Raw genomic sequence first — 57,671 nt, forward strand, 5'->3', positions numbered from 1 at the left:
GGATTGCAGATGATATGTTAACTACTACTATTATGGCAACAAAGGCACCAGTGATTTTTGCTCCAGCAATGAATGTCAATATGTACAATAATCCAATACTGCAAGGTAATATTCAAAAGCTTAAGGCTTTTGGGTATGATTTTATTTCTCCAACATCAGGAAGACTCGCCTGTGGGGACATAGGGGAAGGAAAGTTAGCTCAAACTGATGATATTTTTGAAGAAATCATGAGCAATTTGTATCCTATAAAAGATATGAAAGGCACTAAAGTTTTAGTTACAGCTGGTCCTACAATTGCGCCTATTGATCCTGTAAGATTTATAACAAATAGGTCAACAGGCAAAATGGGATATGCAATTGCGAGAGAAGCTAGAGATAGAGGGGCAGTTGTAACTTTAATATCTGGACCATCTGGTGAAAAAATACCTTTTGGTATAAGTGCTATAAAGGTTAATACTAATGAAGAGATGAGAACTGCTGTAATAGATAATTTTTACGATAGTGATATAGTTATAAAAGCAGCAGCTGTATCTGACTTTAAGCCTAAAACATACTGTAGTAGCAAAATTAAGAAAAGTGGAAATGGATTAAACTTAGAATTTGTACGTGATAATGATATTTTAAAAGAATTAGGATTGCTTAAGAGGAACCAAATATTAGTGGGTTTTGCAGCTGAGAGTAATGATTTGCTACAAAATGCACAATCAAAACTTCTTAAGAAAAATTTAGATTACATAATTGCCAATGATATAACGGGAACAGATATTGGGTTTGGAACTGAAGATAATAAAGTGGTTATTTTAAGCAAAGACAATAATCCAATAACAATAGAAAAAATGCCAAAAAAAGAAGTTGCTAGGGAATTGTTTGATTTAATAAATAAAAAGCGCTAATGCGCTTTTTTATGTTATATAAAATCATAAAATTAAAAGGGTGATTAAGTGTATCAGTATGCTGGAGTTGTGGTGAATAATGATTCGGTTCAAGTGGATAAGGTTTTTACATATAAAATACCTATTAGTTTAATAGGCAATGTCCATTTAGGATTTAGGGTTAAAGTGCCATTTGGTAGAGGAAACAGGAGAGTGGACGCTTTTGTATTGGAACTTTATAAGCAATGTGAGAATGTGAATAATATTAAGGAGATAACAACTATATGTGATGAAATGCCACTCCTTAAAATAACTGATATTGAACTTGTAAAGATTATGAAAAAAAAATACCTTTGTACATATTTGGAATGCATAAAAGTTATTATTCCAAGAGGTATAACGAAAGGTATAAAGAAAAAGACGATGCAAGTATTAACTGCGAGTAAGGAACTAGAAGGCAAATTTTTAAATGAACCTTACAAAAATATTTATGAGCTAATACAATTAAATAATATGAAATATAATAAGACTGAGTTCAGTAAAAATTTTAATAAATCACTGTCATCAATAAATACAATGATTAAGCATGGATTCTTAACCACGCAAGAGGTTATAATTAATAGATATAATGAAAAAAACTATTCTAGGTATGAAGAAAAAACACTAAATGAAAGACAACAGCAGTCAGTTGATTTTATAATAAATTCTAAGGCGAAAAAATTCTTGATACATGGAGTTACAGGTAGTGGAAAGACTGAGATATACATGAATTTGGTTAGTTATATGTTAAAAGAGAATAAGCAGTCTATAATACTTATACCAGAAATATCGTTAACCCCTCAAATGGTTGAAAGGTTCAAAGGTAGATTTGGACGTGATATAGCAGTTTTTCATAGTAGGCTATCAGATGGTGAGAGATATGACGAATGGATGAGAGTAAAGCTCGGAAATGTTAAAATTGCTATTGGGGCAAGGTCAGCTATATTTTTACCTTTTGAAAACTTAGGATTAATTGTTATAGATGAGGAACATGAAGCGAGTTATAAATCTGACAGTAATCCAAAATTTGATGCTCGTGAAATAGCTTATATGAAATGTGAACTAGAAAATTGCAAATTAATATTGGGGTCAGCTACTCCATCTATTGAAAGTTATTATAGGTCTACCATAAAGGAATTAGAATTAATTACTATTAATGAGAGGGCAGATGGTGCTGCCATGCCAAAAGTAGAAATCGTTGACATGCGCGAAGAGTTAATGAATAACAATCGTTCAATATTTAGTAAGTCACTTCATGAGGGTATTATTGAGTCTCTAAGCAGAAACGAGCAGGTGATTTTGTTTTTAAATAGAAGAGGGTTTTCAACCTTTGTATCCTGTAGGAAATGTGGTTATGTTTTCAAATGCAAAAAATGTAATATATCATTAACCTACCATAATTCAAGTGAATACCTAACTTGCCATTATTGTGGAGAAAAAGAAAAAATCAGTAAAACATGTCCTAATTGTGGAAGTAGTTATGTTAAGTATTTTGGAGTTGGAACAGAAAAAATTGAGCAAGAAATTAATAGAATTTTTCCAAGTGCAAAAACTCTAAGAATGGATTTTGACACAACTCGGAAAAAAAATTCTTATGAATATATATATAATACCTTTAAAAATAAGCAGGCAGATATTTTAATTGGGACTCAGATGGTTGCTAAAGGATTAGATTTTAAAAATGTTACTTTAGTAGGAGTAATAGCTGCGGATTTATCATTGAATTTACCTGATTTCAGGGCTTTTGAGCGGACGTTTCAACTACTTACTCAAGTCTCAGGAAGAGCAGGTAGAGGCAGTAAAGAAGGCAAGGTGGTTATCCAAACATATAATGCTGATAATTTAACGTTGCAGTATGCAGCGGATAATGACTATGATAGTTTCTACAAAAATGAAATCATGATGAGAGAGGTTATGGACTATCCACCTTTTACAAATATCCTAGTCATAACTATGAGTTCTGAGGATGAAAATTTGTTAATAAAAAATACACAAAATGTTGGTGAAAATTTAAAATATAAGATTAAAAACAATGATAAAATTACATTACTAGGCCCATGCCCTTGCGGAGTTTCAAAAATTAAAAATTTCTATAGATGGCAAATTATAATTAAAGGAAATATTGAACAAACAATTGCAGAGGAAATAAAAAAATCAGTTTATGAGTCGGTTAAGAATGCTTATACTAGTATACGAGTTAGTATAGATATTAATCCAAGTAACATGATCTAATAGCACCAAAGGTGATAATTTAATAGCACCAAAGGTGATAATTAATGACAAGGAGGGTTTCGTATGGCTATAAGAACGATTAGAACATATGGCGACGACATATTAAGGAAAAAAAGTAGAGTGGTAGATGAAATTAACCCTAGGATTCTATTATTAGTTAAAGATATGAAAGAAACTATGTATAAGTCTAAGGGAGTAGGTCTTGCTGCACCGCAGGTTGGCATTTTAAAGAGGATAGTAGTTATTGATGTTGGGAATGGACCTATGGCAATTATTAACCCACAGATTGTAGAAATGCAAGGTTCACAAATAGATAATGAAGGTTGTTTAAGCATACCAGGAGTACAAAAAAATGTAGATAGGCCAGAAACAGTAAAAGTGAAGGCATTAAGCGAAAATGGAGAAGTGATAATAATAGATGGAGAAGGTCTTCTTGCAAGAGCACTCTGCCATGAAATTGATCATTTAGATGGGGTATTATTTATAGACAAAGCAATAGAGGGTGAGGAAAAATAATATGAAGATAATTTTTATGGGTACGCCAGAATTTTCAGTTCCATCACTTTCACAACTTATAAATGAATTTGAAGTTTCTGCTGTTTTTACTCAGCCTGATAGACCAAAAGGAAGAGGTAAAAATTTAGCAATGTCCGCTGTTAAACAGTTAGCGGTAACCTATAATATACCGGTATATCAGCCTTTAAGACTTAGAAATAATGAAGAAATGATAGAAATAATTAAAAATTTAAAACCGGATTTTATTGTAGTAGTAGCATTTGGACAAATCATTCCAAAGGAAGTGCTTAGTATTCCTAAATATGGATGTATAAATCTACATGCATCTTTATTACCCAAATATAGAGGTGCGGCTCCTATAAATTGGTGTGTTATTAATGGTGAGAGTAAAAGTGGAAATACAACAATGCTTATGGATGCTGGTATTGATACAGGGGATATACTTTTAACAGAGGAAATGGAACTGCCAGATACTATGTCTGCGGGGGAATTACACGATGTGCTTATGAATAGCGGAGCACGACTTTTAGTTAAAACAATAAATGGTATAGTAAGTAACGAGATAGAGCCAGCTAAACAAGAAAATGAATTTAGTTCATATGCTTCTAAGTTAGGCAAAGAAATGGCCAAGATAAATTGGGAATGTAGTAATGTTAATATTCATAATTTTATAAGAGGATTAAATCCATGGCCAATTGCATATACTTATTATGAGAATACAGTAATGAAAATATATAAGTCAAAAGTAATAAACGAACAATCAAATAAAAAGATTGGAAGTATTATAGAGGTTTCAAAAGAAGGATTAAAGGTAGCAACTGGCAGTGGTGTTTTACTTATTGAAGAGATACAATTTCCGGGTAAGAAGCCTTTAAAAGTAAGGGATTATATAATAGGAAATAAGATAAATGAAGGTGCGGTTTTGAAATAAGGGAAATAAAAGCTGCTAAGGTGTCAGTTTATTCTTTTATTAATAAATTTAATGAAATTAGAGAGAGGTGAATGAATATGTATTTTTATGATAGTACTATGATTATATTATTGCCCGCTATAATTATATCGGCATGGGCACAATTTAAAATTAAGTCTTCCTTTGGTAAATATTCCAAGGTGAATAGTGCAAATGGATATACAGGGGCACAGGTAGCTAGAATGCTTTTGGATGATGGTGGTCTTTTTGATATACCAGTGGAGATAGTACCGGGAAAGCTTACTGATCATTACGATCCTTCTAAAAGAATTATGAGATTGTCTGGTGAGGTGTATCATGGAACTTCAGTAGCGTCTATTGGGGTTGCTGCTCATGAAACTGGCCATGCGCTCCAAGATAAAGAACATTATGTACCTTTAAAACTCAGGAATTCTATAGTTCCTGCAGTGAATTTTAGTTCTAATGCATCCTGGGTACTATTTTTTATAGGAATAATTTTCACTATCCCTTCTCTAATAAATATTGGAATCATATTATTTTCAGCAGTGGTAGTATTTCAGTTAATTACTCTACCGGTTGAATTTAATGCATCTAGTAGAGCACTAAAAATCTTAGAATCTAGAAGTATACTCTATGGTGATGAAATAAAAGGAGCTAAATCAGTATTAAGTGCAGCAGCTATGACATACTTATCTGCAGCATTAATGGCAATTTCTCAGCTTATAAGGCTTGTTCTTATAAGTCGCGATAGATAAAAATTAAATAGAAAATTGAGGTAACAGGATGAATAATAGTAGACTCGTAGCAATTACAGTTATAGAAAAAGTGTTAAATGAAAATGCTTATTCGAATATTGTTTTAGGAATCGAACTTAACAAATCGGAACTAAACGATAAAGATAAAGCGTTAGTTACAGAAATAGTTTACGGTACTTTAAAATATAAATACACAATAGATAAAATATTGAGCAGTTTTATAAAAAAAGGCTTTGAAAAGGTAGATAGTTTTGTTTTAAACATATTAAGAATATCAATATATCAAATTAGGTTTTTGGATAAAATACCGAGTTTTGCTGTGGTTAATGAGGCTGTAAACTTAACAAAAAAGATGAGTAATGTAGGAGCAGCACAATTTGTTAATGGAGTACTTAGAAACTATCTAAGGGGCGACACAGCGGTGTATTATAATGAAAAAAATGATATTGAAAGATTATGCTTTGAGTATTCCTTCACTAAGGCTTTAGTTAAACTCTTTATAAAGCAATATGGGATTGAAAGCGCTGAGAAAATTCTAAGTGGCTTAAATCAAAAACCTGATGTTACAGTTAGAGTTAATACTCTGAAATTAACTTATGAGCAAATATGGGAAAAACTTATAGAAAATGGGTATAATATAGAAAAAGGCTATGCGTGTTCTGAAGCAATACGAATTATTAAAGGGAAAAATATAGAGAATAACCTTTTATTTAATGAAGGAAGTATAACAGTCCAGGATGAGTCTGCAATGCTTACAGCTCTTTCTATGGACCTTTTGCCAAATCTAGAAGTATTAGATCTTTGTAGTGCACCAGGTGGAAAGACAACACACATTGCAGAAATTATGAAAAACACAGGACATATTTTTGCATTTGATTTACATGAAAATAAGTTATCATTAATAAAACAAAATTTAAATAGAATAGGAATTGTAAATACAACTTGTGATGTTATGGACGCTACAATTTATGATCCAAGTTTACTTCAATCTGCAGATAGGGTACTTATTGATGTACCTTGCTCTGGTCTTGGAATTATTAGAAAAAAACCTGAGATAAAGTGGAGTAAACATATAAAAGACATAGAAAATATAATTCACACACAAAGAAAAATAATGGAGAATGCTTCAAAATACATAAAAAAAGGTGGAGTACTTGTATATTCAACATGTACCCTTAATAAGGAAGAAAATGAAAGCAATATTGAATGGTTCCTAGAGTCTCATTCAGAATTTAAGATTGAACCAGTATTTTACGGTGAATTTGATAATATAAACTATAGTGATAAAGGGTATGTTACTATATTCCCGAATGAATACATGGACGGATTTTTCATAGCCAAAATTATAAAGTCATAGTAGGTGTATAAAATGATAAATATATTAGATATGAATTTAGTAGAGTTAAAGCAATGGATGAAAAGTAATGGGGAAAGCGAATTTAGAGCTAAGCAAGTATTAGACTGGATTTATAAGGAAATTTGGGAATTTGAAAATATGAATAATATTCCGCTCAATATAAAAGAAAAGTTACAAAACAATTTTTACATAGGAATACCTGAGCTCGTAGAGGAATATACTTCAAAACAAAATGATACAAGAAAATATCTTTTCTCTTTAAATGATGGTAATTTAATTGAATGCGTTGTTATGAAATACAAACATGGGAACTCTATATGCATATCGACTCAAGTTGGATGTAGGATGGGATGTAAATTTTGTGCATCTACCATTGGAGGAATGATTAGAAATCTAACTCCAGGGGAAATGCTATCTCAAATAATGAAATCACAGCATCTAATTAACGAGCGAATTTCTAATGTTGTGTTAATGGGAAGTGGGGAGCCATTTGATAATTTTCATAATGTAATAAAATTTCTTGAAATTGTGAATTCAGAGAATGGGTTAAATATTGGTCAAAGACATATAACTATTTCTACCTGTGGTATTGTACCAAAAATTAAAGAGTTTGCTGATATTAACTTGCAAACGACACTGGCTATTTCACTTCATGCATCTACGGATGAGATTAGAATGAAGAGTATGCCAATTGCAAATAAGTATTCTATTGCAGAAATTATTGATGCATCTAAATACTATATAAATAAAACTAATAGACGTATAACTTTTGAATATGCTCTTGTAAAGGGGCTTAATGATAGTACGCAAGATGCAGAAAAATTAAGTATATTATTAAATGATATGTTATGCCATGTTAATTTAATTCCAGTTAATGAAATAGAAGAGAATGAATTAAAAAGATCTTCGAATGATGATGTTGCTGAGTTTAAGAGGGTACTTGAAACTAATAATATCCAAACAACAATAAGGCGTGAAATGGGACTGGATATTAATGCGGCTTGTGGTCAACTTCGGAGAAGCTATATTAAAAGTGAAAACTTAAATGAGGGGGTGTAAAAATGCTTGGGGTTTTATCTGATGTTGGAAATGTTAGAAAAACAAATGAAGACTCTGTAGGCTATTTTGAAGATAGCGATTTTGGCATTTATGCTATAGCAGATGGTATGGGGGGGCATAATGCAGGAGAGGTTGCAAGTCAGCTAGCTATTAAGGTTATAATAGAATATATAAAGAAGAATCATCATGGATTAGATCTAAAAGAAGTACTTTCTGAAGGAATAAAATTTGCAAATAAGAAAATTTATGACATGGCAAGTGGGAATGATTCTCTTAAAGGGATGGGGACAACTATAACAATCTGCTTTAAAAAACAAAATGAAATGGTTGTTGCAAATGTAGGTGACAGTAGTTGTTATATTATTGATAATAATAAAAAATTATTAAAAATTACAAGAGATCATTCTTTGGTACAACAGCTTTTAGATAATGGTACTATAACTGAAGAAAAAGCTAGAACTCATCCCAATAAAAATATTATTACAAGGGCACTTGGAACAAATGAGTTAGTAGAAGTTGATTTATTTGATGTTAATTTGACGAATATATTCAAATGTATTTTATGCACAGATGGCCTTACGAACGATGTGACTTATTCTGAAATGTATGATATTATTATAAAAAATGAAAATGACAATATTTCTAGCTGTAAAATGTTGGTGGATTTAAGCAAATCTAAGGGTGGACGCGATAACATATCAGTTATCGTATTTGAAGGAGAGTGCAGAGATGATAGGAACCATATTAGGGAGTAGATATGAACTCCTTGAAAAAATTGGAGAGGGTGGAATGGCAATAGTTTATAAGGCTAAATGTCGTTTGCTCAATCGTTATGTTGCTGTAAAAATATTAAAAGAAGAATTTTCAAATAATATAGATTTTATGGATAAATTTAAAAAAGAAGCTTCATCCGTAGCTAGTCTCTCATCAAATAATATAGTTAATATTTATGATGTCGGACAAGAGAGAGATATTAACTATATTGTAATGGAATATATAAAAGGGAAGACTTTAAAGGAAATTATACTTCAAAATGGTAGCATGGATTATGATCAAATAATAGACTATGGGATGCAAATTGCAAAAGCACTTGAGTGTGCTCATAAGAATAACATTATACATAGGGATATTAAACCTCATAATATTTTAGTGACTGAGGATGGAACGGTTAAAGTTACAGATTTCGGTATAGCAAAAGCTGCCAGTTCTGTAACTATAACTAATACCAGTACAGTGATGGGATCAGCCCATTATTTTTCACCAGAACAAGCTAAAGCAAGTTTTGTAGATTGTAGAACAGATATTTATTCTTTTGGAATAGTGCTTTATGAGATGTCTACAGGGCAAGTGCCTTATGATGCAGAAAGTCCTGTATCGGTAGCATTAAAACATATACGGGAACAAGTTGTGCCACCTAAGAAAATAAATGGTAATATTCCTGAAAATTTGAACAAATTAATATTAAAAGCTATAGAAAAAGAACCTATAAAGAGATATCAAACTGCGAAAGATATGTTTTTAGATCTGCAGAGAATACAAAAGAATAGTTCATATACTATCGCAACAAATAGCATGGAAAATGAATACACTAGGGTTATGGCACCTGTAAATGTAGATGACTATGAAAAAGAAGATGACTATGAAGACGAAAAAGAAGAAGTAATCAAAAGCCCAAAGTCTAAAAATAACAAGAAAAATAAAACGATAATAATGGCTTTAGTTGCAATAATTTTATTGATTGTTTTAGGTAGTGTTGCGGGAGTCATATTAAAGAACTATCTTACTGGCAAGCAAGTCAGTGTGGCAGATAAGATATTGGTGCCTAAAATTATTGGTTTGGATAAGGTAGAGGCAGAAAAATTAGTTGTAGAAAAAAACTTGAATTTTGTGGTGGCTGGAGAAGAAAATAGCGAAAAACCCGAAGGCGAGGTGCTGATATGTTTTCCTGATGAGGGAACAGAATTAAAAGCTAAGGGTGAAGTAAGAGTTAGGGTGAGTAAAGGGCCAGCAAGTTTCAAAATCCCTTCTGTCAAAGGAAATGATAAAGCTTCGGCTAGTGCTATTATTGAACAAAATGGATTGGTGCTCGGCAATGTCACATATGAATTCAATGATTCCATTGCTAGTGGTTTAGTAATAAGCCAAAATCCAGATCCGGATAGTTTAGTTAAAAAAGGTGATAAAGTAGATTTAGTAATAAGTAAGGGTGTAGAGGTTAAATTAACAAAGGTTCCAAATCTAAATGACGTATCTTTAAATGATGCAGAGAGAGTATTGCAAAATGCAAATTTAAAATTAGGTGAGCAAAAGCCAGTGGTAACTCATGATAAGTCACTTGATGGTAAAATATTTAATCAAAGTATTGCTCCAAATACGGAAGTTACGGAAGGTAATTCTGTAGGAGTTAATTATTATAAGTATGAAGAACCTAAAAAAGAGGAATTTGATGTTCCAGACTTTAGAGGGAAAACTGTTAAAAAAGCACGTGAGTTAGCTGCGCAATTGGATATAAGCGTAGCAGTTTCTGGTAACGATGAAGATATCATTGAGTCGCAAGATAAGGAGCCAGGTACTAAGGCAAATGTTGGAGATACTATAACTTTAACATCTAAGGCTGCGGAAGCTCCAGTAACACCTGAAACACCTCCAGTAACGCCTGAAACACCACCAGAAACAACTGGAACACCACCAGCAACTGAAAAACCATCAGCGACTCCTCAATAAGAATAAATAATTATAAGGTATATGAAATATATTTAAAAATATTAAATCGAAGGTAAATGGTGAAGGATATATGCAAGGAGTAATCATAAAAGGTGTAGGCGGACTATATTTTGTAAAAGTTCAAGACAAAGTCATAGAATGTAAGGCAAGAGGGAAGTTCAGGTATACTGGGCTTTCCCCTGTTATTGGTGATAAAGTGGAAATAATGCTCGAGACAGATGAGAGCAAAGGTGTAATTGAAAAGATTTTTACAAGAGAGACTGAGATGATACGTCCAGTAGTAGCTAATGTTACTCAAGCTTTTGTAGTTTTTGCATTTAAACAACCTGATTTAAATATGGATTTGCTCAATAAGTTTCTAGTGCTTTGTGAATATTACAGGTTAAAGATAGTTCTTTGTTTAAACAAGTTGGATTTAGTTGAGCAAGTTGATGAGGATATTATAAAAGAATTAAAAAGCGTAGGATGTGACATAGTATTTTTAAAAGCAAAAGAGGGTGATGGACTTTCTGAACTTAAGACTAGAATAAAAGATAACATTACTGTTTTTTGTGGACCGTCTGGAGTTGGAAAGTCAACTATACTCAATAGTATACTTGGAAGAGAAGCTATGAAAACCGGAGATATAAGTAAAAAATCCCAGAAAGGTAAGCACACAACTAGGCACAGTGAACTTATTGAATATGAAGAGGGATTTTTGCTAGATACTCCAGGATTTTCAGCCTTAAGTTTAGATTTCATTGAGGAAGAACAATTACAAGAGTGTTTTCCAGAATTTGAAAAATATAGATGCGAATGTAGGTTTTCTAATTGTATGCATTATAAAGAACCTAACTGTGGAGTTAAGGAAGCGGTAGAAGCTAATGAAATTTACAAGGATAGATATAAATTTTATATAAAAACATTAGAAGAAATTATTGCTAGGGGGAATAAAAAATGATAAAAATATCACCATCTATATTGTCAGCGGATTTTTCAAGGCTAGGGGAACATATTAAGCAGCTAGAGGCGTGCGGTGCTGATATGATTCATATTGATGTAATGGACGGTATATTTGTACCTAATATTTCTTTCGGTATTCCAGTTATTAAGAGTATTAGAAAATCAACAAAATTACCATTTGATGTGCACCTTATGATAGAAGAACCGTCTAAATATGTAGAAGACTTTGTAAATTCAGGAGCTGACATTATAACTGTCCATTATGAAACCGATAGACATATTGATAGAACTATTAATTACATAAAAAGTTTTGGGGTCAAAGCGGGTGTTGCATTAAATCCTGCTACACCTGTAGCATTAATTAAACATTTAATAAGCAATCTTGATATGGTACTTATTATGTCAGTAAACCCTGGATTTGGAGGACAAAAGTATATTGAATACTGCTCGGATAAAATTAAAGAAGTTAGAGCGCTTGCAGATATTTATAATAAAGACATTATGATTCAAGTAGATGGTGGCATTGATGCAGATAATATTCAAAAAGTTGTTAATAGTGGTGCTAATGTTGTTGTGGCTGGGTCGGCAGTATTTAAGAATGATGAAATTGAGAAAAACATAAAAGTCTTAAGATCAGGTATTTAACGTGAAAGTCATAATAATATCAGGAGGAAATCCACCATCACAACAATTACTCATGAATGAAATTACTGAGGATGCATTTTTAATTGGAGCAGATAGTGGTGCTAATTGCCTATATGACTATAATATAAATCCTCATTTACTTGTAGGAGATTTTGACTCTATTGATAAAGAGGCTTTGGATTATTTTAAAAAAAACGATTCTATAATAGATATTTATCCTACAGAAAAAGATTTTACTGATACTGAAATTGCAGTTAAAAAGGCTTTGAGAATGAAACCAAATGAAATAGTATTATTGGGATGCACTGGAAGTAGAGTTGATCATCTGCTCGGAAATATTGGAATGCTAAAAATCTGCTTAGAAAATGGCGTTAATGCATGCATTAAGGATGAAAACAATAATATTAGGTTGATTGATGCCTCAACTTCATTAAGTGGCACTGTAGGCGAGATATTCTCTGTACAATCTTATGGCGATGAAATAATTGGGTTAACCATTGAAGGCGCAAAATATCCTTTAAATAATTACAATTTGAAAATAGGACAGAGCATAACTATTTCAAATGAGTTTGCAGGGCATCAGGTTCATCTTAAATTTAAATCTGGAATGCTGATGATAATATTATCATCAGATTAATAATTATATAAGAACTATTTTTTTATTGGTAACTTCAATAAAAAAATAGTTTTTTATTTTTGGCAATATTATTGAGAGTAATTCATATAATAATATTGGAATACTTTGAGAGGGGAATAACTTATGAAAAAGTTTTATAAGTGTTTAGAAAAGCAGCTTGGAGTAATCATTGCATGTTTAGGCATCGGAATTATAACAGTAGTAATAGTCCCATTTTGGTGGTGGATAATTGTTGTAGGAGGAGGAATTGTTTATTTTGGCTTTACTATAATGGATCGTAACAATCATTGTTAATGAGGTGCAGATAGATAGGTAAAGTTAGAAGAGATTTTATGGATTTCATGTTTGGGAGGTAAGAGAGATGAAAATTATGGCTATTAAATTACCGAGATTTATATCACGAATAATTAGATTTTTTTTGAAAAAGTAACATAGAAAAACTCAGTTATTACAAAAAAATCAGTTTTTAAAGGTGAAGTTGAATAAAAAAACAGCTTTTAAAGCTGAATTTAAACAAAAATGCAGCTTTAAAAGCTGGGTTTAAATAAAAAATGCAGCTTATAAAGCTGCATTTTTATTTCTTAATTATATAGCACGTTGGACTTTACCTGAACGAAGACATCTAGTACATACATGTATAGATTTAGGCGTTCCGCTAACTATAGCTTTAACTTTTTGAATATTTGGAGCCCATTTTCTTTTTGATTCACGGTGTGAGTGACTATATTGGCTACCTGAAATAACACCTTTATTGCATATTTCGCATTTTCTTGACAATGAAAACACCTCCTTAAGACTACGAAGAAAAAAATCTTCTCAATTGAAACACGCATTATTGTAACATAAATATTACTACTCTTGCAAGTTAAATAAGAAATTATTAGTAACTAAAGCAATTATAAAATTAATTTTGTTGAATAAATTAGTATTATACTATAAAATAATCTATATAGCAGTATAAGGAGGAATTAAAATGAAAGGTAGCATTGAAAGAGAGAATGGTAATATATATTATTCAGAGGAAGCGTTAGCCAACATAGTTGGAATTTCTACAACAGAGTGTTATGGAGTTGTTGGAATGGCACTCAAAGATGCCAAGGATGGGTTTTGGCAATTGATTAAGAGCGACGGTTTAAATAAAGGAGTTAAAATTAATTCTAAGGAAAACCAACTATTTATTGAATTATTTATAATAGTTGAATATGGCACGAAAATATCTGTAATAGCAAATAATATAATTCAAAAAATAAGATATAATGTTGAAAATTATACAGGACTGAAAGTTGCAGCAATAACCGTAAACGTCCAAGGTGTAAGGGTCTAGGGAGGTAGCAATGGAATACTTAAAAATTAACGGACAAAATTTTCGTAATATGGTAATAAACGCATCTAATAGGTTAGAAGAAGAAAAAGAATATGTAAATTCACTAAATGTATTTCCTGTTCCAGATGGAGATACAGGTACTAATATGTCAATGACTTTTAAAGCAGCAGTGCAAGAAATTGAAGGTATGTCAACTAAGTCTATTGCTGAGATATCTCAAAAATTAGCTAGGGGCGCGCTGATGGGTGCAAGAGGTAATTCAGGTGTTATATTATCACAAATATTCAGAGGCATTGCAAAAGGGCTAGAAGGCGTAGACGAAGCTACTTCTGAAGAATTCGCTAAAAGTATATTAGAAGGTGCCAACTTTGCGTATAAGGCTGTTATGAGGCCAACTGAAGGTACTATTTTAACTATTATTAAAGCTGCTGGTGAAAGTGCGGTTAATAGCGGAGCAACTGGAGTAGTTGCGCTTATGCAGGAAGTTTGCAAGCATAGTGAAATTATGCTAGATAAAACACCAGATATGCTTCCAGCATTAAAACAAGCAAAAGTAGTCGATGCAGGTGGAATGGGACTTCTAATATTGTTTAAAGGAATGTATGAAGCTCTAAGCAATAATATGGAATCTATAATTAACACATCGGAAAAGAAAAGTACAAAATCACAAACAATATCACCTTCAGCTTCAGATATGCCTGTAGACATAAAGTTTGGATACTGTACTGAATTGTTAGTCATCGCTGAAAATGTTGATGCAAATGAATTAAAAAAATATTTGGAAGAATTTGGAGACTCAATGGTTGTGGTTTCACAAGATGAATTTGTTAAAATTCATATACACACAAATGATCCAGGGATAGTGATTTCAAAAGCAGTAACGCTAGGGGAATTGTCTAAAGTTAAAATTGAAAATATGAGAGAGCAACATAGAAATTTATTAGGCATTTCGGATGAGAAAGTTGAAGAAGCAGTAAAAGAAAGCATTATTGAGAATAAAAAATATGGATTTATATCTGTTGCGCTTGGAGAAGGGATTAAGAACATTTTTGAGGATTTAGGTGTGGACGCTGTAATAGAAGGTGGCCAAACTATGAATCCAAGTACACAAGATATATTAGAGAGTATTAATAAAGTTAATGCGGAAAACGTATTTGTATTACCTAATAATAAGAATATACTTATGGCAGCGCTGCAAGCGGTTGAACTGTCAGATAAAAATGTAATTGTTATTCCGTCGAAAACTATCCCACAAGGAATAACTGCTGTAACAATGTTTAATCCAGAAGTTAGTGTAGAAGAAAATGAAAATATATTAAAAGAAGCAATAAAAAATGTTGCAACAGCTTCTGTAACATATGCAGTTAAAGACACTGAATCTGATGGTAATATAATAAAAGAAGGAAATATTCTAGGTTTAATTGAGCAAAAAATTAAAGAAGTTGGAACAGATATTTATAAAGTTTGCGAAGATATTATAGACAGTATGGTTACAGAGGATAGTGAGCTTATTACGATTTTCTATGGTGAAGATTGTATAATAAGCGAAGTGGAAGAATTTATTTCTGCCCTAGAACACAAATATCCGAATTTAGATATTCAACATTATAATGGAAAACAACCACTATATTATTTTATTGCGTCAGTTGAATAAAAGCCTTAGGGCTTTTTTTCTTAGGTATTTGAATATACCTTAAAGCTTAGTAATGAACAAAACTAATATTAAAATCTTATTTTTGGAGTGGTATATGTGGATATTTATAGTGATATAAAATATATAAAGGGTGTTGGACCTAAAATGGCAGAAAATTTGAATAAGTGTGGAATTTTTAACGTATTAGATCTGATATTATATTTTCCACGAGATTATGAGAATGTATCTGCGAATAAAAGCATTCTAGAATGCGCGGAAAGTGAAAAACTCATTGTAGAGTGTACTGTCCTAAATATATTAAAAGATGTTAGATTAAAAAATAATAAAACTCTTTCTACCATAGTTTTTTGCCAAGGTGATAATAAATTTAAGGGTAAATGGTTTAATCAAACCTATGCAAAAAATAGTTTTAAAATTTTAAACAAATATATTATCACAGGAAAAGTTAATAAATTTAGGGAAGAAATCACAATTATGAATCCTAAAATAGTAAAAAATACGTCAATGGCTACAAATAACATTATTGCTAAGTATCCACTTAAAAATAATGTTACAAATAATTTTTTTAATAAAATTATATCTGACGTATTATGTGATATTAAAATAACAGAGAATTTGCCTAAATGGCTTGTGGAAAAATATGATTTTTGTTCTTTAGATGATGCTGCTCGAAATATACATAGCCCTAAAAGCTTAGAACTCCTTAATAAATCAAAGAGAAGGCTTAAATTTCAAGAGTTATTTACTTATTCATTAAAAATTTTAATGCTAAAAGAGTTTATAAAATATCATAATGATGGTATTCAATTTAAAATAGCACCAGAACTTACAACCTTAAAGGAGCAACTTCCATTTAAGCTTACTAAGGCACAAAGTAAAGTTGTAAGAGAAATTCTAATAGATCAAAAGAAAGATATAGGAATGAATCGAATGGTTCAGGGAGATGTTGGAAGCGGTAAAACTATAGTGGCTATAATTACTATGTTTAATGTTGTGAAAAATGGTTATCAAGCATCTATGATGGCACCAACTGAAATCTTAGCAAAGCAACATTATGAAGAAATTCAAAATGTATTAAAAAAATTTTCATTAAACATACAACTACTAAGCGGAAGTGTTACAGCAAAAAATAAACAATTAATTAAGCAGGAGTTAAAGGATGGAACCATTGATATTATTGTTGGAACTCATGCACTTATTGAAGATGATGTAGAATTTAAAAACTTAGGAATGATTGTTACTGATGAGCAGCATCGTTTTGGAGTATCGCAAAGAAATAGATTTTCTAATAAAGGAAAAAATATAGATATTCTTGTAATGACAGCTACTCCTATTCCGCGAACACTCTCTTTATATTTATATGGTGATTTAGACGTATCTATTATAGATGAATTACCTCCAGGCAGGCAGAAGATTGATACAAGCTATGAAAGTATGTCCTCTAGTAAAAAGGTGTATGAGTTTGCTTTAAACGAAATTAATAAGGGACGACAAGTTTACATAGTTTGTCCATTAGTGGAAGAAAATGAAGAGATGAAGTTAAGTTCAGTTGAGAAGCTTTACGAAAAATTAAAAGAAGAATATTTTGGTTCTATAGAAATAGGGATGATATATGGTAAAATGCCAAGTAAACACAAAAATGAAATCATGGATAAATTTAAAATTGGAGAAATTAAAGCACTGATTGCAACTACAGTAATTGAAGTTGGAGTAAATGTACCAAACGCTACAGTTATGATAATTGAAAACTCAGAAAGATTTGGCCTTGCACAACTCCATCAACTTAGGGGGAGAGTAGGGAGAGGAAAGTATAAGTCATATTGTATACTACTCGCTAAGATTACAAATAATATAGTGAAAAGAAGATTAGAAATACTGGTTAAAAGTAATGACGGCTTTTTTATTGCTGAAGAAGATTTAAAAAATAGAGGCGCAGGAGAATTATTTGGCATCAAGCAGCATGGTGAATCAGGGTTGATTTTATCAGATTTAATTGAAGATATAGATATTTTAAAACTTGCGAATAGTGAAGCAAAAAAGTTAATGCAAAGTAGTAATGTTGAAGACGTTAAAATAAAGGATGAAATAATAGAAAAAATCCAGCAAAGTTCTAACTACATTTGTTTTAATTAGAGAAAAAATATCTTTGTATAAATTATATATATATGTTAAAATATTATCGAAACTGGCTTAGATGGAGGAATAAACATATGAGAATTATTTCAGGAAGTGCAAGAGGAAGAAAATTGTTGTCCCCTGTGGGGATAGGAACGAGGCCCACATTAGATAGAATAAAAGAAGCTATATTTAATATTATCCAGGATAGAACACGAAATGCTATAGTCGTGGACATGTTTTCAGGTACTGGTAGCTTAGGTCTCGAGGCTGCAAGCAGGGGAGCTGAGAAATGTTATCTAATTGATATGGGTGATACTACATTTGATATGTTACAAAAGAATGTAGATAATTTAAAGTTTAACGATAAATGCAAGTGCTTAAAAGGTGATACATATAAATTCATGCAACAATTTGCAGATGAAAAGATTGTGTTTGATTTGATTTTTATAGATCCACCATATGCTAAAGACATGATTCCACCTGCTATTGAGATTATTGCATCAAATAGCCTTTTAAGGAAAGATGGGTTGATTGTTTGTAAAATAGATTCTTCAGAAGAAATATATGAAGGAAATTCTATTATTCAACTTTCTGATTTAAGAAAATATGGTAACACTACTGTATTGTTTTACAAATACAAGGAACTAATAATTAAGAATTATTAGTATCCTTAAGAAAATACATGAGGGTAACAATTTATAATTGTTACCTACCTCAGAGGAAAACGTGGAGGAATAAGATGAAAAAAGCAATTTGCCCTGGAAGTTTTGATCCAATAACAAACGGACATTTGGATATTATTGAGAGGGCGTCTAGAGTTTATGATGAATTAATCGTAGGAGTACTTGTTAACCCTGAGAAAAAATGTCTATTCTCTGTAGATGAGAGAATAGAACAAATAAAAAACGTAGTTAAAAATTTACCTAATGTACGCGTGAAGAAGTTTAGTGGTTTACTTGTTCAACTAATGAATGAAGAGGGTACTAGTGTCATTGTGAAGGGACTCAGAAGTGTTTTAGATTTTGAATATGAGTTTCAAATGGCATCAATGAATAATAAATTGGATCCAAGTAAGGAAACTGTGTTTATGATGACAAAGACAGAATATAGCTATATAAGTTCCTCTTCAGTTAAACAGGTTGCAATGCTTGGAGGGTGTATTGAAGGATTAGTACCTGAGGAAATTATTCCAGATGTTATTAGGAAAATTAATTCTAAATAGGGGGGAAATATGGATGTTATAAAACTTTTAGAATACCTTCAAGGAATTGTTGAAAGTTCTTCTAAAATACCTGTTACAGGTAAGGTGGTTGTAAATAAAAGAGAAATATTAGACATAATTGATCAAATTATAAATCATTTGCCAGATGAGTTTAAAAAGGCTCAGTGGGTTTGTGATGAAAAAGAAAGAATTCTTGTTGATGCAAAAAAACAAGCTAAAATTTTTGAAGAAGAGACCATTGATAAAATAAGAAGAAGAGTTGAAAAGCAAGACTTAGTTAAAGAAGCACAAACTCGAGCTGAAGAAATTATAGCATCAGCTCAGAGGGATGCTAAAATTATGAGACTTGGGGCTAAAGACTATGCGGACGAAATATTATCCCAATTAGATAAAGAGATTGAATTAAAAGGTCAGAAAATGCTTCATAAGATTAAGGGTGATGTTCAAGATTTTTTAATATCTCTACAAGGAGAAGTTACGGATACCACAACTTCAATAAGAGAGAATGTAAAAGAATTAAGAAGTATGAAATAGTTTAATTATATTCATAAGTAATAGCGGAATAAATAAAATGATTAATATTAAAAAATATAAATTACTAGTTTTATATATGCCAATATTATTAAAAGTAAAAACTGATGTAGTATGTAGAAAAATATAATATAGAATCAGTGTTAAAATTGAGGAAATTATGCCCTGAATAAACTTTCGAGCAATGTATTTTTTTATTGAGACATCATATTTATAGGTATAGCTATAAACTTGAGAAATTATAGACAAACCACTAAAAGCAATTAAAAAACTTAAAACTGGAAGTTTTACATAGAGATTTGAATTACTAGAGGATATTAAATAGCATCCGTTAGTCATCTCTAACATTCCTAATAATAAACCTTCTATAAAATTCCCAGAACAGCCAATAATTAAAGAAAACTTATTAAGGGCAATGTGAAATATTACATTGTCTTTAATTAATCCTGTTATTACGGAGAATATTACAATAAAACCACCGATATTTAATGCATTCTTCATGGCATCTTCAATACTGTTTTTCAATATCATACCAATATTTGTGGTGGGTGGATGGTTTCTTGAGAAATTGTCACCTCTATTTTTAATTTTAAAATAAGAATCTTTTGAGGGAATAATAAATCCCATAAACATGCAAGAGAGAATATTAGATAGTATTAATATATAACCAATTTTAGCATTTGACATCATAGAAGCGCCCACTGCGCCTATAATAAAAAGTGGGCTTGCATTAGAAGCTATATTTAGCAATCGTTCACAGGTATTTAAATCAATTATATTTTTTTCGTACAAATCGCAAGTGTATCTCGCACCAAGGGGATAACCACATAGTAAACTAACTAAAAGAGCAAAGTTACATTCTTTTGGTAGTTTTAAGGGTTTACAAATTAGATTGCCTAACAATTTAGAATAAATATGAATGCCATCGTAGCTTACTATAATATTTATTACAACTAAAAATGGAAAAAGAGAAGGAAAAATTGAGTTGAAAAACAATTTTGCGCCAGAGATAGTGTACTGTATACAAATATTAGGAGTTAATATTATTTGTAGAATAATAAGAGAACAAATTAATGTTATTGATAGATTTATCTTCAAAATTTTAAATAATTCAAATAATAAGAACATTATGAAAATTAATAATATAATTAATGGTAATTTCAATGTTAGACCCCTTTTTAAGTATTACTGTATTAAATATATTTGAATTTTCATAAATTTATGTATTGGAAACACTAATTTTAAATATAATAAATGCTACTATCTATTTATGATAGCAGCATTTATTTTTACACTATAATTATAGGAGATATCAAATAATCGCTATTATGACCTATACTACTATTTATAATGCTATAAGCCCTTGTAGACTGAATATCTAGTTGCATGGTCTCATTGCACATTTTGGGGATCTTAGTATAAAGTGGAATACTGCTGTTTGATTTTATAGATTTTAGAATTGACTTTCCATTTGAGTTAAATCCTAAAACTCGAGCATAAGGACAAGGTATTGATCTTAATTTTTTAGTATCAAAGATATCAAATCCTATAAAATATTGACATAATATTCTACTAATTCGAGTATAAGTGTAGCGTTTGCTTTTTACATTGGCCAGTGCACTAGAGTAGCTTAAACTATTTTGTAAGGATTTAATAATCCTATTATCAAGACCCTCAGATACATCTGGTAAATTTACTAATGAATTTTTTGATGTAGCAGATTTATGTTTAATGTACGGAAACATGGAATCTTCAAATGTAAATTCATAATTTTTCGAGTATAAGTTTTGAAGTTCAGCTAATACTGAGATTGGAACATGACCCGCAAGTTTCGTTAAAGAACCATTTTCTTTCACAAATTTTCTTATAGCTGTAGCACTTGAAAATTCATTATGTAAAAGATTACTGTTATAAGACGCTCCTTCTCTTTTTAATGTGTAAGGTGTAATAGAACTTTTTAACTTGATTAAGCTTTTACAATACTCTATACCTAGTATATTATTAGGTGAATTTAAAAAGTTATCTAATAATAAGTTTGATATGTCCAATTTTGAATTCATTAAATAATCATAAAGTGCATTAGATCTTGCTAAAGGGTAAGTGATACCTTTGGATAAATAAGTTTTTAATAGTGATTTAAATTCAATAGGTTCTTGAAGTAATATATTAGAAATATTATATATGTCATTAATATTTCCATGTTCACTACCAAAGCAAATATTATCCACTATTCCTAAGCTGTTTAGAAGACTTACAGCGCCAAAAGAAAAAAAATCTGCTGATGATACGCTGTAGATAGTTGGTAGCTCTATTACTAAATCTACTCCGTTATTTAATGCCATTTTAGTTTTTGTCCATTTGTCTATACTTGATGGAATACCACGTTGAGTAAAATTCCCACTCATAACACAAATTAAGGTATCACAATTTGTGAGCTCCTTGGTTTTATTAATATGATATACGTGACCGTTATGTAATGGATTATATTCAACAATTATACCTGAAATATTCATTAAATCACCTCATGAAAGCTCATATAAATATAAGCTAATAATTTATGCCTAAAGAGAAGTACTAAAACTGAAATGTCGTTAAAACTTATTTATATTATATAATATAAAATGAATTAATAAAAGTAAATATATTTCAAAAAAGACAAAAAGGATGAAGATTAAGAATATTTAAAATATAATATATGTAAATGATTTTGTAGTTTTATGTTGAAATGTATAGGGTAAAGGGTGTATATTATTAATGTATATTAAGTTGATAATAAACGAGAGGAGCAATAAGAATGGCATTTATAGCAAGAATGTGTAAATTGGCACAGGCAGATAAAAAAAGAATAGTACTTCCAGAGGGAGAAGAAGAGAGGACTATAAAAGCTAGTGAAATCATCAAAAATAATTCACTAGCAGAGGTAATATTAATAGGAGATAAAAGTGTAATACAAGCAAAAGCAGCTAAGTTATCAGTTAACATTGAAGGTATAGAAATTGTAGACCCAAAAACTTCTGAAAGAACTGATTTTTATGCAAAGGAATTTTATGAGATAAGAAAAAATAAAGGAATGACTCTAGAAAAAGCGTCTGAGACAATGCAAGATTGTGTGTATTTTGGAACTATGATGCTTAAGATGGGAGAAGCTGATGGAATGGTTTCGGGAGCGGTACATTATACAGGAGATTTACTTAGACCTGGAATGCAAATCATTAAAACTGCACCAGGAATTAAGATCATTTCAAGTTTCTTTATAATGGAATTGCCTCACGATGAATATGGAGAAGACGGGCTACTTTTATTTGCAGATTCCGCTGTTAATATAAACCCTAATGCGGAAGACTTAGCAGCTATAGCTATTAGCACTGCAGATAATGCTAAATTATTATGCGATTTTGAACCTAAGGTTGCAATGTTGTCTTTTTCAACTAGAGGGAGTGCAAAGCATGAATTAGTTGATAAAGTAGTAAAGGCTACTGAAATTGCAAAGAAGGCTAGACCTGATTTACAAATTGAGGGAGAGCTTCAGTTAGATGCAGCTATTGTTGCTAGTGTAGCAAAACAAAAAGCACCAGACAGTACTGTGGCTGGAAAAGCAAATGTTTTAATATTTCCGGATATACAATCTGGAAATATTGGATATAAATTAGTTCAAAGATTTGCTAAAGCAAAAGCTATCGGACCAGTTTGTCAAGGATTTGCAAAGCCTATAAATGATTTATCAAGAGGATGCAGTGTGGATGATATAGTTAATGTTGTTGCAGTTACTGCAGTTCAAGCTCAAATTCAAAATAGTCTTAAATAAAATGTATACTATTAGGAGGAAAATTTAATGAAAGTATTAGTTATAAACTGTGGAAGTTCATCGCTTAAGTATCAATTAATAAACATGGAAAATGAAGAATGTTTAGCACTTGGATTAATAGAAAGAATAGGAATGGAAGGATCGAAATTAACGCAAAAGGTTAATGGGGAAAAATATATTATTGAAGAGACAATGAAAGATCATACAGATGCTATTAGATTAGTAATTAGCGCACTTGTAGATTGTGATCATGGTGTTATTAGAGATTTATCAGAAATAGATGCGGTGGGACATAGAATTGTTCATGGTGGAGAAAAATATGCAGAATCAGTTATAGTTAATGATGAAGTAATGAAGAACTTAGAAGAATGTGCAAAACTTGCACCACTTCATAATCCAGCTAATATAATCGGGATCAATGCTTGTAAGGCATTAATGCCTAGTACTCCTATGGTAGCTGCATTTGATACTGCATTTCATCAAACAATGCCAGAAGTTGCATACATATACCCACTTCCGTATGACCTTTACACTAAACATGGTATTAGAAAATATGGATTCCACGGAACATCTCACAAATATGTTTCAGATAGAGCTGCAAAAATGATGGGTAAAGACATAAAAGATCTAAAATTAATTACTTGTCACTTAGGAAATGGAGCAAGTATTTCTGCGGTGCAAAATGGTAAATCAGTAGAAACAAGTATGGGATTTACTCCACTTGAAGGAATAGCTATGGGAACTAGGTGCGGAAGTATAGATCCGGCTATAATAATATATATAATGCAAGAATTAAAATTAACAATTGATGAAGCAAATGATTTAATGAATAAAAAATCCGGCGTTTTAGGAATATCAGGAGTAAGTAGTGACTTTAGAGATATAGAAGATGCTGCATGGAAAGATGGAAATCATAGAGCTCAGTTAGCGCTTGATATATTTGTCTATAAAGTTAAGAAATTTATAGGATCTTATGCTGCAGTAATGGGTGGAGTAGATGCAATTATATTCACAGCTGGACTTGGCGAAAACTCTCCAGAAACAAGAGAAGATATATGTAAGGGACTAGAATTCTTGGGAGCAGTCTTAGATAAGGCAAAGAATAAGGTTCGCGGAAAAGAGGCAGAAATAAGTACAGGAGATTCTAAAACTAAAATACTTGTTATACCAACAAATGAAGAATTAGTAATAGCAAGAGACACGAAGGCTTTAATAAAATAAAATTATTGCTAATGTCTATAATAAATAATTCTTGACTTTTCACTATATTGTTTATATAATTAACTGTGTTTGATGTAAGTAAAAAACTATTTAGTTAGGAGGGACGCGGAAGCTTTGCTCGAGCTGTATATTTTTTTATACAAGGTATAAAGATATTCTTTATATGAGAAAGAACTAAATAGTATTTAGTTTTTCAGAGTGGATAATATGGTAATAGATGTTTCGGAATTATTTGGTAATAAAAACAAAAGAAAAGAACTTCATTTAGATTTGGAAAAAGATAAGTTTTTCTATGATAATGAATTTATACAATTTTCTAAACCAGTTAAAATGCATTTAATTTTAAAATCTATCGATGATGAAATAGATTTAACTGGAAGTATGGAGACAGAACTATTACTTGCTTGTTCTAGGTGTCTTGAGACTTTTTCTTATTCAATACATATTGAATTAAATGAAAGATTGTCAAAAACTCTAAAGAGTGAAGATGAGGATATTATTTTTATTGAAAATGATAGATTAGATTTAAATGAAATTATGGAAAATAATATCATTTCTATGCTGCCTATAAAAAAACTTTGTAATAAAGATTGCAAAGGGTTATGCCATCATTGTGGAATCAATCTAAATCATAGTACATGTAAATGTACAATTGACGATGTTGATCCAAGGTTGGCAAAACTAAAAGAATTGTTTTTAACTGATTAAGGAGGTGTTACAATGGGAAATCCTGCTAGAAAATTTTCTAAAGGTAGAAGAGATTCTCGAAGAGCGCAAACATTTAAACTTGGTTTACCAGGAATAGTTGAGTGTCCTCAGTGCCACGATATGAAGCTTTCGCACAGAGTATGTAAAAACTGTGGATATTACAAAAATAGAGAAGTTGTTTCAATTGAGCAAAAATAAAAAGGAAAGTCGAAAGACTTTCTTTTTATTTTTTAAATACAATTATATTTGTATTCTGGTATTATTAATACTAGAATTATTTGAGCACTATGGTATATAATATAAACAAATAAATAAATATTTATTTGTTTGTTATAATGCACATTTAAAGTGAGGGTTTAAAATGGTAGTTGTTGTAGATGGAATGGGTGGAGATTTTTCTCCAGATGCTGTGGTTGAAGGTTGCATCGCAGCTATAAAAGAATATGATATAGATATAGTAATAACTGGCCCTGAAGACTTAATTCGAGGTGAGCTAAAGAAATATTCCTATGATTGTAACAAAATAAAAATTGTTGATGCTATAGAAGTTATTAGTACAAATGAACATCCTGTAATGGCGGTTAAACGCAAAAAGAATTCAAGCCTCGTAAAAGCATTGAATCTTGTGAAAAATGGAGAAGCAGATGCTATTATTTCAGCTGGAAGCACAGGTGCTTTTTTAGCTGGATGTACACTTATAGTAGGAAGAATAAAAGGTATAGATAGACCGGCTTTAGCGCCTGTAGTGCCAGGTAAAAAAGGTCCTTTTATGATAATTGACTGTGGAGCAAATGCGGAATGCAAACCTCATTATTTAGTGCAATTTGGACTTATGGGGAAAACATATTTCGAAAATATTTTAAAAATAGCTAATCCATCTGTAGGCCTTGTGAATATAGGAACTGAAGAAGAAAAGGGTAATGAACTTTCAAAATCAGCTCATAAACTACTAAAGGAAGCAAATTTAAATTTTGTAGGCAATGTGGAAGCTAGAGAAATTCCAACTGGAGACATCAATGTTTTAGTTTGTGATGGATTTACAGGAAATGTAATTTTAAAATTATATGAAGGTGTAGTTGCTAGTATATTTGATTTATTAAAAACAAGAATAATGGGATCTTTCAGAACTAAATTTGGAGGAATGCTATTAAAACCAATCTTTAAAAGCTTTAAAAAGGATTTCGACTACAAAGAATATGGCGGAGCCGCATTTCTCGGAGTAAATGGGATTTGCATAAAGGCTCATGGAAGTTCAGATTCTAAAGCTTTTAAAAATGCAATCGGCCAGGCTACAATATTTTATGAAAATAATGTTGTAGATAAATTAAAATTAGAAATTGAAAAATTATCTCAGCAGGAAAAGAACGTAAATGAGAATTTGTAATAATTGTTTGGTATAATATAGAAAGGTAAGGAGGTGATTATATTATGTTTGAAAAAATTAGAGCGTGTATAGCATCACAATTAAGTATAGAAGAAGAAGAAATAAAAATGGAATCATCTTTTATAAATAATTTAGGAGCTGATTCTCTTGATATTGTAGAATTAATTATGGCACTCGAAGAAGAGTACGATATAGAAATTCCAGATGAAGATGTTGAGAAAATTGCGACTGTTGGCGATATAGTTGAATATATTAAAATTCACTCAGAAGAATAACATAAGGTCCCGCAGTAGTGCGGGCCTTTAGCTTTTTCAAACTTATTTTTGAATTTACTATAAAAGTTAGCTTTAAAAAATAACCAGTAAATGTGTTGTTATATTTGGCAGGCTAAGTAAATTGAATAATAAACTTGAAGAATTTTGCGAATGAAGATAAACATTATTTAAATAAACTTCCGAAAAGGAGTAATGATTATGAAGTATGATATAAAATTACAGGACCTTGAGAAGGAACTGAAATTGAATTTTAGTGATAAAGAGCTATTGAAAACGGCAATAACCCACAGTTCCTATGCAAATCAGAAAAAAAAGGTTGGATTTAACGAAAGACTTGAGTTCTTGGGCGATTCTGTATTACAACTTGTAATATCCGAATACTTATATAGTCGCTTTACGGAAAAGCCTGAAGGATACTTAACTAAAATTAGGTCCCTAATTGTTTGTGAAAATTCGCTGTGCGATATTGCAAACGGTTGGGAACTTGGAAAGTACATGAACATGAGCAAAGGTGAAGAAATTACTGGTGGTAGAAATAGAGTTTCAATATTGGCTGATTGTGTTGAAGCAATAATTGCTGCTGTATATTTGGATAAAGGAATAAAATATTCTAATTCATTTATACTTAATAACTTTAAAGAAATCATTGAGAAAGCAATTAGCAATGAGATAGTTTTGGATTATAAGACAAAGCTTCAGGAAATATTTCAGCAAAATGGAGAAGTAAACATTTGCTATGAACTAGTGAAATTTGAAGGGCCACCACACAAGAGAAAATTTTTTGTCAACATATTAATAAATGATTGTGTAAAAGGCTCAGGGCAAGGTTATAGTAAAAAAGAAGCAGAGCAAAATGCAGCCAAACAGGTTATGATGAATCAGGAGGACGTGCATGAGTAATTTGCATTATATTATTCCTATTTTCGTTCCACATGAAGGTTGCCCACATAATTGTGTGTTTTGCAATCAAAATAGCATAACAGGAACATCAACAAAAGTTGATGCAATGTATGTGGAGCAGACAGTAAATGAATATTTGAAAACAGTAAATAACAATGATGCTATTATTGAGGTATCATTTTTTGGAGGAACTTTCACAGCTATAAAAATGGAAAAGCAAATAGAACTTTTAACTGTTGCTAAGAAGTTTAAAGATGATAATAAAATAAAATTCATTAGATTATCTACAAGGCCAGATTATATTGATGATAAAATATTGAGCAATCTAAAAAAATACTCTGTAGATATTATAGAACTCGGAGTACAATCGCTTGATGAAGAAGTGTTATTAAAGTCTGGAAGAGGTCATACTGCAAGTGATGTAGTGAATGCTTCAAAACTTATAAAGCAGTATGGTTTTGTTTTAGGACACCAAATAATGATAGGCCTTCCAGGAGATAATATAAATAAAGATATAGAGACAGCTAAAAGAGCTATTGATCTTAAACCAGATATTTGTCGAATATATCCGGCGCTTGTGATTAAAGGTACACCTATGGAGAACATGTATATAAAGCAAGAATTTAAACCTTATTCATTAAGTGAAGCAGTAAACATAAGTAAGATTATTTACATTATGATGGTAGCAAACCAAATAAATGTGATCAGGATAGGATTACAGCCAACTGTTGAAATTTCAGAAGGCAATGATTTAGTTGCAGGACCATTTCATCCTGCATTTAGAGAATTGGTTGAAGGTAGTATATATAATGATTTATTATATGATGTTATAGTGAATAATTTTAAAAGTGACATGGGCGTTAATAAAGTTTTAGTTAAAATAAATCCAAAAGACATTTCAAAACTTTACGCTAATGGGAAAAGTTTTTTTTATGGCATAAAAAAACAAATAAAAACAGTTTCAATAGAAATATTCCAAGATATTACCATTAAACGTGGAAGTATTAGTATATCTATAGGAGAAAAATGCATTATTATGACCATATTTGAGTATGTGACCTCAAAGTATAAAGAAGGATTTTAATTTGTTGTATAGAATATAGTGTCTATCCTTGCACGTTAAATAAAGTATATATTACGTTAAATTATTTGTAGTAATATATACTTTATTTATATTAAATCATCTCCTGCGGAGCTGTAACATATTCGCAGAAGATACATTAACGACTTCAAAAGGAAATTTATAATCTCACTGAAGTTTTCTATTTGTTAGGAGATGTAACTCCAACTTATAGAAGTGGGAAACTTTCCTTTTGAAATATCGTTAAAGAAAAAAATAAAAGTATGAGGTGAATTATGAAAAAGAAAACAAGAGATAAATATACAAAGGTATTGATTTATAGTATAGTTATAATTTTTATTATAGGATTTATATCGCCAATGCTATTTAGGTAAAATAGGAGAGTGTTTTAATGTTCTTAAAATCTATTGAAATAAGAGGATTTAAATCCTTTGCAGATAAAACAGAGTTAACATTCACCAAGGGAATTACGGCAGTCGTTGGACCAAATGGAAGTGGCAAAAGCAATATATCTGATGCTGTTAGGTGGGTCCTTGGAGAACAAAGTGCACGAAACTTAAGAGGAGACAAAATGGAGGATGTTATATTCGCTGGCACACAGTTTAGGAAACCAGTTGGACTGGCGCAAGTTTCCTTGATTTTGGATAATAGTGATTCTGGACTAGACATTGATTATTCTAGTGTTACAATCTCGAGAAGATTATATCGTTCAGGAGAAAGCGAATATTTAATAAACAATACATCTTGTAGATTAAAAGATGTTCAACAGCTTTTTATGGATACGGGTATAGGAAAAGAAGGATACTCAATTATTGGTCAAGGTAAAATTGATGCTATTTTAAGTGGTAAAACTGAGGAAAGACGAAAATTGTTTGAAGAGGCTGCAGGAATTGTTAAGTTTAAAACAAGAAAAGAAGAAGCAGAAAAGAGATTAGATAGTACAGATCAAAATTTGATTAGAATAGAAGATATTTTAAGTACTTATGAAGAAAGACTAGAACCATTAATGAAAGAAAGCGAAAAGGCAAAGAATTTTCTAAAACTTTTTGAAGAATTAAAAAGTAAAGAGGTTAGCATAATTATTGACTCCATTAATAAGGTTGAAGAAAAAATTAAAAGATTACACGATGAAGGTACTGAATTAAATGGCGAAGTAATACAAAGCACAGAGGGAAAAACCCAATTTAAGAAAGATGTTGAATACTGGAACAGTGAATTTGAAACATTTGAAAATAAAAACCAAGAAGAAAAACAAATATATTATAACAATAAGCTGATTTACCAAAATAATGTTTCTGAAATAAAGATTCTAAATGAAAGAATAGATAATTTAACAAAAGCAATTGATAAAACATCAAATGAGAGCGATATTATTCATAAAAATTTATTAGAATTTAAAAGCAATAAGAATGTATCAGAAAATTCTTTGAATATTATAAAAAATACTCAAATGGAAATAGTAGAAAAAATTCAATATGAAGAAATAAAAATTAAGGATATTGAGGGAAGTATAGCGATTGAAAGTGATGAAGCTAAAACTCTTAAGGAAAAAGAGCAAAGTAGTATCGACGAAACTATTGAATTCACCAATAATTTATTAATTTTAAATAATAATATGGATATCTCTAAAAAAAGAATTGATACTTTGAAAAATAATATTGAAAATTTCGATAATTCAATAAAAATTAATGCTAATACAAAAATAATATTTGAAAGTCAAATGGAAGAATTTAAAGATAAAATAGTTCATTATGAAAATAAGGTTAAGGATAATAAAAAAGAAAGTGATAAATTACAAAACATTCTAACGTTTAATGAAAGAACTATGAAAAACTGTAATTTTAAAATTAATAAAACAGAAGCTAATTTTAATATACTTACAACTTTGGAAAAAAAGCATGAAGGTTATAATAAATCGGTAAAAAATTTAATGCAACACGTGAATGAAGGTAAAGTAGGAAATATTCGTGAATGTTTTGTACTTGGAGAAATTATAAAGGTTGAAAAGAATTTAGAAGTAGCTATAGAAATTGCTTTGGGGGGATCTATATCACACATAATAACTAAAGATGAAACCGTGGCAAAAACATTAATAGATTTTTTGAAGGCAAATAATCTGGGAAGAGCAACATTTTTACCTTTAAACATTATTAAGGGTAAAAAACTTGCAATTGATAATGAAACTAAAAACAATCTTGGATTTGTTGGAATGGCAAATGAATTAATAAGTTATGATGAGAAATTTAGTGAAGTTATTGCATTTATTTTAGGCAGGACAATTATATGTAAAGATATGAATTCGGCCCTCCAAATATCTAAAAAAAATAATTTCAGATATAAAATTGTTACATTATCAGGAGAAATTATAAACGTTGGGGGTTCATTAACTGGTGGAAGTGTATATTCAAAAACTTCAAGCATAATTGGTAGAAAAAGGGAAATAAAAGAATTGGCTAAGGATTTAGATGTACTAAAAGATGAATCACTTATTTACTTAAAAAAAATAAAACAAAGCAAATCTGAAATTTTAAGGTTAAACGAAGAAAACTTAAATTTAAAGGATAAGGTTCACTTTGAAAATATTGAAGTAACGAAGATGGAAGCTAAAGTAAATTCAATAATAGATGAAACAAACAGATTAAAAAATAATATAATGGCTCTAGACACTGAAAAGTCTTTAGAAGAGGGTAAACTTAAAGAGGGAAATAAAGAAATTGATGAAAAAAATACATCTGTTGCTAAATTTATACATGCTAAAGATGAAATACAGAAAAGTATTAACAAGGTTGATTTCAAATTAAAAGATAAATTGCAAGAAATTGAAAATATAAAAGAATCAATTATCGATGCCAAGATAAAGAAAGCTCAAATTGATGAAACAATACATAATAAGCGCTCTGAAATTAAAAGATTAAATGATGAAATATTAGTATATAATGAAAAAATAATTGCATTTTCTAGAGAAATAGAAGAATCTATGAAAAATAAAAACAAAAATTTATTTTCAATTCAAAGTGCCGAAGTAAAAGTAAAAGAAATAATGACTGTATTAGAAAAAATGGAAAAAAAATTTGAGGACAATGAAATTAAAAGAATTAAAATTAAAGAGCATATAAAAATAAGCTTGGAGCATTTAGATAATGTTTTGCTAATGCTAGAAAAAACCGAAAAAGAAATGCACAAATGTGAATTAGCTCTTGCGAGAGTTAAAATGGAAAAGGATACGTACTATCAGAAATTGAATGATGACTTTGAATTAACATATGCAGAAGCACTGCAATTTAAAAATGAAATTGAAGACATTGATAAGCTTAAAAAGGAAATAATAACACTAAAAGCGTCAATATCAATGCTTGGGAAAATTAATGTAAGTGCTATTGAAGAATATAAAGAAGTCAAAGAAAAATTTACTTTTATGGATGGACAAAAGGAAGATTTGGTTTTAGCGAAAAATGAATTATTAACTGTAATATGTGAAATGACTCAAAAGATGAAACAAATATTTGCAGAAAATTTTATTATATTAAGACAAAATTTTAATGAAACCTTCATAGAATTATTTAAGGGTGGAAGTGCAGATTTAATACTTACAGAAGGCGATGAACTTACTGCTAAAATCGATATTAATGTTCAACCACCAGGGAAAAAACTTCAAAACATAAGTCTAATGTCTGGTGGAGAAAAAGTTTTATCTGCAATTGCATTATTATTTGCAATATTAAAGATGAAGCCAACACCTTTTTGCATTTTAGATGAAATTGAAGCAGCACTTGATGATGCAAACGTAGTTAGGTACGCTGAATTTTTAAAGAGATTTTCGGATAATGTTCAGTTTATTATAATAACGCATAGGAAAGGAACTATGGAAGCTGGAGATGTATTATATGGTGTTACTATGGAGGAAAAAGGAGTGTCAAAAATAGTGTCTGTAGATTTGAATAAGTAAAAATTTATAATAATTATTTTGTGTCACAAAAACAAACAAGGAGGAGTAGAAATGTTTGGGAAAATTTTTGATAAATTAAAAGATGGACTAACAAAAACAAGAAATAGCATCACAGAAAAAGTTAGTGAAGTATTAAACTTAGCAATTACAATTGACGATGAACTATATGAGGAACTAGAAGAAATATTAATCACATCAGATATAGGGGTAGAGACTTCTATTCATGTAATTGAAAAGCTTAAAAAAAAGGTGAAAGAAGATAAAGTAAAAGAACCAGAAGAAATCTGGCCATGTTTAAAAGAAGTTTTGATTGACATATTAGGTGAAGATGAAAATCCAATACGGCATGGAAATCTACCTGAAGTACTTTTGATAATTGGGGTTAATGGAGTTGGTAAAACCACTTCTATTGGTAAAATCGCTGCATCGCTAAAAGCTGAAAAATATAAAGTTCTCATGGCTGCAGCGGATACATTCAGAGCGGCAGCAATTGATCAGTTAGAAATTTGGAGCAATAGAGCAGGCGTGGAATTAATAAAACATCAAGAGGGATCTGATCCTGCGGCTGTAGTTTTTGATGCTGTTCAAGCAGCCAAAGCAAGAAAAGTTGATGTGCTAATTTGTGATACGGCAGGTAGACTACATAATAAAAAGAATCTTATGGATGAATTAGCAAAAATAAATAGGGTGATTAAGCGGGAGTATAGTGAGGCCCATATGGAAACTTTACTAGTAATTGATGCTACAACAGGACAAAACGGAGTTGAGCAAGCTAAACAATTTATGCAAATATGTCCTATAGATGGTATAATACTAACTAAATTAGATGGCACGGCTAAAGGTGGCGTTGTAATATCAATAAAAAATCAACTTGATATACCAGTTAAATATATAGGCGTTGGTGAAGGGGTAGATGATTTACAAGAGTTTAATTCAAAAGATTTCGTAGAGGCTTTATTTTAAAATGTAGGTCTAAGACGCTAACTTATATAAATATATTGACCTGTTAAGTAAAACTACTTGACACTGCATTTAAAATCTGATAATATATGATTTGTGAGCAAGGTGATGAAATGGAAAAAAGATTTGAAATTTCCCTATTATTAGATTTTTATGGTGAATTGCTTACTGAAAAGCAAAGAAACATAATGGATATGTATTTTAATAATGATTTGTCTTTATCAGAAATAGCGGAGATAAATAATACTAGCAGGCAAGCTATTCACGATACTATTAAAAGATCTGATAATGTGCTTTTAGTATATGAAGAAAAATTAAAGTTATTAAATAAAAATCATGAACTAAAAGAAAATTTAAAAAACATTATATCAAAATTAGATAACTTACAAATTAACATAAAAGATGAAAAGATAAATAAGATTATATGTGATATAAAAACCCAGATTATTGAAAACATTTAGGAGGTTTATTATGGCTTTTGAAGGATTATCTTCTAAGTTACAGGATACCATAAAAAAATTAAAAGGTAAGGGTAAGCTTTCCGAAAAAGATATTAAAAATGCTATGAGAGAAGTAAAATTAGCATTGCTTGAAGCAGATGTTAACTATAAAGTAGTTAAAGAATTTGTGAAAAATGTTAGCGAAAAGTGTCTAGGTAATGGAGTATTAGAAAGCTTAACACCTGGGCAACAGGTTATCAAAATCGTTAATGATGAGTTAACTGATTTAATGGGTAATTCAGAAAGTAAGTTAGAGTTTTCTATAAATGGGATAACAGTTATAATGCTTGTTGGGCTTCAAGGTGCCGGTAAAACCACAATGGGTGGTAAACTTGCTCTTTCACTGAAACGAAAAAACAAAAAACCACTATTGGTTGCTTGTGATATATATAGGCCTGCTGCAATTAAACAATTGCAGGTAGTTGGAAAACAAATTGAAGTTCCGGTTTTTGCCATGGGAGACAATGCGAGTCCCGTAGATATAGCAAAAGCATCATTAGACTTTGCTAAAGATAATGGTAATAATGTAGTTATAATAGATACAGCAGGAAGACTTCATATAGATGAAACTTTAATGGCGGAACTTCAAAATATAAAATCAAGTGTGAAGCCAAGCGAAATAATGCTAGTTGTAGATTCTATGACTGGTCAGGATGCAGTTAATGTAGCAGAAAGTTTTAATTCACAGCTAGATATAACTGGAATAATTTTGACTAAGTTAGATGGTGATACAAGAGGTGGTGCAGCTTTATCAATCAAAGCAATAACTGGTAAATCTATAAAATTTGTTGGTGTTGGCGAGAAAATGAATGATTTGGAAGTTTTCTATCCAGATAGAATGGCATCAAGAATACTTGGTATGGGTGATGTGCTTTCATTAATAGAAAAAGCACAGCAAGCTATAAATGAAGATGAAGCAAAAGAACTTGGTAGCAGAATTCTTTCCAAAGAATTCAATTTAGAGGATTATTTAGCAATGATGCAACAAATGAAAAAACTTGGACCATTGAATAAATTAATTGAAATGATGCCAGGTGTAAATAAAAAAGAATTACAGGGTGTAGATTTGTCTCAAGGCGAAAAAGAAATGGGAAAAGTTGAAGCTATTATAAGCTCAATGACTATATCAGAAAGAACACATCCTAGTTTAATTAGTTCTTCTTCTTCTAGAAAAAAGAGAGTTGCTAATGGGTCAGGTACTTTGGTACAGCAAGTAAATAAGGTGTTAAAAGATTTTGAGATGGCAAAGAAACTTATGAAGCAAGCGAAAGGATTCCAAAAACCTGGTAAAAAAGGTCTGTTTGGTAAAATGCCTTTTTAATAAAACTATTTGAGTAATGATTGAATTTAGATTTAAGGAGGTGATTATACATGGCAGTTAAAATAAGATTAAAAAGAATGGGTGCTAAACATGCTCCATTTTATAGAGTAGTAGTTGCAGATTCAAGAGCTCCTAGAGATGGAAGATTTATAGAAGAAATAGGATACTATAACCCAACAACAGAGCCAACTACTATTAAAATTGATGTTGAAAAAGCAACTAAGTGGATGAAAAATGGTGCACAACCATCTGATACAGTTAAAAGGTTACTTAGCAAAATAGCAGTCAACTAGAAAAGTTTGTAAGTAATGAATGGAGGAGTTTTCCATGAAACAGTTACTTGAAGTATTGGCAAAGTATTTAGTTGATAAACCAGAAATGGTAGTAGTAAACGAAGTAGCACATGAGCATTCAGTAATTCTTGAATTGTCTGTAGCTCATGAGGATATGGGAAAAGTTATAGGTAAACAAGGTAGAATAGCTAAAGCTATTAGAACGGTTGTTAAGGCAGCTGCTGTTAAAGAAAATAAAAAAGTAGTTGTTGAAATAAAGTAAGAGTTAGGTTCTGCCTAACTCTTATTTTAATTAAATTTTGAGTTTTGGTTATTTATATAAGTGATTTTGAAAGGAGGATTTTAAATGGAAGATTTTATGAGTGTAGGTAAGATAGGTAAAACACATGGCTTAAAGGGTGAAGTTAAAGTCTTTTCGCTCACTGATAGTCTTGAAAGATTTAAAAAATTAAAAAGTGTGTATATTGATGGCGAAATTAGAAAAGTTGAAGGTTGTAAACTTCAAGCGGATAGAGCAATACTTAAAATTGAAGGTATAGATAGCATAGAGCAAGCAGAATTATATAGAAATAAGTACTTGATGGTTAGCCGCGAAGATGCTGTTGAATTGCCAGAGGGTAGCTACTATGTGGCTGATTTATTAAATTGCAGTGTTTTCGAGCAGGGTGGAGAAGAACTTGGAAAAGTATATGATGTTCTTCATACGCCGGGTAATGATGTATATTGGGTTAAGGGAAATAAAGAAGTGCTCATTCCAGTGCTTAAGGATATTATAGTTAGTATAGATATTAATAAACGCGAAATAATAATTAAGCCGATAAAAGAATGGCAAGAATGAAAATAGACATTTTAACTCTATTTCCTGAAATGTTTGATATTTTTAATTATAGTATCATTGGAAGAGCCATAGAGAAAAACATACTGGAGATTTCTCCTCGTAATATTCGCGACTATGCAGTAAACAAACATAAAAAAGTTGATGATACTCCTTATGGTGGTGGAGCGGGTATGGTAATGCAAACTCAACCGATAGTTCACTGTATTAATGATGTTAAATTGCATAATGGTGGAAAGGTAATATTTTTGGGACCACGGGGTATTCCTTTTACCCAAGATATTGCAAAAAAGCTATGTGAGGAAAAAGAATTAATATTTGTATGTGGACATTACGAAGGTATTGATGAGAGAACCTATGACTATATAGATATGGAGATTTCTTTAGGTGATTATGTTTTGACAGGTGGAGAAATGGCATGTATTCCTATAGTGGATAGTATTTGTAGATTAATTCCAGGGGTATTATCTTGCCCGGAGAGTTTCACAGAAGAATCTTTTTATGATGGAGTACTAGAGTATCCTCAGTATACAAGACCAGAATGTTTTGAGGGTAAAAAGGTTCCAGAGGTATTGACCTCAGGACATCATGAAAATATACGAAAATGGAGAAGATTGCAGTCACTCTTAATAACTAAAGAAAAAAGGCCGGATTTATTTCAAAACCTTAATCTTACGAAGGAAGATAAAAAACTATTAAGTAAGGCTTTTGAAAGAAAGCAATAAGTATAAATGTACGATTATACTGACTAGTTATTTTTAAATATGATTAATTAATGTCCGGAGAGTTATTTAAAGTTAAAAATATCTTATATATAAGCATAAAAAGTGTTTTTATATTGATATATATATTTTTTTATGATAAAATGTAGTTTGTGCTAGTACGGACGGTCCTCTGCTATATTATAATGAGCATGAACGTCACAATAAAATTTTAGGAGGGAATGCACATGTTAGAAATTATAAGAGCAATAGAATCAGAACAAATCAGAACTGACTTACCAGAATTTAGTGTAGGTGATACTGTTAAGGTTCACATCAAAATTAGTGAAGGTAACAAGGAGAGAGTCCAAGTATTCGAAGGAACCGTTCTTAAAAGACAACACGGCGGTTTAAGAGAAACTTTCACAGTAAGAAGAGTAGCATCTGGTGTTGGTGTTGAAAAAACATTCCCAGTAAACGCTCCAGTAATTGAGAAAATTGAAATTGTAAGATTAGGTAAAGTTAGAAGAGCTAAACTATTCTACTTAAGAGATAGAGTTGGTAAGGCTGCAAAGGTTAAAGAAAGAATGAGAAAATAAAATTGGGGCTGAAAAGTCCCTTTTTACATTTAAAGATAATTAAACTTGGGTGTAAATATTCTTCTGAAGTTTTCAATTAAGTGATTTTAGTAGTTTATTAAGTAGGTGTGTATATTGACAAAAGAAATTTTCGCAGTAGTAAGATCTATAGCAATTTCACTTTTAATCGCTGTATTTATTATAAATTTCATATTCCAAATAGTAACAGTGAATGGTGGATCTATGGTTCCTACGGTGCAAAATAATGATAAATTAATAATTGAAAAAGTATCATATAGAATAACAGCTGCTAAGAGAAATGATATTGTAGTAATAAAGTACCCTGCTGATATAAGTCAAAGAATAATAAAAAGAGTTATAGCAGTTGCTGGAGATAAAGTTAAAATTAACAATAATGTATTGTACATAAATGGTAAAATTATTAATGAGTACTATAAAAATGAAAATTTCATGAAAGACTATGATGAAGCTCTGGTGCCTCAAGGTTCAATTTTTGTCCTCGGAGATAATAGAAATTTCAGTAAAGATAGTCGAAGTAGTGATGTTGGGTTTGTAAAACTCAATCTTTTGGAAGGAAAAGCGGTTATAAGGCTTTATCCATTCAATAAAATGGGAGGGATTAGATAGTATGGCAATGACAATAAATTGGTTTCCAGGTCATATGGCTAAGACAAGAAGACAAATTGGAGAGAGTTTAAAACTTGTTGATGCTGTAATAGAAATTAGAGATGCGAGAATAGTTAAATCAAGCGCCAATCCACAAATTGATGAGATATGTAAAGATAAGCCTAGAGTCATTTTACTAAATAAAAGTGATCTAGCTGAAGATAAAGTAACTAAAGACTGGATAAAAAAGCTTACAACGGATACTATAAAGCCATTGGCTGTAAATTGTATTACAGGTCAAGGTCTAAAAAGTATAAAGAGTACGCTTGATGAGTTATTAAAAGAAAAACATGATAGACAAAGAAAAAAAGGATTAGTTAACATAGTTACGAGGGTTATGGTAGTTGGTATACCTAATGTTGGTAAATCTTCTTTTATAAATAAATTAGGAAAAAATAATATTGCTAAAACTGGTGATAGACCGGGAGTTACTAAAAGCAAGCAATGGATAAAAACTAGCTTAGGTATAGAATTAATGGATACTCCAGGTGTATTATGGCCTAGATTTGAAGATGAAGTAGTTGGACTTAATTTGGCATTTACAGGAGCTATTAAAGATGAAGTTATAGATATCGAGGAATTAGCTCTTAAATTAGTAGAAAGGCTTCAGACTAATAATGCACAGATATTAATGGAAAGATATAAGCTTTCAGAAATTATGGAGAATCCTTTAGATAATATGGACAATATAGCTAAAAAAAGGGGAGCAGTAATTTCTAGGGGTAACATTGATTATAATAGAGTAGCAGTGATGCTTCTTGACGAATTTAGAGGTGGAAAATTAGGAGCTATATCTCTAGAAAGAGTAGATTAAGGTTGTCATATAAGGCATTTGAAAATAATCATATACAATTCTATTTGAAAAAATGTAGGGCATCTTAAAAAATAATTAGTCAGTGTTTTAGTCATTTTTTAAGATGCCTAATTAAGACAATTTAGAAAGTATTTAAAATCAAACGAGGATAAAGATTTAATCTTAAGAGCTAACGATTCTAAAAAATTATCAATAGCTTGCAGAAAAGAGCTAGCTCATATTATTAAAGAAAAAGCCTTAGCCTATAAAATTATTGCTATTGACAATAAACAGATTGATGAAAAAGGCATTGGTTGGTGCAATAATCAAGTATTTATAGAATGTTGTGCGGGGCTAACTATTAAACCAGAATTAGTATTATCAGATGGTTATAAAATAAAAAACTTTTCAAATTTAAATGAGTTTGTAATAAAGGGAGATACATTAAGTATAAGCATAGCGTGTGCTTCTATAATTGCTAAAGTATATAGAGATGAACTGATGGTACAGTATCATAATGAATACCCCAATTATGGGTTCGATAGAAACGTTGGTTACGGCACAGAAGAACATGTGCTTGCAATAAAAAAATGCGGAACTATTCCAATACACAGAAAAAGTTTTTTGAAAAATATTTTAGATGAAAATAAAAATTAAAATATATTTTTATTTTTATTTTTATTTTCCTAGAAAATTATAATTGAAAAGCGTCTTCGATATGATTAATTAAAAAATTATTATTATCACTATTCAGCATAACTTCTACAACATCAAATCTAAAATTGTAGTTATTAATATTTTTTCTAGAAATATATACTTGAGCTGTTTTATAAATTTTCTTCTGTTTAGAAGAAGTAACTGATTCAGCGGGTGTCCCATAATTTATTCCATATCTAGTTTTCACCTCAACAAAGCAAATATAGCCTTTATTTATTGCTATTAGGTCTATTTCACCACATTTGCATCTGAAATTTTTATCTAATATTCTATATCCTAAATTTTTTAAATAATTTTCTGATATATCTTCACCAAGTGCTCCGATATCTTTATTGAAAGTTTTCATTCGAAACATCCTTCCTTAAATTTCTATAATTTCTATATATACTAATACTAGATTAAAAGAGGCTAAAAATCAATATAATGTTTATAAATTCAAAAAGTTAAGGTGCATCTAAACTGAGACTTTTTAAATAGATAAATCCAAAAGTCTAACAAAATGATGCACTTCTAAAAAATATAAAACTAATGATCAATTTAAAATAACTGCATACATTATTAAGTATATTAACCAAATTATCTTGATGAACAATTTTATAATATATCAAATCAATTCATCTATGTATTAAAGCAAAATTAGTTTAGAAAATATTTATATGTATTATGTTCTAATGTCTAGAAAAATGAGTAACAATTAAAGTAAATAGATTTATTAAAATAAAGGAGATTTTATGAAAAAAAACATTTCTTATCAATTTAGAAATAAATTTTTTTTAAAATTTAAGATTGGAAAAATAATAATTAGCATTATTGTAATTATAGGTGTAATTATATTCTTTCCGCATTTTTTTAGAAATACTTATACAGTAACCATTGCAAATAAACGAGTAATAAGACATGATAATATTGATACGTATTTAATTTATGCACAAATGGAGAATGGTAATATAAAGGTGTTTGAGGATACTAATAGTTTATTAGAATTTAAAATTCATTCTGAAGATGTGTATTGGGGATTGACAATTAATAGAAAATACGAAATTAAAGCATATGGTTTAAGTATACCTTTATTATCATATTATCAAAACATTACAAAAATTAAAGGGATAAAATAGAAAGAAACGTAGAGAAATAAATAGAACTTTATAACACCCTCTGCACCATAAGTACCATCGGCGACAGCAGGACAAATAATGAAAAACATAATAATATAGGTTATAACATTTCTCGCCATTTCTAGGCAGTAGCGTGTTTCTATACAGTAACCTCACCTAACAAGAATATTAAATTGTTATTCTCAATTAGTTTTAATCTTATGTTTTATATTATGTGCAAAGCTAAAGTATGTCAATGATTTTTTAGATTTATTTTTAATTTTCGATATCGATTGATAATTGATATTGATGTTTTGTACAAAGAATTTATACCTTTTCATTATAGAAACTAAATTAGGGGACATACTTGATTTTTTAACGTACTACCACAAATGATGTAACATAAAAAGATATTGGCATATAATAGTCTGTATGATAGATTTAACTGAATCTTTTTGCACTGCACACAAATCTACAGTACAAACTGAGCAGGCGATGAACTTGTAAAAAAGTTCGTGGGGCTGGGCCTAAATGGCAACAGGATGAATTATACACCTGTGGGACAGTTTATTGTTCTACGGTTTTTTTATACCCATTTCTAGAACATATCTGAAGATTGCAATGCCATAGAGTTAATCTAAATATGCTTAAAAAAGCAAAACATGGAGGTAACTACTTATGACAGAACAACGAATCAAAGGACAACAAGGACTTACTACTTTGAAAGCAAAAGAGCTTCAAGAAAAATTTGGAAAGAATGAGCTTGTGGCTAAAAAAAAGGAAAGCTTTTTTCACAAGATTTTAAAAGTTATTAGCGAACCAATGTTTTTACTCTTAATAGTTGCAGCTATAATTTATTTTATTTTAGGAGAACCTAGAGATGGTTCTATTATGCTTGTTTTCGTTATTGGAATTATTAGTATTGAGGTAATTCAAGAATGGAAAACTGACAAAGCACTAAATGCATTAAAAGATTTGTCAGCTCCGCGTATCACAGTACTTCGAGACGGAATTGAAAAAACAATTAATAGTTTCGATTTAGTGCCTGGTGACATAATGTATATCGCTGAGGGTGTTAAAGTTCCTGCTGATGGTATAGTTTTAAAAGAAAGTACTCTTTGTATTGATGAATCATCGCTTACAGGAGAGGCTGAGGGTGTATGGAAAATTACTACAGAAGATAAGGACACCACTAGCACTGATTATTGGCGACCTGATTATTGCTACACAGGAACTCTTGTTACACAAGGTACTGGTACTATATTAGTAGATAAAATAGGAGCAATAACTGAATATGGAAAAATAGGACAAAATATTGTGTCTGCTCCTGAGAATCCAACACCGCTTCAAAAACAAACTGGAGAGCTCGTAAAACTATGTGCAGGAATTGCAGCTGTTTTATTCGTTTTTGTTGGAATTATTACGTATTTAAATCTAACAGATCACATGTTTAAAGCTAGAATTATAGAAAGTATTTTATCAGGAGTAACTCTTGCTATGGCCATGATACCAGAAGAATTTCCAGTTATTCTAACCGTATTTTTATCAATGGGTGCTTGGAGACTTGCTAAAAATAAATCCATTGTTAGGAAGTTACCATCAGTAGAAACATTAGGCGCTGTTTCTGTTCTTTGTGTTGATAAAACAGGTACAATAACAATGAACAAAATGACAGTTACAGACACTTGGAGTTTAACAGGTGATACAAAAAAATTAACTAAGATAATGGGTATGGGTTGTAAATCAGATGCCTATGACCCAATGGAAAAGGCAATGATATCCTATTGCGGCGAACAAGGAATCACAAGAGAAATTCTTTTTGGTGGTCAACTGATTAAAGAATATGCTTTTACTAATGAAACAAAAATGATGGGCCACGTTTGGAAAAATGGTGACAACATTGTAGTTGCGGCAAAAGGTTCACTTGAACATATTTTAACAATATGTAACTTAACAGAGGATGAAAGAAAGATAGCAGAAACTAATATAATGGAAATGTCTAAGCAAGGACTTCGTGTTATTGCTGTTGGACAAATGATTATAAATAACACAAATGATATACCGGGTACCCTTGAGGAATGCAGCCTGCAACTTTTAGGAATGGTTGGGCTTGTTGATGCTCCTCGAGAATCTGTAAAACAAGATATTGAAGCTTGCACCAAAGCGGGTGTACGTGTGGTTATGATAACAGGAGATAACGGAATAACTGCTAGTTCCATTGCAAAGAAAATTAATATGCCAAACGGTGACAAAATAATTACCGGTGATGAGCTTAATAAAATGAGTGATGAAGAGCTTTGCGAAAGGGTTAAAAATATTAGTGTATTCTCGAGAGTTATACCTGAACATAAAATGAGAATAGTTAAGGCTTTTAAGAGAAATGGTGAAATAGTTGCGATGACCGGTGATGGTGTTAATGATGCCCCTGCTCTTAAATATGCAGATATTGGTATTGCTATGGGTAAACGTGGTTCAGAAGTTTCAAGAGAAGCAGCGGATATAATCTTACTTGATGATAATTTTTCTACTATTGTGGACACCATAAAAGATGGTAGAAGAATTTATGATAACATCAGAAAAGCAGTTGGATATGTATTTACTATTCATATTCCTATTGCATTTGCAGCACTACTTGCTCCACTTATGGGAATAAGCCCTGCAAGTCTTTTATTACTTCCACTACACGTTGTTTTACTTGAACTTGTAATTGACCCTACCTGCTCTATTGTATTGGAACGTCAGCCAGCAGAACATGATATTATGCAAAGGTCGCCACGTGATCCATTTGAAAAACTGGTAACAGCAAAAATTCTTTTCAAAAGTGTTATGCAAGGACTCGTGATATTTGGAGCATCCTTCGGAACGTATTTTACATTTTTAAATAAGTCTCCAGATAATGCACCTCTTGCAAGGGCAATGGGACTCACTATTATATTGCTAGCTAATATGTTATTGGTTAAAGTTAATAGTTCAGATTCTGATTTTGCAATTAAATCATTTAGGAGGCTTATAAAGGATAAGGTAATGTGGGGCGTTAGTTTAGGAACAATAGTAGGACTTTTAGTAATACTATATACTCCTCTCTGTGTTTTTTTGAAACTCGCCCCACTATCTTTAAATCAATTTATACTAGCAGCAGCCATAGCAATAGCCTCAGTTATTTGGTATGAACTTATAAAGGTTGTGAAATATATAAAAAAGAATTAACTTTAAGATGCTACAAACCAAATGATGTATAATATCTGGACTTTAAGAGAGCTGACATCGTTTTTCACATGGTGTCAGCTTTGTTTTTAGTTGAATATGTTCATAATTTTATTTTGCTTCTATATCTGTTATACTGCACATTCTCAAGTTTTCATTAAATGCCTCGATTGTATCACTTCTTTCAGATGGATCTTTTTCTGGGCTCTTATGTAGAATTTTGCAACAGCTTTAAATTCCTCACAACCTAATTCTGGGTTATAGTATATATAATCATTTATTTCCCATAGTATGATTTGTATTATCATATTGATATTTTCACTATTTATAATTACAATCTTTACACCGCTACTTTACTTATTTTACTCATAGTAAATAATTTAAACATTAAAACTAGAATTACGTCGTTTAATAATACTTATATAGAATTATCCAAAATGAAATTACTACTTAAATTTTTTTAAAATGATTTATTTGTTTTTCATAATAAAATTCTAACTTCTTGGTAAACATATAAACATACAAAAAATTCAACCAAGGAGGTAATTTAAGTATGGGAAATAAAGAGAAAAAAGGTGCTTTTAGTAGCTTCATAGGTATAATAATAAGATTTATAGTAACTTCAATTATATTAGCTATAACATCATTTTTAATACCAGGGTTTGTACTTGTGGGTCTACGTTCAATTATATTAGCGGCAGTAGTTATATCTTTAATAGATTATTTAGTGGAAAAACTTATGCGAGTTGATGCATCGCCTTTTGGGAAGGGAATAAAAGGATTTGTAATAGCGGCTATAATATTATATATAGCACAATTCCTGGTTCCTGGGATGAGGGTATCTATAATAGGAGCAATAATTGCTTCAATAGTCATTGGAATACTAGATGCTATACTACCAGGAAGAGCAATATAATCGTTGAAGTGAGAGCATTAAAACTTGAAAATTTATGGTTAGTACATTTTTGTAATAAATAGCAAATAATAAATTATACTTGAAGTTTCTAAAATTAAAGGAGGAGCTTATGCTCCTCCTAACCATTTTCATCACATTAAATCAATACAGATACAATATTATTCACCCTTGACATGCACAAAGTACTTCTATATTTTTTTATCAATCTTTTTTAAAAATTTATGATTGAATTCATTTCTGAGTGTAGTCGCCCATATTCCCCAAATAAAAAAGTTATAAGTAGCAAAGCTCATACCTTTAATATCAGATCAACATAATTTTTAATATACATATTTTTAATTATGTAAACACAAAATAAAATTGTTCTTTTATTCTTAAAGGGAGGAAGTAATTTTATGGATGAAAAAAATGATGTATGTATTAATAATCAATTAAAATCAAAATCTTATTGGATTGATTCAACTAATGAAACAAACTATAAAGCTTTAGAAAAAGACATTAAAGTTGATATAGCAATAATAGGGGGAGGCATTACAGGCATAACAACTGCTCTCCTTTTAAAAAATGAAGGGTTCAAAGTTGCGTTAATTGAAGCAGATAAAATAGTCAAGGGTGCTACAGGTCACACTACAGCTTTCATTACTTCACAACATGATATAATATATAGTAATTTAATTAGAAGTGTGGGAATTGAAAAAGCTAAGCAGTATGCAGATGCTAACGAAGGGGCAATAGATTTTATAGAGAGTATGGTAAAAAAACACAATATTGATTGCGATTTTTGTAGGCTACCAGCATACATCTATACAACAGATGAAAACTATATAGATACTATTAAGGAAGAAGTAGAAGCTGCTAAAATGCTAGGTATAAAAGCAAAATATGTTGAAAAGTTGGATTTGCCATTTTCAATAAAGGGTGCATTATGTTTTGAAAATCAAGCTCAATTTCACCCTAGAAAATACCTCCTTGAAATTGCTAAAAACATTTCTAGCAATGATTGTAACATATATGAAAATACCAGAGCTGTAGATATTGAACATGATGATTTATACACTGTAATAACAGACACAGGCTTTAAGGTAATAGCTCCAAAAGTTGTTTTAGCTTCACATTATCCTTTTTATGATGGGTTAGGGCTGTATTTTGCAAGGCTTCGACCACAAAGGTCATATGTAATAACTGCAAAAATAAAGGATGAATTGTCAAAAGGTACATTTGTAGATGCAGGGGAGAAAGGTTGGTATTTTCGTTCACAAAAGTATAAGGATGGTCAGATGATAATTATCGGGGGCCAAGATCATAAAACTGCTCATGGTGGTGATATGATAAAACATTATGCTAATTTAGAAAAGCATGCTGAAAAAAACTTTAGTATTGAAAAAATTTTGTATAGATGGTCGACTCAAGACTATATAACAATAGATGGTGTGCCATATGTAGGTAATCTTACTTCTTCATCAGAAAATATTTATGTTGCTACAGGTTATGGTGAATGGGGAATGACAAATGGAACAGCGGCTGCGAATATACTAAGGGATATTATAGTTAATAAGGTAAGTCCATATCAAGACGTATATAATCCATCACGTAATATTTCAACTGATGGGATTAAGAATTTTGCTAAGGAAAATTTTGATGTTGCAAAGCAGTTAATAAAGGGAAAACTTCAAGTTGGACAATATAATATTGAATTAAAAAATGATGAGGGAAAGATGGTAGAGATTGATGGAGAAAGGTGTGGAGCATATAGGGATAAAAATGGAGAACTGCATATAGTTGATATAACATGTACGCACATAGGTTGTGAACTGAAATGGAATAGTGCGGAAAAATCCTGGGATTGTCCTTGCCATGGATCAAGATTTACTTTTGAAGGCGATATTATAGAAGGCCCAGCCGTTAACAGGTTAAATCACTACAAAGAAAGTGATAATATGGAGTAAAAGATCCAAGTAAAAATTCAATAAGCTTCATCTATAAAGTTAGTATACTCCATACAATAATAGTATGGGGTTATTTTACGGTGAAATCCTTCGGTGATTTATTGTGCATCAGAGCTTTGGATGCCACAGTTTCATCAAATGTATTATGATTGAAAAAAAGCTGTTGTAAAATATTATTTTTATAATCATTTAATACATTTATTCCGAATATATTATTAATGATGAAATAATAATTTAGGAGCATGTTATGATATCAAATCAAAAATTTATAAATCAATCTTTAGAGTTAAATCTATTCTTTTTAAGAATAATGAAGGAGCACTCCATATTTTTGGAGGCAGCATTTGTTATAAAGGATAGGAATTTAATCAATCAAGCAGATGCATTTAAAAATGAATTTACTAGATTGCTTTCACATGCAATATCCTTGTCTGACGGAGTAATTCCCTCTAGAGTATTAGAGTCAAATGAAATCTCGACTAAATATACAATGGATGCTGAGAGGGCAACTCAATTTGCTACTGGAATATTTATAGACTCAAGCATAACCTCTATGGAGAACTCATTAGTACCTGGCATGAATAATAAGAACATATCCATGCTCACTGAACATGTTTATGCGCTGAATTACAATTCTATAGCAGCGACTAATATGATTGCTCAATTCAAAGCTAAACTTAAAAATGATGTTTTATCCTGCAAGGTATTTACTACCGCTTATCCATTGTTAATAGATCATATACTTAGGGAAGCAATATTCTTTGCAACGTTATTAACAAGATTACAAAATGGTATTGAGATTGATGTGCAAAGAGATTTAGTTGAACAGGAAACCTTTTGGAACAGAATAATGTCAGAGCACTCTTACTTTATTAGAGGATTATTAGATCCTACTGAAGTGGAACTATTTGATATATCAAATAATTTTGGGAAAGAATTTGAAACACTAAGAAAAGAAGCATCTGCTATTAATAAATCTTCATTAGAGTTATCCGGTCTTACAGAAAATACCTTAAAACAAACTATTATGATTAGAGACTTTAAGACTCAGGCTACTGAAGGACTCTTAAATTGTAAAATCAAGTCAATAATTGTTCCACTTTTGGCAGATCATGTCCTTAGAGAAGCCAATCATTATATAAACCTTTTAGAGTTATTCAGTGACAAATAGGACATTTAATATGTTAAAGTAAAGAAGAATTACATGGGAAATAAAGTTTTTCTATGAGTATAAAAATAATGGATAAGCAAATTAGGTTATAGTGATTATGATTAAATAAGACCTAAAAATAAAATAGGAGTCATATTATCCTTGTATAATATGACTCTTATTTTATTTTCAAACGGTTTTTAATAAAGCTATAGTTTAAACTATAGCTTTTGATGTATATTTTGGTAACGTAGTTATAATTACTGCTGAAATTGATATCACTAGAGGGCTACCTGTTTTAAACATTGTTGGATTTGCCGATAGATATACAGATACTTATGGCAACTAAATAAATAATTGTTAATGATGAATTTTTCGATATTATACTTTTATAAAGGGTTTTGCATTCTTTTATAGAAATTAAAAGAGTGGGAGGTGAGGGTATGGATGTAAATGATTTGAAGGATCTAAAGAATTTTATGTATTGTATTATGGGCCCTCTAACTCATTTTATATAATAGCAAAATTATGAAAACTTAATAATTTATGAAAGGTTTGATTATTTTATGAAAAAATTATTAATCGCATTTGGCCTCTTAGTATTACTTATAGGCTCATTCTTTACCACTTATAAAATACATGCTCCAATTAAAATCACAGAGACGCAATCTTCTGGAGATAAGACAGCAGATAAAAAAAGCATAATTCAACCTACTGCGAGTGAGCTCACGCTACCTCAAACTTCCTCGGAAACAATTACGAAAAAAGCTCCACTCATTTATGATATTTTAGGTACAAGTATTAGACCTACAATCTATCCAGATGAAGCAATGACAAAATGGAGAGAAAATGTAGTGAACTTAGCCAAAGAACATCCTTCTGACTTATATATTAATGGACAAAATGAAAACAAGGTAGTAGCACTTACATTTGATGATGGTCCAGACCCAGTAAATACTCCTAAAATTATTAAAGTATTACGGGAGAATAATATTCAAGGCACTTTTTTCTGTATTGGTAAACAAATTGAAGCATGTAAATCCATAATTAAACAGGCCTATGCAGATGGAGATGTAATAGCAAATCATAGTTGGTCTCATAAAGACTTCACCACTATTAATGCAGCTGAAATTAATAATGAAGTAACTTTAACTGAAAATGAAATCAATAAGGTAATAGGAAAAAGGTCTGCATTAATAAGAACACCCTATGGTGATACAAATGATGCTGTTCAGAATTCTTTAAAAGCATTAAATTACAAAAATATAATTTGGTCCACCGATACCTTAGATTGGGAGCAACGTGAAGTTGCTAATATTGTTAAAAATGTAGTTGAAAATGTACGTCCTGGAGAAATAATCTTAATGCATTGTAATGAAGATAAAAAAGTCACTACCGAGGCACTGCCACAAATTATTTCAAAGCTTAAAGAGATGGGATACAGCTTTGTTACTGTAGATAAGCTTTTAGATTTATCAGCATATAAATAATTAAGTTGTAGCATATTCTACCACATTGAACGTGGTTCGAATGAATAATCAAGATAGTAAGTGTCGAGTGTAACATAATTAATATAAAATTATTTCCTGCATGGAAACACAAACTTAATTACTTAACTTTGCATGATAAAAGTACTAACCATAAAAGGCTAATTGCAAAATGCAATTAGTCTTTTATGGTTTATGAAAATATAAAACATAGAGGATTTAAACTTTATTTTTTTATTGGGAAATAAAGTTCTGGCGTATCTTTAGATATGGTTTTGAATTCATAACCTTTTTCTTTATAATATTTAATTATATTAGGCAATGCCTTGCAGGTGTTTTTGTGCATATAGTCACAATGTAAAAGCAATATAATGGGGGATAGTTTTTCACTACCTTTTGTAGCATCTCTATATAACTGATTTGGCGATGTATTTGGATTTATTCCATCTAAAGTTACCATATTCCAATCATATATTTTAAAATTATAACTATGCAATTTATTTAAATAAGAATGAGTTAGGCGTTTGCTACTACCTCCAGGAAATCTAATTATATTAGGTGAAATTCCAGTTAATCTATTTATTTCATTGCGACAGTCTAGCATTTCCTTTATAAAAACATCTCTACTTGAATAAATAAGCTTAAATTTATGAGTATAGGTATGCAAGCCAATGCAATGTCCATCATCATGAATTCTTTTTACCGTATTTTCGAAACCATTAATTTGATTTCCAATAATAAAAAAGGTGGCTTTAACATCATTTTCTTTTAAGATGTCCAAGACTTTATCTGTAATTATGCTAGGACCATCATCAAAAGTTAAATAAATCACTTTTTTTTCCTGATTAACATTTTTTACGGATGTATTAAGGTCTTTAATTGGTCGAGTAGAATTTTGTATTTCAATACCCATTACATTTTCTTTATAGGAGAAAATGATTAAAAATGTTGTTATAAAGTATAAAAAGGTTTTTAATTTATTTTTCAATTCAGTACCCTCCTATATCTATTAATTATGGCGCTATACTATATGGCTACTAAAATCTGTTGTTTTTTAACACATCACAATTCATTAATATATCCATTTTAGTATGGATTTTTTATTGAATTATATACGTACATTAAGAAAAAAATTTAGAGTTGATATGGTTTTGTTTAAAGGCATCTAATTAATTTTCGGATTATTTGATAAAACTTTATTTTTTTGTTGTATTATAGAATTTCCACTAATATATTCTTATTTAATAAACCCTTTTAATTTAAGAGTATCGTTGCTATCAGAAATATATTATTTGGTTTACATATTAATAATTATGAATAAAACTAAAAAAGTAAACCGAAATCAAACTTAACAATACAGTTTACGGAAACTTATTTCGTCAATAATTATGGAATAAAAGAGAGGAAGTTGTCAGGGCAAAAAACGATAGTAATAAGAGTTGCGGCAGATAAAAAATGTATGACTTCACAAAATCAGAATTTTAGCACTGGATGTCAATTTGCTTTAGTCAATTAAACGGTATCCATAAGATATCCAGATCATATGCTACTATTTGTTTGATAATTTATTTAAGGACCTCCACGTGAAATAAATTCATAATGATTAACAATAATAAATACATTATAAAAGTATATGAATATTATTCAAAGGAAGTAGTCTATGCATAATTTAAATGTTATAGGTAAAAGTGTGCCTAGGAAAGAGTCAATAGACAAAGTAACAGGTATGGCGATATATACCAATGATTACCAAGCTCCTGGACTTTTATATGCGAGAATGATAACAAGTCCTTATGCTCATGCAAAAATAAAGTCTATTGAATATAAAAATGCACTAAGCGCTTCTGGAATTAGGGCAGTGTTAACAGGGCAGTACTTTCCACAGCTTATAGGATCTACTATTCTTGATAGACCTCCTATAGCAATAGATAAAGTAAGATACAATGGTGAACCCGTGGCGGTGGTGGTGGCTGATAGTGAAGTTGAAGCTGAAAAAGCGGCACAACTTATAAAAATACAATATGAACCTTTGCAAGTAGTAAATTCTCCTCGTGAGGCACTTAAAAAAGATGCCCCATTGGTTCATGAAAAACTTGGTCAATATAAAATTATAGATGAGACTTTACCAGAAGCCAATACAAATGTCGCTAACCGAACTAAGATAAGAAAAGGTGATATTAAAAAGGGATGGTCTAAAAGTGAGGTAACGGTCGAAGCTAGTTTTTCTTTTCCACCTTCTGATCATGCGGCTATGGAAACAAGGTGTGTAAGAGCAGAAATATTACCAGATGGGAAGGTTATCATATATTCTGCTTCTCAGGCACCATTTACCATAAAAAAACTTTTAAGTGATTTCTTTAAAATTGACCCTGGCAATGTTATTGTCAATGTACCTTTAGTAGGTGGGGCTTATGGAGGTAAAACAGCCGTACAGCTAGAATTTATTGCTTATTTGTGTTCAAAGGCGGTTGGAGGAAGACGAGTTAAACTTACAAATACAAGAGAAGAAGATCTGGTTACATCCCCGGTTCATATAGGTCTTGATGCAAAAATCAAGCTAGGATGCACAAAAGACGGGAGACTCACTGTTGCAGAGATAACCTATTTATTTGATGGAGGTGCATACTCGGATAGGGCAGTTATTATAAGCAAGGCAGCTGCTGTAGACTGTACAGGACCATACAATATTGAAAATGTATGGTGTGATTCATTGTGTGTATATACAAATCATCCTTATGCTGCAGCTTTCAGAGGCTTCGGTCATGCTGAGCTTACATTTCCTATAGAAAGAACAATGGATATACTAGCGGATAAGCTTGGGATGGATCCTTTAGAATTACGATTACGAAATGCAATATTACCAGGGGATACTAGCCCTACTCAAACCTTACTTACTAGAAATAATTTGGGTAATTTACCAAAGTGCATACAGAGGTTATCTGAACTAATACATTGGGAAGAAGGAAGAATAGCTGAAACCGAGGATGGTAAAGTGAAGGCTAAAGGTATAAGTTTTTTCTGGAAGAATTCAAATACAGCTTTAAATGCAGGAGGAGGAGCAATTCTTACATTTAATCCGGATGGAAGCATTAATCTTATTTGCGGCGCAGTTGAAATGGGGCAGGGAACTAAAACAGCCTTGGCACAGATATTAGCAGAAAAAATGAAAATGAATGTAGATCAAATCCATGTAGTCATGGACGTTAATACTCAGACAGCTCCGGATCACTGGAAAACAGCCGCAAGCAGGACTATTTTGCTGATTGGTAGAGCAATACTTAGAGCAGCTGAGGATGCCATTAATCAACTATGCAGAACGGCTGCTATTGCTTTAAGGTGTTCCACAGATGAACTAGAGGTTGGTGGAGGAAGAGTATTTTTAAGAGACAATCCCCAAACAGGAATAGAAATAAATAAAATTGCATTTGGATATACCTATCCCAATGGAAATTCAGTTGGAGGACAGGTTATTGGAAGAGGAAGTTTTGTTTTGAAACATCTAACAGGTTTAGATCCTGAGACTGGCAAAGGTAATCCGGGACCAGAGTGGACTGTTGGTGCAGCAGCTGTAGAAGTAGAATTTGATAAAAAGGAATATACCTACAAAATTATTAAGGCAGCTTGTGTTATAGATGCAGGTAAGGTTATTAATCCTGGGGCGGCAAAAGGTCAAATTTCTGGAGGTATGAACCTAGGATTGAGTTTTGCTAGTAGAGAATCATTTTTGTTTACGGATAAAGGTATTATTCAAAATAAACAGTTAAGAACATATAAAATTATGAGATTTGGAGAAAACCCAGAGTATCTTGTAGATTTTATAGAAACTCCACAAATAGACGCCCCATATGGTGCAAGAGGAATTGGAGAATATGGTGTAATTGGAATGCCGGCAGCACTTGCAAACAGTTTATCCTATGCAGCGAAGGTACCCCTTAACCAATTGCCGTTAACTCCTGAGTTCATATGGAAAGCAAAAGAGGGGGGACAATAATGATTGCATTGGATTTTGAGTATTATAAACCGGATTCATTAGATGAGGCAGTAAAACTGTATCACAATCTTCGCGAGAGCGGTAAGGACCCTTTATATTATTCAGGTGGTACAGAAATAATCACTATGGCAAGGAGAAATGATATATCTACAAAGGCAGTAATAGACATTAAAGGAATTCTTGAATGTAATGTATTTGAAATAAGAGGCGATCAACTAGTAATAGGTGCTGCAGTTGCACTTACTCACATTTCTGAGAATAAATTAGTTCCATTCTTAAGTAAGACAGCAAACTTTCCAGCAGATCATACAGCCCGTAATATGATAACTGTAGGCGGGAATATTTGTGGCAAGATTATATATAAGGAAGCGATTTTAGGCCATTTAATTGCAGATAGCAATGCAATTATATACGGAGAAAAAGGTAAAAGGATAGTTCCAATAAATCGGGCTTTTAATCAAAGGCTTCAACTGGAAAAAGGGGAATTGCTTTTTCAATTGACAACAGATATGAGCTATTCTAATTTACCCCATGTATGTATAAAGAAGACTAAACAGGGGAAAATAGATTATCCTTTAATTAGCATGGCTGCACTTAAGAAAAATAATAATATTCAAATGGCATTTAGCGGGGTTTGTGCTTATCCATTTAGGTCTATAGAAATGGAGCAGTATATAAATAACAAAAATATTTCAAAGGAGAAAAGGATAGTACAGGCGATAAGTCATTTGCCTGCTCCTATATTTGGAAATATTCAGGGCTCTTCTGAATATAAGAAGTTCGTATTAAGAAATTTACTAGATTATACTTTGGAAACACTGGATGGTGAAGGAAGATGATATCGTATTTTGAAACATCAAAAATAGAACTCAATATTAATGGGGAAAAGAGAAACTTGATTATTAGGCCTGCGGATACCCTTCTTAGAGTGCTTAGAGAACAATTGGGACTAACTGGAGCAAAGGCTGGGTGCGAAAATGGAGATTGTGGTACATGTACTGTACTCTTAGATGGATTGCCTGTTAAATCATGTATTATGCTAGCTGTTGAAGCTATTGGACATAAAGTGACCACTATTGAGGGTTTAAAAGAAGAGCCAATTCAAAAAGCTTTTATAGAAAAATGGAGTTTTCAATGTGGATATTGTACACCAGGTTTTATAATGAACTGTTATGGACTTATAACCATTCACCCGGATGCAGATGATGAAACTATTGAGGAATGGCTTCAATCCAATATTTGCAGATGCACATCATATGAAGAGATTAGAGAAGCTGTAAAATCAGTATTACTCTTAAATAAGAAATGAGGGTTATGCAAAAATTAACGGAATAAGTAGCATTATATCTAAGTTTGGATGGGTTGTCTGAGGTAAGATTCAACCCGAATTATAGCACAGGTAAGTTAGTCTGCCTGTGTTTTTTGTTTTTTTGCTTAAAATAAAAAGCTTTAATGAACTAAATTCTATGAATAATGAGTTTACAGAAAATTATTTTGTCAATAATTATGAAATAGAAGTAATAAGAAATAATAAGGGTTAAGGTGATAATATGGCAATACAAATTATGTCTGCCGCATTTACAGGAATTAAAGGGGTTATAGTTACTGTTGAAATTGATATCACTCGCGGGTTACCTGCTTTAAACATTGTTGGACTTGCAGATATTGCAGTTAAAGAATCAAAGGAGCGAGTACGTTCTGCAATACTAAACTCAGGGTTTGATTTTCCAGTAAATAGAATAACTATAAATTTAGCACCAGCAGATCTGAAAAAAGAAGGTTCTCTATTTGATTTGCCTATAGCTATAGGGATACTTCTGGCAACTAAACAAATAATTGTTAATGATATTAACGATTATCTTTTTATCGGAGAATTATCTTTGTCTGGAAAGTTAAGGAAAGTAAGAGGCTCATTACCTGTAGTTATGGAAGGAATAGAAAACGGAATTGAAAAATTTATTGTTCCTAGTAACAATGCAAAAGAATGTAGTCTTGTTAAATCTGCAAAGATATTTCCTTTAGATAATTTAAATCAAGTAGTAAGTTTTTTAACTTATAAGGACTTATTGCCCTATAAGCAGAGCAATGATTTAGAAATATTAATAAATGAAGAGTTAGATTATGAAGACGTTATGGGGCAAGAAAGCTCAAAACGTGCTATTGAAGTAGCGGCTGCGGGAAATCATAATTTACTCATGTATGGTCCACCTGGTTCAGGTAAATCGATGATGGCTAAGAGAATTCCTACTATACTACCATCTTTAAGTCAAGAGGAATCACTTGAGGTTACTAAAATTTATAGTGTTTCTGGAAATCTTGGTGATAATGGAGGGATTATTCTGCAAAGACCGTTTAGGAGTCCGCATCATACTATATCACGAATTGCTTTGGTTGGTGGTGGAAATAAGTTAATACCTGGAGAAATCTCTTTAGCACATAAAGGAGTATTGTTTTTAGATGAAATATTAGAATTTAAAAAAAATGTAATAGAAATACTAAGACAGCCTTTAGAGGATAGAAAAATTAATATTTCAAGAATAAATGGAACCGTAGAATATCCATCAAACTTTATGTTTGTAAGTGCTTTAAATCCATGTCCTTGTGGATATTACGGATCTTATGAGAAGCGATGTAGTTGTAGTGATTATGAAAGAAGAAGGTATTTGAGTAAATTATCAGGCCCACTACTCGACCGCATTGATATATTTACAGCGGTAAATGCTCTACCTTATAATAAAATAGCTAGTGGGAAAAGTAGTGAAAAATCTAATGTTATTAAAAAAAGAGTAGAAGTAGCAAGAGATATTCAAGAAAAAAGATTTAGATCGGAAGAAATTCACTGTAATGCAGAGATGAGCCAAAAGCTAATTAAAAGGTACTGCCATTTAGATAATAAAGCCAGTAAAATCATGGAATTAATGTATAACAAATTTAAGCTAAGTACGAGAGCTTATTCTAGAATTCTTAAGGTAGCAAGGACTATTGCAGATTTAGATGAAAGTGAGAATATTTTAGATAAACATATAATTGAAGCTATGCAATATAGAAAATTTATAGATGAAAAGATAGTTTAATTCGTAATATTAAAAAATTAAATTTAAGTTAGTGGAGGTATAGTAAAAAAATGAATGACTATGATATATGGTTTTCTTTAGTTAAATTATCCCCTAAAAATAAACTGAAATTAATAAATGATTTTCATAATACAGAAAAAATATGGTATTATGGTGTACATAATAAAAAAACAGAATATTTTAAAAATAATTTGATTGACGTACTTGCAGATGCTTGGAATGAAAGTGAAATTGATAAGGTAAAAATAAAATTAGAGGTTAATGAAATAAAATCAGTTACTTATTTAGAAGAGGAATATCCTAAAAAATTAAAAAATTATGATGATGCACCATTTGCATTATTTTATAAAGGAAACATATTGCCATTAGAAGATGGATATAATGTTTCTATAGTTGGTTCAAGGAAATATTCAAATTACGGTAAGGACGTTACTAAAATTATATGCTCAGATTTATGTGCTAATAATATTAATATTATTAGCGGAATGGCTAAGGGCATTGATACTTTTGCCCATGAAAGTTGTTTGGAGAACGAAGGCTATACTT

At 30.9% G+C, this 57,671-nt stretch carries 54 protein-coding genes, 1 pseudogene and 1 riboswitch (2 of these 56 cut by a window edge); of the genes and pseudogenes, 50 read left to right on the forward strand and 5 right to left on the reverse strand.

Features of this window, described 5'->3' with window-relative positions:
- The 13 genes from coaBC to ACWJJ7_RS01005 form a co-directional block, all read left to right on the forward strand.
- A protein-coding gene (gene coaBC, locus ACWJJ7_RS00945; RefSeq protein WP_462963524.1) for a bifunctional phosphopantothenoylcysteine decarboxylase/phosphopantothenate--cysteine ligase CoaBC crosses the window boundary here: on the forward strand, positions 1–893 show its 3' portion. The gene continues 298 nt to the left of window position 1, outside the view; only the last 893 of its 1,191 coding nucleotides appear in the window; the start codon falls outside the window, past its left edge; it ends in the stop codon at positions 891–893.
- A 48-nt stretch (positions 894–941) separates the two neighbouring features.
- Positions 942–3,143: a primosomal protein N' gene (priA, locus tag ACWJJ7_RS00950; protein WP_462963525.1), complete on the forward strand. Its 2,202-nt coding sequence runs from the start codon at positions 942–944 to the stop codon at positions 3,141–3,143.
- 63 nt (positions 3,144–3,206) lie between these two features.
- On the forward strand, positions 3,207–3,659 hold the full coding sequence (def, locus tag ACWJJ7_RS00955; protein ID WP_462963526.1) for a peptide deformylase: 453 nt from the start codon (positions 3,207–3,209) through the stop codon (positions 3,657–3,659).
- A 1-nt stretch (position 3,660) separates the two neighbouring features.
- Positions 3,661–4,590 carry a methionyl-tRNA formyltransferase gene (fmt, locus tag ACWJJ7_RS00960; RefSeq protein WP_462963527.1) on the forward strand — a complete coding sequence of 310 codons (930 nt, stop codon included), beginning with the start codon at positions 3,661–3,663 and terminating at the stop codon, positions 4,588–4,590.
- A 77-nt stretch (positions 4,591–4,667) separates the two neighbouring features.
- Positions 4,668–5,345, forward strand: coding sequence for a zinc metallopeptidase (locus ACWJJ7_RS00965; RefSeq protein ID WP_462965054.1), 678 nt, complete (start codon positions 4,668–4,670; stop codon positions 5,343–5,345).
- A 28-nt stretch (positions 5,346–5,373) separates the two neighbouring features.
- The gene (rsmB, locus tag ACWJJ7_RS00970) at positions 5,374–6,702 is read left to right on the forward strand and encodes a 16S rRNA (cytosine(967)-C(5))-methyltransferase RsmB (RefSeq protein WP_462963528.1); all 1,329 of its coding nucleotides are present in this window, start codon (positions 5,374–5,376) and stop codon (positions 6,700–6,702) included.
- 12 nt (positions 6,703–6,714) lie between these two features.
- On the forward strand, positions 6,715–7,761 hold the full coding sequence (rlmN, locus tag ACWJJ7_RS00975; protein ID WP_462963529.1) for a dual-specificity RNA methyltransferase RlmN: 1,047 nt from the start codon (positions 6,715–6,717) through the stop codon (positions 7,759–7,761).
- Positions 7,762–7,763: 2 nt separating this feature from the next.
- The gene (locus ACWJJ7_RS00980; protein ID WP_462963530.1) at positions 7,764–8,516 is read left to right on the forward strand and encodes a Stp1/IreP family PP2C-type Ser/Thr phosphatase; all 753 of its coding nucleotides are present in this window, start codon (positions 7,764–7,766) and stop codon (positions 8,514–8,516) included.
- Positions 8,491–10,485, forward strand: coding sequence for a Stk1 family PASTA domain-containing Ser/Thr kinase (gene pknB, locus ACWJJ7_RS00985; RefSeq protein ID WP_462963531.1), 1,995 nt, complete (start codon positions 8,491–8,493; stop codon positions 10,483–10,485). Before ACWJJ7_RS00980 ends, pknB begins: the two co-directional genes overlap by 26 nt.
- Positions 10,486–10,555: 70 nt before the next feature.
- A complete protein-coding gene (rsgA, locus tag ACWJJ7_RS00990; RefSeq protein WP_462963532.1) occupies positions 10,556–11,425 on the forward strand; it encodes a ribosome small subunit-dependent GTPase A in 870 nt (289 codons plus the stop codon).
- Positions 11,422–12,072 carry a ribulose-phosphate 3-epimerase gene (gene rpe, locus ACWJJ7_RS00995; protein ID WP_462963533.1) on the forward strand — a complete coding sequence of 217 codons (651 nt, stop codon included), beginning with the start codon at positions 11,422–11,424 and terminating at the stop codon, positions 12,070–12,072. Before rsgA ends, rpe begins: the two co-directional genes overlap by 4 nt.
- Position 12,073: 1 nt before the next feature.
- Positions 12,074–12,709, forward strand: a complete 636-nt coding sequence (locus tag ACWJJ7_RS01000) for a thiamine diphosphokinase (protein WP_462963534.1) — start codon at positions 12,074–12,076, stop codon at positions 12,707–12,709.
- A 123-nt stretch (positions 12,710–12,832) separates the two neighbouring features.
- Positions 12,833–13,003 carry a hypothetical protein gene (locus ACWJJ7_RS01005; RefSeq protein ID WP_462963535.1) on the forward strand — a complete coding sequence of 57 codons (171 nt, stop codon included), beginning with the start codon at positions 12,833–12,835 and terminating at the stop codon, positions 13,001–13,003.
- Positions 13,004–13,294: 291 nt separating this feature from the next.
- Here the strand turns inward: ACWJJ7_RS01005 and rpmB are convergent, their stop codons facing one another.
- Positions 13,295–13,486, reverse strand: coding sequence for a 50S ribosomal protein L28 (rpmB, locus tag ACWJJ7_RS01010; RefSeq protein ID WP_165413696.1), 192 nt, complete (start codon positions 13,484–13,486; stop codon positions 13,295–13,297).
- Between the two features lie 196 nt (positions 13,487–13,682).
- On the opposite strand from rpmB, the gene ACWJJ7_RS01015 reads away from it, so the two are divergent.
- From ACWJJ7_RS01015 to ACWJJ7_RS01040, 6 genes are all read left to right on the forward strand, one after another.
- Positions 13,683–14,033 carry an Asp23/Gls24 family envelope stress response protein gene (locus ACWJJ7_RS01015; protein WP_462963536.1) on the forward strand — a complete coding sequence of 117 codons (351 nt, stop codon included), beginning with the start codon at positions 13,683–13,685 and terminating at the stop codon, positions 14,031–14,033.
- A gap of 10 nt (positions 14,034–14,043) precedes the next feature.
- A complete protein-coding gene (locus ACWJJ7_RS01020) occupies positions 14,044–15,687 on the forward strand; it encodes a DAK2 domain-containing protein (RefSeq protein WP_462963537.1) in 1,644 nt (547 codons plus the stop codon).
- A gap of 96 nt (positions 15,688–15,783) precedes the next feature.
- Entirely contained in the window at positions 15,784–17,820 is a 2,037-nt protein-coding gene (gene recG / locus ACWJJ7_RS01025; RefSeq protein WP_462963538.1) for an ATP-dependent DNA helicase RecG, read from the forward strand.
- 77 nt (positions 17,821–17,897) lie between these two features.
- Positions 17,898–18,470, forward strand: coding sequence for a 16S rRNA (guanine(966)-N(2))-methyltransferase RsmD (gene rsmD / locus ACWJJ7_RS01030; RefSeq protein WP_462963539.1), 573 nt, complete (start codon positions 17,898–17,900; stop codon positions 18,468–18,470).
- Positions 18,471–18,544: 74 nt separating this feature from the next.
- Positions 18,545–19,027 (forward strand): pantetheine-phosphate adenylyltransferase, encoded by a 483-nt coding sequence (gene coaD, locus ACWJJ7_RS01035; RefSeq protein WP_462963540.1) that lies wholly within the window; start codon positions 18,545–18,547, stop codon positions 19,025–19,027.
- A gap of 9 nt (positions 19,028–19,036) precedes the next feature.
- Positions 19,037–19,561, forward strand: a complete 525-nt coding sequence (locus ACWJJ7_RS01040) for an ATPase (protein ID WP_462963541.1) — start codon at positions 19,037–19,039, stop codon at positions 19,559–19,561.
- Here ACWJJ7_RS01040 and ylbJ read toward each other — a convergent pair.
- On the reverse strand, positions 19,544–20,722 hold the full coding sequence (gene ylbJ / locus ACWJJ7_RS01045; protein ID WP_462963542.1) for a sporulation integral membrane protein YlbJ: 1,179 nt from the start codon (positions 20,720–20,722) through the stop codon (positions 19,544–19,546). The genes ACWJJ7_RS01040 and ylbJ overlap by 18 nt on opposite strands.
- A 125-nt stretch (positions 20,723–20,847) precedes the next feature.
- Complete coding sequence (locus ACWJJ7_RS01050; protein ID WP_462963543.1) at positions 20,848–22,071, reverse strand: nucleotidyltransferase; 1,224 nt, start codon at positions 22,069–22,071, stop codon at positions 20,848–20,850.
- Positions 22,072–22,352: 281 nt separating this feature from the next.
- Between ACWJJ7_RS01050 and pta the strand changes: the two genes are divergently transcribed.
- From pta to ACWJJ7_RS01150, 20 genes and pseudogenes are all read left to right on the forward strand, one after another.
- Positions 22,353–23,363, forward strand: coding sequence for a phosphate acetyltransferase (gene pta / locus ACWJJ7_RS01055; protein ID WP_462963544.1), 1,011 nt, complete (start codon positions 22,353–22,355; stop codon positions 23,361–23,363).
- Between the two features lie 27 nt (positions 23,364–23,390).
- Positions 23,391–24,584: an acetate/propionate family kinase gene (locus ACWJJ7_RS01060; protein WP_462963545.1), complete on the forward strand. Its 1,194-nt coding sequence runs from the start codon at positions 23,391–23,393 to the stop codon at positions 24,582–24,584.
- A 207-nt stretch (positions 24,585–24,791) separates the two neighbouring features.
- Complete coding sequence (locus tag ACWJJ7_RS01065; RefSeq protein ID WP_462965055.1) at positions 24,792–25,292, forward strand: YceD family protein; 501 nt, start codon at positions 24,792–24,794, stop codon at positions 25,290–25,292.
- Positions 25,293–25,304: 12 nt separating this feature from the next.
- Entirely contained in the window at positions 25,305–25,490 is a 186-nt protein-coding gene (rpmF, locus tag ACWJJ7_RS01070; protein WP_462963546.1) for a 50S ribosomal protein L32, read from the forward strand.
- 163 nt (positions 25,491–25,653) lie between these two features.
- Entirely contained in the window at positions 25,654–26,676 is a 1,023-nt protein-coding gene (gene plsX / locus ACWJJ7_RS01075; RefSeq protein ID WP_462963547.1) for a phosphate acyltransferase PlsX, read from the forward strand.
- 41 nt (positions 26,677–26,717) lie between these two features.
- Positions 26,718–26,951, forward strand: a complete 234-nt coding sequence (acpP, locus tag ACWJJ7_RS01080; protein WP_462965056.1) for an acyl carrier protein — start codon at positions 26,718–26,720, stop codon at positions 26,949–26,951.
- Between the two features lie 198 nt (positions 26,952–27,149).
- Positions 27,150–27,851, forward strand: a complete 702-nt coding sequence (gene rnc, locus ACWJJ7_RS01085) for a ribonuclease III (protein ID WP_462963548.1) — start codon at positions 27,150–27,152, stop codon at positions 27,849–27,851.
- The gene (locus ACWJJ7_RS01090; protein ID WP_462963549.1) at positions 27,844–28,935 is read left to right on the forward strand and encodes an elongator complex protein 3; all 1,092 of its coding nucleotides are present in this window, start codon (positions 27,844–27,846) and stop codon (positions 28,933–28,935) included. Before rnc ends, ACWJJ7_RS01090 begins: the two co-directional genes overlap by 8 nt.
- 388 nt (positions 28,936–29,323) lie before the next feature.
- Positions 29,324–32,878, forward strand: a complete 3,555-nt coding sequence (gene smc, locus ACWJJ7_RS01095) for a chromosome segregation protein SMC (RefSeq protein ID WP_462963550.1) — start codon at positions 29,324–29,326, stop codon at positions 32,876–32,878.
- Positions 32,879–32,929: 51 nt separating this feature from the next.
- Positions 32,930–33,841 (forward strand): signal recognition particle-docking protein FtsY, encoded by a 912-nt coding sequence (gene ftsY / locus ACWJJ7_RS01100; RefSeq protein WP_462963551.1) that lies wholly within the window; start codon positions 32,930–32,932, stop codon positions 33,839–33,841.
- A 110-nt stretch (positions 33,842–33,951) separates the two neighbouring features.
- On the forward strand, positions 33,952–34,299 hold the full coding sequence (locus ACWJJ7_RS01105) for a putative DNA-binding protein (RefSeq protein ID WP_462965057.1): 348 nt from the start codon (positions 33,952–33,954) through the stop codon (positions 34,297–34,299).
- 10 nt (positions 34,300–34,309) lie between these two features.
- Positions 34,310–35,659, forward strand: coding sequence for a signal recognition particle protein (ffh, locus tag ACWJJ7_RS01110; protein ID WP_462963552.1), 1,350 nt, complete (start codon positions 34,310–34,312; stop codon positions 35,657–35,659).
- Positions 35,660–35,709: 50 nt separating this feature from the next.
- Complete coding sequence (gene rpsP / locus ACWJJ7_RS01115; RefSeq protein WP_165414012.1) at positions 35,710–35,952, forward strand: 30S ribosomal protein S16; 243 nt, start codon at positions 35,710–35,712, stop codon at positions 35,950–35,952.
- A gap of 34 nt (positions 35,953–35,986) precedes the next feature.
- Positions 35,987–36,214, forward strand: a complete 228-nt coding sequence (locus tag ACWJJ7_RS01120; RefSeq protein WP_462963553.1) for a KH domain-containing protein — start codon at positions 35,987–35,989, stop codon at positions 36,212–36,214.
- Between the two features lie 84 nt (positions 36,215–36,298).
- Positions 36,299–36,790 (forward strand): ribosome maturation factor RimM, encoded by a 492-nt coding sequence (gene rimM, locus ACWJJ7_RS01125; protein ID WP_462963554.1) that lies wholly within the window; start codon positions 36,299–36,301, stop codon positions 36,788–36,790.
- Positions 36,787–37,512: a tRNA (guanosine(37)-N1)-methyltransferase TrmD gene (gene trmD, locus ACWJJ7_RS01130; protein WP_462965058.1), complete on the forward strand. Its 726-nt coding sequence runs from the start codon at positions 36,787–36,789 to the stop codon at positions 37,510–37,512. The genes rimM and trmD overlap by 4 nt, the downstream gene beginning before the upstream one ends.
- A 224-nt stretch (positions 37,513–37,736) precedes the next feature.
- A complete protein-coding gene (gene rplS / locus ACWJJ7_RS01135) occupies positions 37,737–38,087 on the forward strand; it encodes a 50S ribosomal protein L19 (RefSeq protein WP_462955766.1) in 351 nt (116 codons plus the stop codon).
- A 114-nt stretch (positions 38,088–38,201) separates the two neighbouring features.
- Positions 38,202–38,714 (forward strand): signal peptidase I, encoded by a 513-nt coding sequence (gene lepB, locus ACWJJ7_RS01140; RefSeq protein WP_462963555.1) that lies wholly within the window; start codon positions 38,202–38,204, stop codon positions 38,712–38,714.
- A gap of 7 nt (positions 38,715–38,721) precedes the next feature.
- A complete protein-coding gene (ylqF, locus tag ACWJJ7_RS01145; protein ID WP_462965059.1) occupies positions 38,722–39,567 on the forward strand; it encodes a ribosome biogenesis GTPase YlqF in 846 nt (281 codons plus the stop codon).
- 153 nt (positions 39,568–39,720) lie between these two features.
- Positions 39,721–40,203 (forward strand): annotated as a pseudogene (locus tag ACWJJ7_RS01150) (ribonuclease HII); the annotation flags it as partial.
- Positions 40,204–40,240: 37 nt separating this feature from the next.
- Here the strand turns inward: ACWJJ7_RS01150 and ACWJJ7_RS01155 are convergent.
- Positions 40,241–40,609, reverse strand: a complete 369-nt coding sequence (locus ACWJJ7_RS01155) for a YraN family protein (protein WP_462963556.1) — start codon at positions 40,607–40,609, stop codon at positions 40,241–40,243.
- Positions 40,610–40,994: 385 nt separating this feature from the next.
- Here ACWJJ7_RS01155 and ACWJJ7_RS01160 point away from each other — a divergent pair, with 385 nt between their 5' ends.
- The 6 genes from ACWJJ7_RS01160 to ACWJJ7_RS01185 all read left to right on the forward strand — a co-directional run bounded on the left by ACWJJ7_RS01160 (position 40,995) and on the right by ACWJJ7_RS01185 (position 50,063).
- Complete coding sequence (locus ACWJJ7_RS01160; RefSeq protein WP_462963557.1) at positions 40,995–41,378, forward strand: DUF1523 family protein; 384 nt, start codon at positions 40,995–40,997, stop codon at positions 41,376–41,378.
- Positions 41,379–41,831: 453 nt separating this feature from the next.
- A riboswitch (NiCo riboswitch) is annotated at positions 41,832–41,925 on the forward strand.
- Between the two features lie 110 nt (positions 41,926–42,035).
- The gene (locus tag ACWJJ7_RS01165) at positions 42,036–44,564 is read left to right on the forward strand and encodes a cation-translocating P-type ATPase (protein WP_462963558.1); all 2,529 of its coding nucleotides are present in this window, start codon (positions 42,036–42,038) and stop codon (positions 44,562–44,564) included.
- Between the two features lie 550 nt (positions 44,565–45,114).
- Positions 45,115–45,477, forward strand: a complete 363-nt coding sequence (locus ACWJJ7_RS01170) for a phage holin family protein (protein WP_462963559.1) — start codon at positions 45,115–45,117, stop codon at positions 45,475–45,477.
- Positions 45,478–45,872: 395 nt separating this feature from the next.
- Positions 45,873–47,423: an FAD-dependent oxidoreductase gene (locus tag ACWJJ7_RS01175; protein ID WP_462963560.1), complete on the forward strand. Its 1,551-nt coding sequence runs from the start codon at positions 45,873–45,875 to the stop codon at positions 47,421–47,423.
- Between the two features lie 247 nt (positions 47,424–47,670).
- On the forward strand, positions 47,671–48,594 hold the full coding sequence (locus tag ACWJJ7_RS01180; protein WP_462963561.1) for a DUF2935 domain-containing protein: 924 nt from the start codon (positions 47,671–47,673) through the stop codon (positions 48,592–48,594).
- 545 nt (positions 48,595–49,139) lie between these two features.
- On the forward strand, positions 49,140–50,063 hold the full coding sequence (locus ACWJJ7_RS01185; protein WP_462963562.1) for a polysaccharide deacetylase family protein: 924 nt from the start codon (positions 49,140–49,142) through the stop codon (positions 50,061–50,063).
- A gap of 223 nt (positions 50,064–50,286) precedes the next feature.
- On the opposite strand, the gene ACWJJ7_RS01190 is transcribed toward ACWJJ7_RS01185, so the two are convergent.
- Positions 50,287–51,048, reverse strand: a complete 762-nt coding sequence (locus tag ACWJJ7_RS01190; protein ID WP_462963563.1) for a polysaccharide deacetylase family protein — start codon at positions 51,046–51,048, stop codon at positions 50,287–50,289.
- A 672-nt stretch (positions 51,049–51,720) separates the two neighbouring features.
- Here ACWJJ7_RS01190 and ACWJJ7_RS01195 point away from each other — a divergent pair.
- From ACWJJ7_RS01195 to dprA, 5 genes are all read left to right on the forward strand, one after another.
- Positions 51,721–54,051, forward strand: a complete 2,331-nt coding sequence (locus ACWJJ7_RS01195) for a xanthine dehydrogenase family protein molybdopterin-binding subunit (RefSeq protein WP_462963564.1) — start codon at positions 51,721–51,723, stop codon at positions 54,049–54,051.
- The gene (locus tag ACWJJ7_RS01200) at positions 54,051–54,890 is read left to right on the forward strand and encodes an FAD binding domain-containing protein (protein ID WP_462963565.1); all 840 of its coding nucleotides are present in this window, start codon (positions 54,051–54,053) and stop codon (positions 54,888–54,890) included. The genes ACWJJ7_RS01195 and ACWJJ7_RS01200 overlap by 1 nt, the downstream gene beginning before the upstream one ends.
- Positions 54,887–55,360 (forward strand): (2Fe-2S)-binding protein, encoded by a 474-nt coding sequence (locus ACWJJ7_RS01205; RefSeq protein ID WP_462963566.1) that lies wholly within the window; start codon positions 54,887–54,889, stop codon positions 55,358–55,360. Before ACWJJ7_RS01200 ends, ACWJJ7_RS01205 begins: the two co-directional genes overlap by 4 nt.
- A 241-nt stretch (positions 55,361–55,601) precedes the next feature.
- Complete coding sequence (locus tag ACWJJ7_RS01210) at positions 55,602–57,125, forward strand: YifB family Mg chelatase-like AAA ATPase (protein ID WP_462963567.1); 1,524 nt, start codon at positions 55,602–55,604, stop codon at positions 57,123–57,125.
- Between the two features lie 50 nt (positions 57,126–57,175).
- A protein-coding gene (gene dprA / locus ACWJJ7_RS01215) for a DNA-processing protein DprA (protein WP_462963568.1) crosses the window boundary here: on the forward strand, positions 57,176–57,671 show its start. 587 nt of this gene lie beyond the right edge of the window; the window shows 496 of its 1,083 coding nt (coding positions 1–496); the start codon lies at positions 57,176–57,178; the stop codon falls past the right edge of the window.

The sequence above is a fragment of the Clostridium sp. CM042 genome, assembly GCF_055080995.1.

Coding starts and splice junctions, on each gene's coding strand:
- def (WP_462963526.1), top strand. CDS start 3,207: ATGGCTATAAGAACGATTAGAACATATGGCGACGACATATTAAGGAAA.
- fmt (WP_462963527.1), top strand. CDS start 3,661: ATGAAGATAATTTTTATGGGTACGCCAGAATTTTCAGTTCCATCACTT.
- ACWJJ7_RS00965 (WP_462965054.1), top strand. CDS start 4,668: ATGTATTTTTATGATAGTACTATGATTATATTATTGCCCGCTATAATT.
- rsmB (WP_462963528.1), top strand. CDS start 5,374: ATGAATAATAGTAGACTCGTAGCAATTACAGTTATAGAAAAAGTGTTA.
- rlmN (WP_462963529.1), top strand. CDS start 6,715: ATGATAAATATATTAGATATGAATTTAGTAGAGTTAAAGCAATGGATG.
- ACWJJ7_RS00980 (WP_462963530.1), top strand. CDS start 7,764: ATGCTTGGGGTTTTATCTGATGTTGGAAATGTTAGAAAAACAAATGAA.
- pknB (WP_462963531.1), top strand. CDS start 8,491: ATGATAGGAACCATATTAGGGAGTAGATATGAACTCCTTGAAAAAATT.
- rsgA (WP_462963532.1), top strand. CDS start 10,556: ATGCAAGGAGTAATCATAAAAGGTGTAGGCGGACTATATTTTGTAAAA.
- rpe (WP_462963533.1), top strand. CDS start 11,422: ATGATAAAAATATCACCATCTATATTGTCAGCGGATTTTTCAAGGCTA.
- ACWJJ7_RS01005 (WP_462963535.1), top strand. CDS start 12,833: ATGAAAAAGTTTTATAAGTGTTTAGAAAAGCAGCTTGGAGTAATCATT.
- ACWJJ7_RS01015 (WP_462963536.1), top strand. CDS start 13,683: ATGAAAGGTAGCATTGAAAGAGAGAATGGTAATATATATTATTCAGAG.
- ACWJJ7_RS01020 (WP_462963537.1), top strand. CDS start 14,044: ATGGAATACTTAAAAATTAACGGACAAAATTTTCGTAATATGGTAATA.
- rsmD (WP_462963539.1), top strand. CDS start 17,898: ATGAGAATTATTTCAGGAAGTGCAAGAGGAAGAAAATTGTTGTCCCCT.
- coaD (WP_462963540.1), top strand. CDS start 18,545: ATGAAAAAAGCAATTTGCCCTGGAAGTTTTGATCCAATAACAAACGGA.
- ACWJJ7_RS01040 (WP_462963541.1), top strand. CDS start 19,037: ATGGATGTTATAAAACTTTTAGAATACCTTCAAGGAATTGTTGAAAGT.
- ACWJJ7_RS01050 (WP_462963543.1), bottom strand. CDS start 22,071: ATGAATATTTCAGGTATAATTGTTGAATATAATCCATTACATAACGGT.
- pta (WP_462963544.1), top strand. CDS start 22,353: ATGGCATTTATAGCAAGAATGTGTAAATTGGCACAGGCAGATAAAAAA.
- ACWJJ7_RS01060 (WP_462963545.1), top strand. CDS start 23,391: ATGAAAGTATTAGTTATAAACTGTGGAAGTTCATCGCTTAAGTATCAA.
- ACWJJ7_RS01065 (WP_462965055.1), top strand. CDS start 24,792: ATGGTAATAGATGTTTCGGAATTATTTGGTAATAAAAACAAAAGAAAA.
- rpmF (WP_462963546.1), top strand. CDS start 25,305: ATGGGAAATCCTGCTAGAAAATTTTCTAAAGGTAGAAGAGATTCTCGA.
- plsX (WP_462963547.1), top strand. CDS start 25,654: ATGGTAGTTGTTGTAGATGGAATGGGTGGAGATTTTTCTCCAGATGCT.
- rnc (WP_462963548.1), top strand. CDS start 27,150: ATGAAGTATGATATAAAATTACAGGACCTTGAGAAGGAACTGAAATTG.
- ACWJJ7_RS01090 (WP_462963549.1), top strand. CDS start 27,844: ATGAGTAATTTGCATTATATTATTCCTATTTTCGTTCCACATGAAGGT.
- smc (WP_462963550.1), top strand. CDS start 29,324: ATGTTCTTAAAATCTATTGAAATAAGAGGATTTAAATCCTTTGCAGAT.
- ftsY (WP_462963551.1), top strand. CDS start 32,930: ATGTTTGGGAAAATTTTTGATAAATTAAAAGATGGACTAACAAAAACA.
- ACWJJ7_RS01105 (WP_462965057.1), top strand. CDS start 33,952: ATGGAAAAAAGATTTGAAATTTCCCTATTATTAGATTTTTATGGTGAA.
- ffh (WP_462963552.1), top strand. CDS start 34,310: ATGGCTTTTGAAGGATTATCTTCTAAGTTACAGGATACCATAAAAAAA.
- rpsP (WP_165414012.1), top strand. CDS start 35,710: ATGGCAGTTAAAATAAGATTAAAAAGAATGGGTGCTAAACATGCTCCA.
- ACWJJ7_RS01120 (WP_462963553.1), top strand. CDS start 35,987: ATGAAACAGTTACTTGAAGTATTGGCAAAGTATTTAGTTGATAAACCA.
- rimM (WP_462963554.1), top strand. CDS start 36,299: ATGGAAGATTTTATGAGTGTAGGTAAGATAGGTAAAACACATGGCTTA.
- trmD (WP_462965058.1), top strand. CDS start 36,787: ATGAAAATAGACATTTTAACTCTATTTCCTGAAATGTTTGATATTTTT.
- rplS (WP_462955766.1), top strand. CDS start 37,737: ATGTTAGAAATTATAAGAGCAATAGAATCAGAACAAATCAGAACTGAC.
- ylqF (WP_462965059.1), top strand. CDS start 38,722: ATGACAATAAATTGGTTTCCAGGTCATATGGCTAAGACAAGAAGACAA.
- ACWJJ7_RS01155 (WP_462963556.1), bottom strand. CDS start 40,609: ATGAAAACTTTCAATAAAGATATCGGAGCACTTGGTGAAGATATATCA.
- ACWJJ7_RS01160 (WP_462963557.1), top strand. CDS start 40,995: ATGAAAAAAAACATTTCTTATCAATTTAGAAATAAATTTTTTTTAAAA.
- ACWJJ7_RS01165 (WP_462963558.1), top strand. CDS start 42,036: ATGACAGAACAACGAATCAAAGGACAACAAGGACTTACTACTTTGAAA.
- ACWJJ7_RS01170 (WP_462963559.1), top strand. CDS start 45,115: ATGGGAAATAAAGAGAAAAAAGGTGCTTTTAGTAGCTTCATAGGTATA.
- ACWJJ7_RS01175 (WP_462963560.1), top strand. CDS start 45,873: ATGGATGAAAAAAATGATGTATGTATTAATAATCAATTAAAATCAAAA.
- ACWJJ7_RS01180 (WP_462963561.1), top strand. CDS start 47,671: ATGATATCAAATCAAAAATTTATAAATCAATCTTTAGAGTTAAATCTA.
- ACWJJ7_RS01185 (WP_462963562.1), top strand. CDS start 49,140: ATGAAAAAATTATTAATCGCATTTGGCCTCTTAGTATTACTTATAGGC.
- ACWJJ7_RS01195 (WP_462963564.1), top strand. CDS start 51,721: ATGCATAATTTAAATGTTATAGGTAAAAGTGTGCCTAGGAAAGAGTCA.
- ACWJJ7_RS01200 (WP_462963565.1), top strand. CDS start 54,051: ATGATTGCATTGGATTTTGAGTATTATAAACCGGATTCATTAGATGAG.
- ACWJJ7_RS01205 (WP_462963566.1), top strand. CDS start 54,887: ATGATATCGTATTTTGAAACATCAAAAATAGAACTCAATATTAATGGG.
- ACWJJ7_RS01210 (WP_462963567.1), top strand. CDS start 55,602: ATGGCAATACAAATTATGTCTGCCGCATTTACAGGAATTAAAGGGGTT.